Raw genomic sequence first — 57,367 nt, 5'->3', positions numbered from 1 at the left:
CGTTTTCGTTGACACCTGAGCACCATGTATATGATGCTGAAGAGCTGATGGGCAAGTATCGGATTTCCGGTGTTCCGATTGTGGACGATAACAAAAAGCTGGTCGGTATTTTGACGAACCGGGATCTGCGTTTTGTTCATGACTACTCCATTAAAATTAAAGAGGTCATGACCAGAGAGGACTTGGTCACTGCGCCTGTCGGAACGACGCTTCAGCAGGCCGAGGTTACTTTGCAGCAGCACAAGATCGAAAAGCTTCCGCTGGTGGACGAATCCAACGAGCTGAAGGGCCTCATTACGATTAAAGATATTGAAAAAGCCATCCAGTTCCCGAACGCGGCTAAGGACCAGCATGGGCGTCTTGTTTGCGGCGCAGCTGTCGGCGCATCCAAGGATTTGCTGGAAAGAACGTCCGCTTTGGTGAAGGTAGGCGTGGACCTGATCGTTCTCGATTCCGCACACGGCCATCATATTAACATTGTGGAGGGCGTGCGCAAGGTTCGTGCAGAGTTTCCTGATCTTATCATTGTTGCAGGGAACGTTGCGACGGGTGAAGGCACGCGTGATTTGATTGAAGCAGGGGCTTCCATGGTGAAGGTAGGTATGGGTCCTGGCTCGATTTGTACGACACGGATTATTGCTGGTATTGGTGTACCGCAAATTACAGCTATTTATGACTGCGCTTCTGTAGCCAGAGAATATAACGTGCCGATTATTGCAGATGGCGGTGTAAAATATTCCGGAGACATTACAAAAGCTTTGGCGGCTGGGGCAGATGTGGTCATGATCGGTAGTTTGTTCGCTGGTACCGAGGAAAGTCCTGGCGAGTATGAGATTTTCCAAGGACGCCGGTTCAAAGTATATCGGGGTATGGGATCTATCGGTGCAATGAAAGAAGGCAGCAAGGACCGGTACTTCCAAGAAAACGAAAGCAAGCTTGTACCTGAGGGCATCGAAGGCCGCGTAGCTTACAAAGGGCCCTTGAAGGACACCATTCATCAGCTTATTGGCGGACTTGTTCAAGGTATGGGATATTGCGGGACGAAGACGCTTGATGAACTGAAAAATGATACCCAGTTTATCCGTATTACCGGCGCAGGTCTAAGGGAAAGCCATCCGCATGACGTTCAAATTACGAAGGAAGCGCCAAACTACTCTATGTAAGACCGTCACGTATGATGGGGAATGAAAGTAAATACTTAGCATTACTTATGAAGTTTTCTTATAGAATCCTCTTTTGGAAAGATGGTGTGCAGCACACTGTCTTACTGGAAGGGGATTTTATTTTTTTCTTTTAAAGCTCCGCTTTAATACCGGGGATGCGACAGAAAAGTCATGATGGTTTTGAGGGAGCTTCAAGTCCGAAGCACGTGTGGATTCAACATGCTGCTTTTTACGAAGGAGAGACGAGCGATGTACAGCAGTACAAGGGAAGTGGAGCTTTGCAAGGGGATATGTCGGCCTGTGCAGCGACTTTTTTCACACTAGCCGCCTGTGTTACAATAAGACAAGATTGACGGGAGAAGGAGCTGGGAGAAGAAGTGAAACGCCGGATGGTTGCAAGTAAATTAATGTCTATGTCGTTATGTTTTGTACTACTGGTTAGCGTTTTTTCATTTTTGGGTGGAGCCAAGCCGGTGCAAGCCGCAGAGCCTGTTAAGCTGGAGTTAAATGTGCGTTCCGCTATATTAATGGAAGAGAAAACGGGACAAATTATATATGAGAATAATGCGGATGCAGTGTATCCGCCTGCCAGTATGTCCAAGATGATGACAGAGTACCTGGTAATGGAGGCTGTCAAAAATGGCAAGATTTCTTGGGAAGATACAGTAACCGTAGATAAAGAGGCCAGTGAAGTCATTGGGTCCCGTGTATTTTTGGCGGAGAATGAGAAGCACACGGTGAAGGAGCTTTTTATGGCTATGGCGATTGGGTCTGCCAATGACGCTTCGATTGCGCTGGCTAAGTTTCTGGAACCGTCGCAAGAGGATTTTGCTGAAAAAATGAATGAAAAGGCCCGTGAGCTGGGCTTGTCGAGTGAAGCGCATTTTATTAACGCTACCGGGCTGAGCCGGGCGGATATGGGGAAATATGCGCCAAAAGGCATTGAGGGAGAAACCGTGTTATCTGCGCGTGATGTAGCTACGCTGGCCCTGCGTGTGCTTCAGGATCATCCGGAGATGCTGGAGGTTTCAAAGATTCCCTCCTTCAAGTTCCGTGAACGCGATAAGGACCCGGTGGTTAATATTAACTGGATGCTGGAAGGGAACAAGAGTATTACCAATTTCAAACGGTATGCTTATGACGGTCTGGATGGTCTAAAAACAGGTCATACGAATGAAGCTGGCTATTGCTTTGCGGGAACTGCTGAGCGGAACGGATTGCGTTTTGTAAGTGTCGTGATGGGGACTTCTTCCGAGGGCAAACGTTTTGATGAAACTCGCAAGCTGCTGGATTACGGCTTTAATAACTATGAGGTCAAAACGCTGGTTGCTGCAGGCGCCTCAGTAAGCACGATGCCGGAAGTACCTATCCTGAAAGGTGTTCATACTTCAGTTCCGGTTGTAACAGAGAAAGCTCTTGATTTCGTCGTCAAAAAAGGAACAACGGCCGAGGTTACCTTTGAACCGGCAGCCGGTGATGAAAGCGCCCGGACCGCGCCGCTTGCTAAAGGAGCAGTAGTCGGCAAAGCGAAGGTGTCTTATAACGGAATGACCCAGGAAGTAAATCTGATCGCGGCCGAGGATGCCGAAAAAGGAAGCTGGCTGAGACTGATGTTCCGGGGAATTAAAGACTTCTTCGTTGGCTTGATGGGTTCTTAAAGTTAATCACAGTTGACTGTTGTTTATTTATAGGTGTTCATGTAAAATATTTGTTTAGGAGTATTGCCGGGACGCCAACCACGGAACGGAACTATACAATATCGGGAGGTTTGACATGGAAACAGGAACATCGCGTGTAAAAAGAGGTATGGCAGAAATGCAAAAGGGCGGCGTCATTATGGACGTCATGAATGCGGAGCAAGCGAAAATTGCCGAAGCTGCAGGTGCATCCGCAGTAATGGCTCTTGAGCGTGTGCCTTCAGATATTCGGGCTGCCGGCGGTGTCGCTCGTATGGCTGACCCGACCATCGTTGAGGAAGTCATGAAGGTTGTTTCGATTCCGGTTATGGCTAAAGCCCGTATCGGTCATTACGTTGAAGCAAAGGTGCTTGAAGCCCTGGGCGTAGACTACATCGACGAAAGCGAAGTGCTTACACCGGCCGATGAAGTGTTTCATTTGAACAAAAAGGAATTTACGGTTCCGTTTGTTTGCGGGGCAAAAGATATTGGCGAGGCGCTGCGCCGTATTGGCGAAGGTGCTTCCATGATGAGAACGAAAGGCGAGCCGGGAACAGGAAATATCGTAGAAGCGGTACGCCATATGCGTTTGATTCAATCGCAAATCCGCAAAATCCAGGGGATGTCGGTGGAAGAGCTGATGACTGAAGCGAAAAACCTTGGAGCTCCATATGATCTGGTGCTGCAAGTACATGAAACGGGCAAGCTGCCTGTTGTCAACTTCGCGGCGGGTGGGGTTGCAACACCTGCGGATGCTGCGCTTATGATGCATCTTGGCGCAGACGGCGTATTCGTTGGTTCCGGTATTTTCAAATCGGAATCTCCTGAGAAATTTGCTAAAGCGATTGTACAAGCTACTACTCACTATACGGATTTCGCACTGATTGCAGAGCTGTCCAAAAACCTGGGCGCACCGATGAAGGGCATCGAGATTTCCAAGCTGAATGCTTCTGAGCGGATGCAGGACCGCGGCTGGTAAGCCATAGCGGTTAGCAGGGAGAGAAAGGGACTGTCCACCATGAAGATAGGCGTATTGGCGCTGCAGGGCGCTGTAGCGGAGCATATCCGCATGATTGAGCTTGCGGGGGCTGAAGGTGTTGTCGTAAAACGCGTGGAGCAGCTGGCCGATTTGGATGGAATCATTATTCCGGGCGGAGAAAGCACCACGATCGGCAAATTGATGCGGGAATATGGCTTTGTTGATGCACTCCGCGCTTTCTCGGAGCAGAACAAACCGATGTTCGGCACATGTGCGGGACTGATCCTGCTCGCCAAGGAAATCAGCGGCCAGGCCGATGCGCACCTGCAGGTGATGGATATTACGGTCGCGCGTAATGCCTTCGGACGTCAACGGGAAAGCTTTGAGACGGACTTAACCGTCAAAGGAATCGATGAGGATATTCGCGCAGTATTTATTCGTGCTCCTCTAATTGAAAAGGTCGGAGATACGGTCGAAATATTGTCCTCGTATAAGGATCAAATTGTAGCCGCCCGGCAGGGACATCTGCTCGCTGCTTCGTTTCATCCGGAGCTGACGGACGATTATCGGCTTCACTCCTATTTTATCGATATGGTGAGAGCATCGCGGGCTTAAAATATTCCCCTTGGGGAGGCGCTGTTTTTGTTTGACGCAAAACTACTCAGAACTGAATTTGAACGCGTTCAGCAGGCTATGCAGAACCGCGGCAAGACGCTGGAGGAGCTCGGCAAATTTACCGGGCTGGACGCTAAGCGCCGGGAGCTGCTGCAGGAAACCGAAACGCTGAAAAACCGGCGTAATGTGGTTTCTCAGGAAGTGGCGGCCTTGAAGCGTGCTAAAGCTGACGCTGAATCGCTTATTTTGGAAATGCGGGATGTTTCTGACCGGATTAAATTGCTCGACGACGAGATCCGTGATCTCGACGCAGAGTTAAATCAACTGCTGCTTTCCATTCCTAATGTTCCGCATGAGTCGGTGCCGATTGGGGCTTCAGAAGAGGACAATGTGGAAATGCGCCGGATTGGTGCTGTTCCTTCGTTTGATTTCGAGCCTAAGGCCCATTGGGAGATCGCCCAAAATTTGGGGATTCTTGATTTTGAGGCTGCAGGGAAGGTAACGGGATCGCGCTTTGTGTTCTATAAGGGACTGGGCGCCCGTCTGGAGCGGGCGCTGATGAGCTTCATGATGGACCTGCACAGCGATGAGCATGGCTATGAAGAAATGCTCCCTCCGTATATCGTCAACCGGGACAGCCTGACGGGCACCGGACAGCTTCCGAAATTTGAGGAAGATGTGTTTAAGGTGGAGGGCTCGGAGTATTTTCTGATTCCGACCGCTGAGGTTCCGGTAACGAATTACTACCGCGAGGAAATTTTGACGGCTGAAGATTTGCCGAAAAATTTCGTAGCCTTTAGCGCGTGCTTCCGTTCAGAAGCAGGCTCAGCCGGACGGGATACCCGCGGCTTGATTCGCCAGCACCAATTTAACAAGGTTGAGCTGGTCAAGCTGGTGAAGCCCGAGGATTCCTATGAAGAGCTGGAGAAGCTGACGCAGAATGCGGAGCGAGTCCTTCAGCTGCTTAACCTGCCGTATCGGGTATTGACGTTGTGTACGGGGGATATCGGCTTTTCGTCGGCCAAGACGTTTGATTTGGAGGTATGGCTGCCAAACAGCGGAATGTACCGCGAAATTTCGTCTTGCAGCAACTTCGAGGACTTCCAGGCACGCCGTGCGAATATTCGTTTCCGCCGGGAGCCTAAGGCAAAGCCAGAGTTCGTCCATACGCTCAATGGCTCGGGCCTTGCTATTGGTCGTACGGTTGCTGCTATTTTGGAGAATTATCAGCAGGCCGATGGCAGTGTAGTAGTGCCGGAGGTGCTTCAGCCGTATATGAACAATGTCAAAGTGATTGCTAAAAAATAATATTTGTATCTAGGCTTGTAAATATGGTACAATGCTTTTTGTCGCCGCATATTGCGGCAACTCGGAGAGGTGGTCGAGTGGTTTAAGGCAGCGGTCTTGAAAACCGCCGTGTTCGTGAGGGCACCGTGGGTTCGAATCCCACCCTCTCCGCCATAATGAATTTTACATCATTAGGATATTACTAAACGCACTGACTGTTGAATAAACGGTCCGGTGCGTTTTTTGCTGTTCATGACTGTTGGACTATGCCATGACGAGTTCATATCGGGAGGTAATGCTCAATGAGTGAAAATGCCTTGAAATCGAGCCATAACCAATATCCTTATAGGTTAATTAAGGAGTAAGATCTGGTCATTCTTGGCTTGCATATTCGGGGGCGTTCCGCCTCAAATTAACAGTGGAGGTGGATATGAATTATGCCCAAAACGGAAGAGCTGACGCTAGAGCAAAGCCGATTGGTGTATTTATGGAAAGAAGGGCTGCCGAACACATTAAGCGACAGTGATAAGGCAGAGGTTCTGGCTGATGGACGTGACCCCAAAGCTTTGCGAATCCATATTCGCACGGCTGGTCATGAGATGTATTCGTTCGACTTCAAGGTCACCTATATTGATTCTCGTGAAATTAAGGTGGATTTGATCGATGCAGAGCGGGATAACCGGACGGTGGACGAGAGTACGGACATCATTCAAACGCTTGTAGAGGATTACATTCGTCATATTCATGAATGCGCGCAGCAGCTAAAAAGCTATACGCAGTAATGCTGCTCTCGAAAAGGAGAATGAAGCGATGAGCCGAGCGAAATCAGGAGATAAAAATTTGGAGAATACGGTGGTTGAGCTGAATCGGCCTTCCATTAACAGCCATCAGCGTCAACAGCAGCAGCAGCAAACAAACGATCGGCGTCATCAGGATGATCTTAATCATGACGAATAGGGAGGCGTAACGAGATGACTAAACCGGTAGGCTATAATACGGGTTCAACCAATGAACAAGCTCCGCCCCGCAAGGAGCACCAGCAGCAACCTTTGTCAGGTTCTAAAAAAACAAAGCAGCGTAATCACCGCAGTGACAGTGTGGGAGAAGGTCATGGTCATACCTGATTAATCCGTCTGCTATTCGATATTAAAAACCTGCGTTTTTGTCGAAATTGTGACAACGCGGGTTTTTTTCTTTGATAAAATACAATTGTCATGCAGGGTTGACCGAAGTTTAATTCGTCTATACATATGAGAAGGGGGGGAGAGACATTCAGGATGAACAGTGGATTCAACAAGTTCTGGCCGGAAACGATGATGCATTCCGCAGCTTAGTAGAGACACATCGTGAATATTTGTACCAGGCGATATACGGGGTGCTGCATCACCCAAAAAACAGCGAGGATGTGCTGCAGGAGGTATGGGTGCGTATCTATGTTTCTCTCCCCCAGTTTCAGGGGGATGGGTTCAAAACATGGATTACCCGTATAGCGGTTAACCGGGCCATTGATTATCGCCGTAAATTGCAGCGTTCCCGAGAAGAGCTGCTAGAGCAGATGGATGAGCAGCGAATGAGTGTGGCGGCGGAATCGGAGATGGGTGAAGCAAGCTCCGCAGAACGATGTTACTTCTCCAGTGAACGTAAATTACGCATACAGCAGAAGCTGTTTGATTTGCCGCAAGTCTACCGTCAGGTGGTCATCGCGTATTATTTGGAGGAGAAGTCGTATAAAGAGATTGCCGCTGAACTAGGAGTGGCGGTCAAGACCGTCGAGTCTAATCTGTACCGGGCCAAGCAATGGATACGCCAGCATTGGAAGGAGGAGGAGTTCTTATGAGTCAGAGACATCCATCCGTATTGGTATGGCAGCAATATGTGGAGAATCTGCTTCCTAATGAAGAACGCGAGCCATTGGAGGAGCACTTGTATTCCTGCGATATGTGCTTGTCACTATACATGCAGGTAGTGGAAAATCAGGAGCATCGGCAGCCTTCAAAGCAAATGCCGCAATTAACGGAACAAATCATGGGACAAATCGCACTCCATCAGTATAAGGGAGTAGAACTTCTCCATAAAAAACGTTTTTATCAACGGACAATTTTCCATTATGCGGTCGCCTCCATTGTTACTCTGGTCTTGATGTGGAGCGGAATCTTCGAACAGATGGGCGGAATTGGTTCAAAGCTTACTCAGCAGGCTAATGCGGCCGATAAACACCAATGGGAAAATAACAGGATGCGGACCGAAAGTTCAGTGGCAGAGCAATTAATGAATAAAGCGGTTGGCTTGATTGATAGGCTCGAATCGGGTACAGAGGAAAGGAGGAAGAAATAATGAATCATCAAGGAAATAAAAATCCGATTGCGGCACTGCTGCTCGGTGTGATTCCAGGAGCGGCTTGGCTGTATTTGCAAAAATATGTCCGCGCGGTGCTCTATGCGATGGTGTTTTTCGGCTTAATCGGATTGTTTGTATTATGGTATATCTTCCGGGGAGGAAGGGATGACGAGGTACTCGGAGTTATCTTTTTTACCGGCGTATTTGTCTGGGTCATTAACGGTATCGATCTCATCGTTGCGCTGCTGACCGGAAATTACGCAAGAAACAATGCAGGCTATATGCCTCAAGAAATCACCGAGCAGGGTGGCAATACGTCGTCTTATGCCGCCGGAGCCGGGCAAAGGCCAGGAGCCATTGCTCCACGTGGAACAACTGTTTTACTGTTATCCTTAGTGCCGGGGTTAGGTCATTTCCATATGGGACTCGTGCAGCGCGGTTTAGCTTTCTTGGTTAGCTTCTTCGGAATGTTCACGGTTATTATTTTTGTGACTATGCTGACCAACTATGATACGTTTCTTGTATTTCTTGGGGTGCTGCCGATTATTTGGATTTACAATATAGCCGATGCCGTGAAGCAGGATCAGCGGATTGCCCGTGGGGAAAAACCGGAGGATCGGACGATCTTCGAGGAATGGGATGCAGGACGCCAAGTAGGGAAAAAAAGCAAGCTTGTGGCAACCCTGCTGTCCTTGTTTCCCGGTGCCGGACATATGTATTTGGGCCTTCAACGGCGGGGCATTCAGCTTATGGCTGCCTTCCTGTTCTCCATCTATATCATGGATACGCTGCGGCTGACGTTATTTCTGTTTATTATTCCGATTTTGTGGTTTTACGGTTTTTTTGATACGCTGCAAAAGGCTTCCCGGATGGAGCGGGAAGAAGTACAGGATGAACCGTTCATTGGCTGGCTGGTGAATCATCAGCGCTGGGTAGGTTTTGCTCTGCTTGCGCTAGGGGCTTATTACTTGCTGAATGATGTATTTATGGAGGCACTGCAGCAAATCCTGCCGGAGCTGAGAGTACGGTTTTGGTTTGACCGTTATTTCCAAACATTTGTTGTATCTGTCCTGCTCATCGGCGGAGGGCTGAAGCTGCTTCTCGGTAACCGCAGGAAAGGGGATGGACGCTAATGAAGCAATGGCGTGTAGGAACGTTATCTATGGGCAGCTCGCTGCTGCTTCTCGGTATTATTCTTTTCATCTCGCAATGGCAGGGTGTTCGGGCTTTTGACCAATTGCTGGTTTGGTGGCCTTTGGTGCTGGTGCTGCTTGGGCTGGAAATTGTCACTTACATGCTGCTTGCACGAGGAGAAAAGCCGCTCATTCACTATGATGTATTCAGTATGTTTATTGTGGCGATACTGCTGGTTTGCTGCCTCGTCTTCACTGCACTGGCATCGACAGGGGTTGTAACTGCGATTCGCCACAATGTTATGGCCAGCTATACGACCGGACTTTTGCCTGAATTTCGTCAAGCTGCCGCTCCAGAGCTAAAAAAAGTCATTGTTGATGTGGAGGATGCCTACGTGTATGTGGACAAAGCATCCACATTGGATGTTGAGCTATTCGGCAGCACAAGGCAGCGGACAGAATCCGCGCTGAATCTGAATTTGAACGACAAGGATTCCTTCTACTCCTCTAAGCTGACCGGGGATACGCTGTATATTACTGTTCCCTCGATTACAGCCAAGGGCCTTATTCGATGGACCGGGGATTTCGAGAAAAAACTCACGGTTGTCGTACCGGAAACAGTGAAGGTTGAAGTGCGCGGCAGCAACCGGCTCATACGTGTGAATACAAACCAGGACCGCAGCTTATAAAAATGATTTAAACCGCATGTATGATAATCGGTAAAACAGGCATACTATTTATTGTCGGTGAGTAGAGAGGTGTGGTTGCGTTGAACTATTCAGCGAAACAACTTCATGAGCTTGGATTTCATTAGCTACTCCCTATAAGAAGCGAGGCGATGTGCCAAAGAGCCGCGAAAGCATTTCCCTAACACATCTTATTGTTGCAAAACAATGCCGAGATTTCTGCTGCGATAGCGAAAGAAGGAAAAACTCAAAGCACTTCACCGACCGAAAAGACCCGAAAGGGTCTTTTTGCTTTTACGGCTAGCCCGAGCGCTGGTTAGGCAATTTATCAACTATAGCTTTGCGGGGAACTAACGTTATGAAGACAGGGGTGGACGCTGAATTCAATCAATCAATGAAATTCAAGGGCAAGCCCCCGCTATTAATCCGGATCACAATATAATGGTATAAAATAAAGCAGTAAGGGAAGAACGAGGCAGGCTTCAGCAGGGTATTGTTCAAGCTTTTATCACAACTATGTGATTTTAATCACATACTTTTAGGGAAAAGAGTGGTATTCTATAGATGTAAAGAACAAGAACAAAAGAAACAACAAACAGAAAGGAATGGTGGCGAAGATGAAGAGACGATCTAGAAGCTGCCGCACAGTCTCATACAAAACTAAGTGATTTAATTCACAATATCTTTTGACAATAAAGGAGTGTATCCGTCATGGTAAAATGGATGAGAGAAAATCGTTACGCAGCGATGCTGCTGCTGCTCGTGAGATTGTACGTAGGCTGGCAATGGTTCACCGCGGGTTGGCATAAGCTTACAGGCGGATTCGATGCAGCGGGCTTCCTGAACAACGCCGTTACGAAGCCTATAGCGGATAAAGCAACTGGGGCATTAACGTATCCGACCTTCACCGCATTCGTAGAACACTTCGCATTACCGAATGTCAAGCTGATTAACATCATCATCCCGCTTGGAGAATTCCTGGTTGGGCTCGGATTACTGGTTGGCGCATTAACCGCCACCGCCGCTTTCTTCGGATTACTGATGAACTTCATGTTCATGTTTGCAGGCACTGTAAGCACGAACCCATGGCTGGTGCTCCTCGGCGGTATCGTCTTCATCGCAGGAACCAATGCCGGCAAATATGGTGTTGACTATTACCTGATGCCATATGTACGCAAGCTGCTCCACAAATTCGGACGTCATCATGACGACCCGACAGCAAAACCGACCAATACTCCAAAGCCATTACACGCTTAACCTTATAAAATGAAGCAGGCCCGCCGAAGTCGGCGGGCCTGTTTTTTTCTCCCCCCGTTTTGTGGGGATTCGTCCAGATTGATTACCGGAACGCGTCAACCAGCCCAATCATGGCCAGCAGCCCAAGAATAAAGGCGAAGGTGGCTGAACGCTCATAGCCGTGCCCGTGGCTCTCCGGTATCAGTTCTTTGTATACGATAAACAGCATGGCGCCGGCTGCAAAGGATAAGCCGTATGGAACCAGGCCATGAATGGAGCCTGTCAGCTCATAGCCAATCAGCGCGGCGGCCAGTTCAATTACACCTGTTATAGCGGCAAAAGCAACCGCCTTCAGCGGAGCAATCCGCTGACAGATAAGAAAGAAGGCGACCAGGAAGCCCTCCGGCGCATTTTGAAGGCCGATGGCGAAGGCGACGACAACCCCAAGCTCGGGCTGCTGGCTGGCATAGCTAATTCCCACCGAAAGACCCTCAGGTATATTATGCAGTGTAATGGCTGACAAAAAGAGCAGTGCAGAGGCATCGAGCGTACCCGCGTGCGGCGAGTGAGATAAATCCACATGCGGCAGCAGCTTTTCCAGCAGCGTCAAGAAACAGGTGCCGGCTATTATGCCGATGCACAGCACCATAAGATTAGACAGCTTCAATGCCGACGGAATAAGGCCATATGTGGATGCGGCCACCATAATGCCCGCGGTAAATGCCAGAAGGAAATCTCTCCAGCGATGCGAAAGGTTACGCAGCAGCAGTACCGGGAGCGCGCCAAGTCCTGTGCTTATCGACGACAAAATACTTCCCCATAAAACCGAATCCGTCCCCAAAGTCTCCGCTCCCTTACAGTTCGTCCTATGAAGACGTATATGTCCGGGGGGCAGGGATTAGACCTATCTTCGGTTTACGGTTAGCCCCATCAGTCCGGATTGACGGTATATACTGCAGACAATGCCGAGCGCAGCGAACTGAACCAGTGTAAAGGTTCCTCCATAGCTAATGAAGGGAATGGACATGCCCGATACGGGCAGCAGGCCTGCCGACATGAGGATAGCCCACAGGAACGGGACAGCCAGCAGCACGGCCAGAGTGACCACGACCAGCTTGCCGAAGGAATCCGGTATAGCCTGCGCCATTTGCCACAGCCGTTGAAATAAAAATAACATGCCGACGATTAACAGCAGACCGGCCGCCCAGCCGATGCTGTAAACCATGTAAGAAAAGGACATTTCCGTATGAATACCCGGCAGTGTCGGAAGCGGGATGCCGAAGCCACGGCCCCACCATCCTGCTGAACGCAGCGCCTCCATAGATTGTACAGTCCAATAGCCGCTTCCTTGCGGATCGTCAAACCGGTAAAAAAAGGCCGTCAGCCGATCCAGATTGTACGGTCCGGTCCAGATGAGCACAGGCAGCAGGAGAACCATGCAGCCTACAGTTGCAGCCGCGAAGCTTAACCATTCCTTCGTTGAGGCTTTGGCAAACCACAGGACAATCATTAGCGTTACTCCATATATGACCAAAGAGGAGAGGTTATTAGCCTTAATGAACAGCAGCGCCGGAATGAAGATAAAGAGAAGCAGCCGGTAATGCAGCTTAACCTTCCGAAAGCCCGGTGTTGTCAAAAGCCCGGCAATGCCGAGCAGAAGGGTGTAGGGAGCAAGTGTAGAGATATCGATACGAATGACAGGCAGCATAAAATAAGGCTTTCCGTTCACCTGGCTGCCGGATAGCAGGAGCAGCAGCATCATCAAAACGGTTCCTCCGTAAAGCTGCCAGCCCCATTTTTTGAGCTTCTGAAAATCAATGAACGCAAATCCAATGAATAAAGCCAGCGCTCCGGCAGTATGTAAACATTTCTTGAGGAACAAATCCTGCTGAAGCCGGGGCTCCAGCGCCAACTGCATACCGTACATCATAATCAGGCCAAAGGTAAGCAATACAAACAACAGCCCCAGCATAGCCCAGTCCCAGCGCGGCTTATAGAGCTTATGGAATTGCTTGCCGATTTGCTCGGGGTCTCCCATCTGCTTTATTGCTTCCCGCATAGCGTCGGTTTCACTCATACCCTGCACCCGATGGGCCTCAGCCAAATCCTGAAGGTGGTCCTCCAGCTCCAGACGGATAGAAGAATGAGCTTCTCGGGGGCCGATTTGCCGGCATACGACATCCATATATTCATTAAGTATATGGCGGGCGGATTGCGGTTCTGGACGGCTCATGCTCTTCCCTCCCCTAGCACTTGATCCACGGCGGATCGGAACAGGCTCCATTCCTGTTTTTTCTCTTGAAGAAGCTCCTTCCCGCTGCTTGTCAGGCGGTAGTACTTACGCTTACGCCCGTCATGCTCCTGCCAATAGGCCTCTACCACTCCGTTCTGCTCCAAGGTGTGAAGGAGCGGGTACAGTGTGCCCTCTTTCAGAGCAAATGCTCCGCTGCTGCGCTGCTCGATGGCCTTGGCCAATTCATAGCCGTACATGTCCTGCTGCTGCAGCTGTGACAGGATGAGTGTCACCGTACTGCCTTTCAGCAGTTCTTTGCTAATTTTCAACCTATATACCTCCATTCACAATGCATTGTATATCTATGCATTAGTGTAGCTTGTTTTACAAGCAAGTGCAAGGCGGTCGGTAACAACCTTTGTCTGAAAAATAAAGCGGCCGCCCGATCAAGCCCGGCGGCCGCAAACGTGCTGCAGCTAATATTGTGAATTACGGCCGTATGGCGGAGGACGTTTCCTTGGATTGCCTGCGGAGCGGAACAAAAGATGCTTTGCGTAGGACGATTATTCCTGCGGCAAGTGAGACCGAGAAGAAGCCGGCGGCGATTATCGGGAGTAAGGACCACTCAAGAACGGGCTGCCCCATATATGTCTGGAGCCCGATTGCGATTAAACCCAGTAAATAGGTCCAACCGGACAGGTGGATGATTTTTCTGCGGGAGCCGAAGGACAATGAGCTTCGTTCTGTGAGCCAAGCAATACATGGCACGGCCTGCAAGGCGTGGAAGCCAAGGCCATGGAGCCAAATCAGATTGCCGCTCGCTCCGACGATTCGGCTATTATTGAAAGAGATCCAAACGCCCGCTGCAAAGGAGAGAAGGATGGCCAACATGGCGTAGCGGATGCCTAAGACCATTTCCGGGCGTGCACGGTAAGCTTTTCTGCGGAAGAACGGAACGGCAAAGTAGAGGTAATACAGAATAAGAAGCAATGCGACGAAGATAAACAAGCTTCCTACCGTAACATCAAAGGAGCTGCCACCTTTGATGAACCTGGGATTGACGCCGCGAAGATTTTGTACGGTTTCCGCAAAATAAGAGTACAAGGCGAGGATGATGTAACTCCATCGGAAGAAGGCCCTGCTTTTGCCCCCTAACCTCGTCAATGGAGCGATTGCGGCGGTCGATAACATAAAAACCCCCAGTGCCGCATTAAACGAAAATGCGTTCCAGGCATTTCCCTTCGGCGCGACAGGCCCGCCATACAGAAGGGCCCAAACCGCACATACTCCCGCAAGCAGGAATCCGAGCAGTGCGGTTACGACAAGCCATTTTTCCCCTTCAAACAATCTGATATCCTGATTTGCCTGACCGGCTATGTGTCCTGTTCTTTTCTGTCTCATATGAGCCTCCCTCAGTTCCGCTTATGTTATAGCGACGTTCTTCATTGTACGTGAAGGAAGACTGTTCAGAAATATGCCATAGTCCAGATATTTCCTGGACCAAGGTCGAGTCTGTTTTTGGAGGGAGAGTCTGGCGAGACGTTTGTCCGTAAAAATAAAAAAACCTTGCTGGGCAAGGGTTGGTGTGTAGAAGTCTGATATGGATATAGTGCGCGCCCGATACGATTCGAACGTACGACCTGCAGTTTAGGAAACTGTCGCTCTATCCTGCTGAGCTACGGGCGCACAGTAGCGTTACTTATTATATCAAAGATGAGGTCTGAATAAAAGGGATGGTTTGGAATTGTGCAACCCGCCGAGGTCAGTTGAAAAATAAAAAAATTGCGGAGGAATTTCCCGCCCGCAATTGTTATTTGTATGAATGGTCGAGACGACAGGATTTGAACCTGCGACCTCTTGGTCCCGAACCAAGCGCTCTACCAAGCTGAGCCACGTCTCGATTTATTTGACCTGCATCACAAGCCTGCAATACCTGTCTAGTGATGTGTCCAAATGAACATAACCTTAAACAAGAAATACTATATCACGGTTCATCAGCGGGCGCAAGATGTACATTGCAGCTGAAAATCCAATCCGTAAACGGGCTGGCATATTCGTTAATCCGAAGCTGTGAGGGCGTTTAACTACCGAAGGATGAAATGAGTTGGACACCTTCCTGTAACATGATATCGCGTGCTGAAGCTGCGTGCGGCGTACTCTTTTGCTGTGAGCTGGTGCTTTATGGAGGGCTCATAATTGACGGTCTTAAATCGAATAATACAAGCAAAAGGAGGGGTCATCATGTCCCGGCTTGTTATCAATAAGAATAGCGGCGTATTGAACGCAATTAATCAACAAGTAGCCAATTGGACCGTGCTGTTTACAAAGCTGCACAACTACCATTGGTTCGTGCAGGGCTCGAATTTTTTGTCGCTGCATGCAAAGTTTGAGGAGTTCTACAATGAAGGCGCCCAGCACTTGGATGATCTGGCCGAGCGGCTGCTTGCGATTGGAGGCAGGCCCGTTGCGACCCTGAAGGACTGTCTGCAGCTTGCATCCGTCAAGGAAGCGGACGGGCATGAAACAGCCGAGCAAATGCTGAGTGTGCTGATTCAGGATTTCTCGCAAATGAGCAAGGAGCTGCAGCAGGGCATTGAGGCAGCGGAGACCGCGGCTGATGCGGCCTCGGGCGATATGCTGCTGGGCATTAAAGAAAGCCTGGAGAAGCATGCCTGGATGCTGAAGGCAATACTGGGTAAAGCTTGAGAAGCGGCGTAAAAATCTTACCAATGGGCCCCTCATAGGAGGAGGCCCTTTTACGCTTTCTTGCGGCGCAGAGAACGGAAAAACTCTGTAAGCAGCGCTCCGCATTCCGGCTGCAGAATACCGCCCGTGACCTCTACGCGGTGGTTGAAGCGTTCCTCCTGAAGCAGGTTCATCAGCGTCCCGGCACAGCCGGCCTTGGGATCGGGTGCGCCGTAATAAACGCGCGGCAGCCGGGATTGAACCATAGCGCCCGCGCACATGGGGCAGGGCTCCAGCGTAACATACAGGGTGCAGTCAAGCAGGCGCCATGCATTCAAGTGACGGCTAGCCTCCCGCATGGCAATCATTTCGGCATGTGCGGTTCCATCAAAGGTGGTTTCTCTCAGATTATGGCCGCGGCCAATAATCATTCCGTCCTTCACAATGACGGCTCCGATAGGCACCTCACCGATCGCCTCCGCTTTTTTCGCTTCCGCTATGGCTTCTTTCATCCACAATTCGTGTTCTTGCATGAGCCAACTTCCTTCCACGATGTGTATAAAGCAACACAAATCCACATGTTAATCCATGGCTTGTGAACAGGCTGTGAATAAATCTGTGGATAACTTAGTTATCCAGAGGTGAATAACGAGCTTCACAGGTCTCATTGTAGGTGAATTCTATCCCCAAAATCAACAGACCCTGTGGAAAAGTGAGGATATTACCGTATTTCCGGGGGTTTGTTGATTATTCATTCATCGTCCTTTATACTGATTCCAACAGAACAGTATGAGGGATTTAGTCTTCCATTGCACACTTGTCGCCACGTAAGCAGGCAACCCGCAGATCCAAGCTTCCTACTTGCACCATTCGTACAGTGAAGGGATGAATGACGAACGCCCGGCTGCCGAGCCGGCCTGCAGCAAGCAGGCTATCCCGGCTTCGGGGTAGTTTTTTGGGTCCACTTGGCAGAGACGAAAAAAGGGGGACTGGAGATGAACCAATTTCATGACAATGACCAGCAGCTATCCTATAGTATTTTACTCGACTGCCGTGCGGTTGTGGAACGAAACGACTATGTCTCGACCGGAATACTCAGTTATGCAGAAGGAGATTTGCTGGAGGTTGAGCTGACCGATTACCAGCGCTTTCAATTGGGTGACGTAGTCAAAATCACTATTTATACCCCCGCAGGCCGGATGGTATTCCGGACCAGCATCATTGCCATTGATGACGGGAGTATTCTGATTCTTCATCCGCCGGATAATCAAAAGAAATTCAACGAGAAACGGGAGCACCCTCGTGTCATGGCTTCCGGAAACGGAAGGCTAGTCGGATTTGGACAAGTTTCAAGAAGCTCGCTGCAGGCGGAGCAGGAAGCTCATGTTCAGGTCGCTGTGCAAAATGTTAGCCTGAACGGAGTAGGCTTCGTTCATGATGAGACGGTGGAGCTGGGCCGATATGAGCTGCATATGGAGCTGGGCGGCGGCGAGATTACGTGCAAGGTTGATATTGTACGCAGGGAGCCGGGGGAAGAAGGCGTATATTACGGGGCGCGTATTGTCGATATCCCGGCAACGAAGGCCAATTCGCTTCGTGCTTATATTTTGAGACGACAGCTGGAGTCCCATACCACATCCAAGAAGAACCGGAAGCAGGAAGGAACAAAACGGATTTTTAAAACATAGGCTTGTCTTGCCGGACAAGTCTTTTTTTGTTTATAGAGGTAGAGCAGCAGCTGCGGCACAAAAGCAAGCGGTCGGCTTCTATAGTAGAAGGGGGCATAAGTCCGGTTCTGAAGCCAATTCCGGCGGCTAGTTCAGGCAACCTGCTGGAAGGAATGCGCCTCTCCACTTTTTGCAGGAAATACGCTATAATAGAAAGGTTATGGAAGATGTAGCTTTTGTAGAAACTAATCCTTAAGGAGTGTCGTATAAATGGCTTTAAAAGCGGGGGTTGTCGGGCTGCCGAACGTAGGCAAATCGACGTTGTTTAACGCAATTACGCAAGCGGGGGCGGAATCGGCTAACTATCCGTTCTGCACCATTGATCCGAACGTAGGGGTAGTTGAAGTGCCGGATGAGCGCTTGAACCGCCTGGTCGAAATCGTAACGCCAAAAAGCATTGTTCCGACGGCGTTTGAGTTCGTTGATATTGCCGGCCTTGTCAAGGGTGCAAGCAAGGGCGAGGGTCTGGGCAACAAGTTTCTGGCCCATATTCGTGAAGTGGATGCGATTGTGCACGTAGTGCGCTGCTTCCAGGATGAGAACATTACACACGTGGCCGGGAAAGTGGATCCGATTAGCGATATCGAAACGATTAACCTGGAGCTGATCCTGGCGGATATCGAATCGGTGGAGAAACGGATTGACCGTTCCCGCAAAAATATGAAGGGCGGCGACAAAAAGTACGCCCAGGAAGTTGAAGTGCTGGAGCGCGTCAAGGAGGCGCTGTACGCGGATAAGCCGGCCCGCAGTCTGGAGCTGAGCGACGAGGATAAACTGGTTGTACGCGATTTGCATCTGCTGACGATGAAGCCGGTGCTGTACGCTGCCAATGTGAGCGAGACTGAAGCAGCCAATGCCGATGAAAATCCGTTTGTGCAAAAAGTGCGTGAATTCGCTGCGATAGAGGGCGCCGAGGTGGTGCCGATCAGCGCAAAAGTGGAATCCGAAATCGCCGAGCTGGAAGGGGAAGACAAGGAGCTGTTCCTGGAGGAGCTGGGCTTGCAGGAATCGGGTCTGAACCGTCTGATTAAAGCGGCCTATAAGCTGCTGGGCTTGTATACGTATTTTACGGCTGGAGAGAAGGAAGTCCGTGCCTGGACGATTCGTAAGGGCATGAAGGCGCCGCAAGCGGCCGGAGTGATTCATTCCGACTTCGAACGCGGTTTTATTCGCGCTGAGGTTGTATCGTATGAGGATTTATCGGCTGCGGGCGGCCTGAATGTTGCGCGCGAGCGCGGGCAGCTGCGGCTTGAGGGCAAGGAGTACATTGTGCAGGATGGCGATGTGATGCATTTCCGGTTTAACGTTTAGCCGGAGAACCTGCATACGGGTATAGCCTGATGACCATACGTAATTTGAACAAAAGAGGTGAACGGACATGTTAGACCGTCTTCAAGCATTGGCCGACCGCTACGAGAAGCTCAGTGAGCTGCTCTGCGATCCCGATGTGACGAGTGATACGAAGAAGCTGCGGGAATATTCCAAGGAGCAGTCCGATTTGCAGGAGGCGTATGAAGCCTACTGTGAATATAAGCAGGTGACCGAGCAGCTGGATGCCGCTAAAGCGATGCAGGCCGAGAAGCTTGACGATGAAATGAAAGAGCTGGTCAAGCTGGAAATCGAGGAGCTGTCGGAGCGGCATGGGCAGTTGGAGGAGCAGATGATGATTCTGCTGCTGCCGAAGGACCCGAATGATGACAAGAACGTGATTGTTGAGATTCGCGGCGCGGCGGGCGGTGACGAAGCGGCTCTGTTCGCGTCCGATTTGTACCGGATGTACACGCGGTTCGCGGATATGCAGGGCTGGAAAACGGAGGTGCTGGAGGCCAGTGTCAGCGATCTGGGCGGCTTCAAGGAAATTATATTTATGATTTCCGGCAAAGGCGCGTTCAGCAAGCTGAAGTTCGAGAGCGGCGCACACCGCGTACAGCGTATTCCGACCACAGAATCCGGCGGCCGGATTCATACGTCGACCTCCACGGTCGCAGTGATGCCGGAAGTCGAGGACATCGACATTGAGATTCATGATAATGATATTCGGGTCGATACATTCTGCTCCAGCGGTGCAGGCGGGCAGTCGGTCAATACGACCAAATCCGCTGTACGGGTAACTCATATCCCGACGGGGATTGTGGCAACGTGCCAGGACGGCAAGTCGCAAAACTCGAATAAGGAAAAAGCGCTCCAGGTGCTGCGGGCCCGGATTTACGACAAGTTCCTGCAGGAAGAGCAGGAGAAGTATGCGGGAGAACGCAAAAGCAAAGTCGGTACGGGTGACCGCAGTGAGCGTATCCGGACGTATAATTTTCCGCAGAGCCGTGTGACGGATCACCGTATCGGTCTTACGCTGCATAAGCTGGATTCCATCCTGAACGGGGATTTGGAAGAAATCATCGGAGCGCTGTCGCTGCAGGCTCAGACCGAGCTGATGGAAAACGCGGAATAAGGCGGTGGCAGGACATGAGCGGTGAGCTGAATCGTTCTATACATCCGGTCCCTGACCATTCCCAGGCGGAACAGAGGCCGGAGCTGGCCATCACACCGGGCGGCATCCCGGCTGTCGAGGCCGGGGATACGCGTATGCAGGGCGCTCCGGAGCTGCGGCACGAGAATATCTCCGGCTTTGCGATGAGCGGAGATGTAACTATACGGGAAGCCTGGGTGCAGGCTTCTTCTTTTTTAGAGCGCTGCGGAATTGGGGAGGCGCCCTGGAGCGCGGAGCTGCTGCTTCAGCATCTTCTGGACTGGGACCGGACGACGCTGTACCTTCAGTGGCATGAACGGTTCCCTGCGGGCCTTGCGGAGTCGTGGGAGCGGCTGTTGAACCGCAGGGCATCCGGCGAGCCGGTACAATATTTAATCGGCCGGCAGGAGTTCTACGGTCTTTCGTTTGAAGTAACCCCGGCGGTGCTGATTCCCCGTCCGGAGACAGAGCTGCTCGTCGAACGCATTCTGTTTCACGGTCAGCGTATGTGGCCGGAGGCAGGCCAGCAGGCAGGAGCAGCTACGCAGCAGAAGCCCCTTGCCAATGCTGCTGCAGAGGAGGGGATATTCGGGGATACCGGGGATCTGGAAGAGGATACCACGTCCGGGAGAGTACGCTCGGCAGGAATCCTCCCCGGCGGGCCCGCTGTGGCCGACGTGGGTACGGGAAGCGGGGCGATCCCCGTGACCTTGGCTGTGCATCGCCCGGACTGGATTGTGCGCAGCTCGGATATTTCCGCCGATGCGCTCGCGGTGGCGAGGCGGAATGCCGCTTTGAACGGCGTAGCGGAGCGGGTTGAATTGCTGCAGGGGGATTTGCTGGAGCCTTACATTCGTGACGGCTTGCCTGTCGATATTCTTGTCTCCAACCCTCCGTATATTCCTTCTGCCGACATTGAGGAGCTGCAAACGGAGGTGCGCGATTTTGAACCACGCTCCGCTCTCGATGGCGGCGCTGATGGACTGGACCTGTATCGCCGGATGCTGGGCCAAATCTCCGGTCTTATCGCGGTTCCCCGGCTTGTCGGCTTTGAGGTCGGGCAGGGGCAGGCACAGGCTGTTGCGGCGCTGTTGCGAAAGCTAGGCTATTGGGACGAAATCGAGGTCATCCCGGACCTGGCGGGCATCGAGCGGCATGTTCTGGCGATACGAGAGAAATAAATATTTTAATAGATTGCTAGGTTTAACCCCTTCCAGTTGTGCCCATACTAGAACCGAGAAGACGTTATACGTCGGAAATCCGGTTCGGTCCGGCTCGGGAGGGGTTGTTCGTTATGGTGAAGCGTGCTTCGATTCGTCCTCATCTGCTGCTTGCCTTTGTTCTGGTCATGCTGCTGACAAGCTGGGAGTCTACCCGGATGAGCGCGGCTTTTGTGGAAGGCGCCATCCCGCAGGAGTCGATTCGTTTGCGCATTTTGGCCAACTCCGACCGTCCGGCGGATCAGCGCTTAAAGCGGCTTGTACGCGATGAGGTTGTACGGCGTATGAACACCTGGGTGCAGGAGCTGGAAACGACGTCCATTGCGGACGCGCGGCTTCTAATTGAGCAGCGGCTGCCCGAGCTGGAGCAGGCAGTAGGCGCGGTGCTAAAGCAGCAGCGTTCGGAATACCCGTTTACGGTTGAGCTTGGACAGGTTGAATTTCCGGCTAAGCTTTATGGAGATCAGCTGTATCCGGCCGGCATGTACGAGGCGCTGCGGATAACAATAGGCTCCGGGCAAGGCCAAAACTGGTGGTGTGTGCTTTTTCCCCCGCTGTGCTTCGTGGATGCGGTTTCCGGGGAAGCGGTCGCCGCAGCACCGGAAGAAGCGAAGGCGGTTTCGGCAGTGGCGAAAACCGCGGCTGCCGATGCTGCGCCGAAAACCGCGGCGGTCAAAAACGCAGCCGGTACGGACAAGCCGGCGAAGGAACAAGCGGCAAATAAGACTGCGGCCAAACGGACGGCGGACGAGAAGCCGGTAAAATCCGCGGCGGAAGGCGCGTCCAGCAAAGCTGCCATGAAAGCGGCAGCCACTGAGCCGGTAGAGGAAGCAGCTCCAGAAGTCCGCTGGTTTATCGTCGATATGGCCAAGCAATGCTTCGATACTATAAAAAAGTGGTTTTCTTAAACCGGCCCACGGTATAATAAAAGAAACGCACAACGCAACCTCATAGTAAAGGAACGTCATGTAAATGATAAATACATTCCATTGGAAAGTCCCATTGGGCGGGTTGTCCGGCCAGGACAATCCTATGCTTCATGAAGCGGCACAGCTTCTCCGGGAGGGGGAGCTGGTCGCTTTTCCTACGGAGACGGTATATGGCCTTGGGGCGGATGCGGCCAATCCGGCAGCCGTCGAAGCCATTTTCGCCGCCAAGGGCCGACCTTCAGACAATCCGCTTATCGTCCATATTGCAGACCGCAGCCAATTGACCGCGCTGTGCCGGAACGTGCCGCCGCTGGCCGAGCGGCTGATGGACGCTTTTTGGCCTGGCCCGCTTACGTTTGTTTTGCCGGTTCGCCCTGAGGCTGTTTCCGGCCGGGTAACGGCAGGCCTCGATACAGTGGCTGTACGTATGCCGGATCACCCGGCGGCTCTTGCCCTAATCCGGCAATCCGGGCGCTATATCGCCGCTCCCAGCGCAAACCGGTCCGGCCGTCCCAGCCCGACCCGCGCCGAGCATGTGCTGGAGGATTTGGACGGGCGTATTTGCGGGATTGTCGATGCAGGACCAACCGGTCTCGGCCTTGAATCGACGGTTATCCAGCTGGAGGGGGACGTGCTTCATGTTTTGCGGCCGGGCGGGATTACCGCAGAGCAGCTGCAGGCAGTATGTGGTGAAAAAATTCATGTGGTTGTTTCTGAGGGGCCTGCCCCTGCGGCCGATGCTCCAAGTGCCATGCGGGAAGCAAGCGATGAGCAAGTAAACCGGGTCGAAGGACAGGCCGTTATATCCACCCCGGATCTTGAAGCCCCCCGATCGCCAGGCATGAAATATACGCATTACGCTCCTGCAGGCCAGATGATACTGGTAACAGGCGAACGTCCGCAGCAGGTGCTTGCCAAGCTGCAGCAGCTGGTGAATGAGGCCAAGCAGCAGGGGCATCGAACGGCCGTTCTGGCCTTTGCCGATGAAGTCCCGCTGCTCACCGCGGACGTCGTTCTCGGTTGTGGAGCAGACGGGCAGCTGGAGCCTCTCGCCGCCCAGCTGTACCATGCGCTGCGTTTTTTCGATGAAGCGGGCGCAACCTTTATTGCGGCGCGCGGCTGCCGCCGGACCGGTATCGGCCATGCGCTGCTGAACCGGATGGAAAAGGCGGCGGGCCACCGGATCGAGCAAGTGTAGCCGGGCCTGTACTTTTTCGCTCCCTTTGTGCATATGTTGATGTAGACGTTGGACAAGGGAGTGGTCATTTTGGCCATGTGGGTCGGATTTGGGCAATTATGGACAATTCTTATCATGGCCTTCGCACTCGGACTCGATGCTTTTTCCTTAGGAATCGGTATCGGAATGAAGGGCGCCAGATTACGGGAGATCGCCAAAATCAGCGCAGTTATCTCCTTATTTCATATCGTGATGCCTCTAATGGGGATGTTCCTGGGACATTATGCCGGGGCTCTGCTGGGCAATATAGCCACCATAATCGGCGGTGTTTTGCTGATGCTGCTGGGCGGCCATATGATTCTCCATTCCTTTCGGTCCGAGGATATGTCAACCTTCGATCACCGGACGCTGGGCGGTCTGCTTGTCTTTGCCCTGAGTGTCAGTATCGATTCCATGTCGGTAGGGGTTTCGCTGGGCTTGTTTGCTTCCGATGTGATGATAACCGTACTGATGTTCGGAATATTTGGCGGCGTGATGTCAGTGCTGGGACTGCTGCTTGGACGCCGGGTCGGAGGCTGGGTAGGCGAATATGGGGAAGCGCTGGGCGGAACGATTTTACTCGCATTTGGAATCCGGTTTTTAATATAATGTAAGAACAACATCCAGAGCCGCGCAGCTCGAATCGATAGCAGGAGGACGACAGATGAACCGGATCTTATTTGTGTGCACCGGCAACACATGCCGGAGTCCGCTGGCTGAAGCTATGATGCGCAAGCTGGCCTCAGACTATCAGATAACGCTAGAAGTACGTTCCGCAGGAGTCGCTGCAGTATCGGGCGGACCGGCTTCACGCCACTCACAGACAGTTATGAAGGAGCGAGGGCTTCCTTCCGAGCATCAATCACAGGCCCTTAGCCGTGAGCTTGTCGAATGGGCCGATATGGTCCTTACGATGACCATGGGTCATAAGCAGCGTATCGTTCAGCTGTTCCCGGGAGCCGTGGACAAGGTGCATACCTTGAAGGAGTATGTGGAGGACGACGACAGGGCTTTACAAGCCCTTGTGGAAAAAGAACATCTCATCTCGGAGATCCAGTTGAAGCAGGCGCTGTCCCAGCCGATCACTGAATCGGACCGGATTCGCGTGCTGGAGCTGGAACGGAAATCGCCGAGCCCCGACATTGCCGACCCTTTCGGCGGTACGCTGGAGGATTACCGGATTTGTGCCGGTGAGCTGGAAAATGCCTTGCAAAAGCTATTGAAGAAGCTTCAGAAATAAGGTATGATGAAGCATAAGATGAAGTCCCGATGTAACTGGCGACAAGTGGAGCAAACCACAATGGAGCATCGGGTCATACGGCCGGTCGCCTGGGCAAAGAGCAACGACACGATTCGTGTTGACCTGCTCTTTTTTGCGTTTATCGGTTATAATAGGACTTGGACAACCGGGCCCATTCTGACCCGGCAAGGATGAGGAGGCGCAAAAGACGATGAAAATTGCAATTGGAGCCGATCATGCGGGCTACCGTTTGAAGGATGAACTGATTCCGTTTATTCAGCAGCTGGGTCATGAGGTGGTCGATTATGGCTGTTCCTGCCCGGATTCGGTGGATTACCCGGACTATGCCATCGAGGTTTGCGATAAGGTCGCAGCTGGCGAAGCTGACCGGGGGATTCTTATTTGCGGTACCGGCATCGGGATGACGATCGCAGCTAACAAAGTGCCCGGCATCCGCTGCGCGCTCGTGCACGATTTGTTCTCGGCTAAAGCAACCCGGGAGCACAATGACACCAATGTTCTGTCTATGGGAGAGCGGGTCATTGGACCGGGCGTAGCGCAAGAAATCGTCAAAATCTGGCTGGAAACAGAGTTTTCGCAAGGGCCGCGCCATGTTGGCCGCGTGAACAAAGTCAAAGCGATTGAAGATAAATATCAGCTGCATCCGTAACCGGCCGAGGGAACCCTTTGTAGAAGGAGGGACACTTTGATGACATCAAGCACGGATCAACATGAATTTCAAGGGTCACAGGCACAAGAAACTGCCGCCGAGGCAATTGCAGCACAGGCGGAAATCATCGTGCGGGAAACCGTTCAGGCCGGCCGGCTTGCAGCGGGACAACTGCTTGTCATCGGCTGCAGCACTAGCGAGGTGCTGGGCCAGCGTATCGGCTCATCGGGAACGATGGCAACCGCGAAGGCGATTTACGAGGGCGTGGAGCGGGTCCGCAAGGAAGCGGGATTTTTCCCGGTGTTTCAGTGCTGCGAGCATTTGAACCGCGCACTTGTTATGGAGCGTGCCGCCGCCGAGCGATACGGCCTGGAGCCTGTTGCTGCGGTGCCTGTACCCAAAGCAGGCGGCTCAATGGCCGCTTATGCTTACCGGCGCCTTCATGATGCCGTATTGGTTGAGACCGTTGCCGCCCATGCCGGCGTGGATATCGGAGAAACCCTGATCGGCATGCATTTGAAGCGTGTGGCCGTGCCGCTGCGCCCGTCACTGCGGTTTGTCGGGCATGCCCGCGTAACAGCAGCCATTACCCGGCCTAAGCTGATTGGCGGCGTCCGTGCCGTCTATGAATTACCTGAAGAGGATTTACCTGCGGAAGCTGATTCCGGCAGCTGTCAATAAAACTAGAAGCTAACCTTAGGAGGAAGAAACCATGGAACAATTGCGTAAACAAGATCCGGCCATCGTGGCTGCGATGAACCAAGAGCTTGCCCGTCAACGTGACAAAATCGAGCTGATCGCTTCCGAGAACTTCGTGAGCGAAGCAGTGCTTCAAGCAATGGGCACCGTATTGACCAACAAATATGCGGAAGGCTATCCAGGCAAACGCTTCTACGGCGGCTGCGAGCATGTAGACGTAGTGGAAGATCTCGCCCGCGAGCGTGCCAAGGAGCTGTTCGGCGCTGAGCATGCCAACGTTCAATCCCACTCCGGCGCACAAGCCAATATGGCTGTTTACTTGGCAACTATCGCTCCAGGCGACACCGTACTCGGTATGGATCTGGCGCACGGCGGGCACTTGACCCACGGCAGCCCGGCGAACGCATCAGGTATTCTTTACAATTTCGTTGCTTACGGTGTAAACAAAGAAACTTTCCGTATTGACTATGACGAGGTTCGCAAAGCTGCATTCAAGCACCGTCCGCGCATTCTGGTTGCAGGCGCTAGCGCTTACCCGCGCGCAATCGACTTTGAAGCGCTTGGACAAATCGCAAGCGATGTAGGCGCATTGTTCATGGTTGACATGGCGCACATCGCCGGTCTGGTTGCTGCAGGCCTGCATCAAAGCCCTGTGCCATACGCTCATTTCGTTACGACGACTACCCATAAAACGCTCCGCGGTCCTCGCGGCGGTATGATTCTTTGCAAAAAGCCTTGGGCGGCTGCTATCGACAAAGCGGTATTCCCGGGCTCCCAAGGCGGCCCGCTGATGAACGTTATCGCGGCTAAGGCGGTTTCCTTCGGCGAAGCGCTGCAGCCTGAATTTAAAACCTACGCTCAAAACGTCATCAACAACGCTCAAACCTTGTCCGCTGCATTAGTGGAGGAAGGCTTGAACATTTTGTCCGGCGGTACAGACAACCACTTGATGCTGGTTGACCTGCGCAACATTAACCTGACAGGTAAAGAAGCACAGCACCTTCTGGATGAAGTTGGTGTAACAGTCAACAAGAACGCGATTCCGTTTGATCCGACCAGCCCGTTCATTACCAGCGGTATCCGTATCGGCACACCGGCTGCAACCTCGCGCGGCATGGACCAGGAAGCAATGAAAACGATCGCTAAGATCATTGCTTTGACTTTGAAAAATCCGACCAACGAATCCGCGTTGAACCAAGCGCGCGGCATGGTAAAAGAATTGACAGCCCAATTCCCGCTGTATTCCGAATTGAGCTACTAAGCGGTACTAATCAGGGGAGGCCGAGCAGGTCTCCCTTTTTCTCTGTGTTATGACTTAGGCCTATCCGGCGGGCCGAACAGGCCCATGTATGACCTATCACTGCTTTGTACGGTATGGCTGTGATAGGTTAACGGAGACTGCCCCGCCGCAGCGGAGGCATGAATCCGGCTGTTTCGGACCGGTCATTTTGCCGACTGCAAAACGCTTGGTCAGGGGCGGCCGGAATGGATGAAACTTGTCGCGGACAATGATATAATAAACGGGGTTTGCAGAATAGATGGAAGCAGGAGGCTGTCAATGAGCCGGGTTATCGTATGTGATCATCCACTGATTCAACACAAGCTTGCTTTTTTGCGGGATGCATCGACAACAACGAAAGATTTTAGGGAAATGATTGAAGAAGTATCGACGTTAATGGCCTACGAAATTACACGCGAGCTTTCTTTGGAGCCTGTCGAGGTACAGACACCGGTATCCAAAGCCCAGTGTTATACGATTTCAGGGCGGATGCTGGGGCTTATTCCGATTTTGCGCGCCGGCCTTGGTATGGTCGGAGGCGTGCTTAAGCTGCTGCCCTCGGCAAAGGTTGGCCATGTCGGTCTGTACCGCGATCCGGAGACGCTGAAGCCGATGGAATATTACGTCCAGCTGCCTACGGATGTGCAGGAGCGGGAGCTGCTTGTGCTTGATCCGATGCTTGCTACGGGCGGGTCGGCCGTGGCTGCGCTTGATGTGCTCAAAGCCCGGGGCTGCACACAAATTAAACTGATGGTGCTTATTGCTGCGCCGGAGGGGATTGCCGTTGTACAGAAGGCCCATCCGGATGTGGATATTTATGTGGCCTCCATCGATGAGTATCTGGATGACCACGGGTATATTGTTCCGGGCCTTGGCGATGCCGGGGACCGAATTTTCGGCACCATGTAGAAGAGAGGGACTGAGACGAGATGAAACGGATAAAGGTAATGACCATTTTCGGAACACGTCCGGAAGCGATCAAGATGGCTCCGCTTGTCCTCGAGCTGCAGAATTACCCGGAGCAAATTGAATCCAAGGTTTGTGTTACGGCGCAGCACCGTCAAATGCTGGATCAGGTGATGGACGTGTTCGGCATCCGGCCTGATTATGATCTGAACGTCATGAAGGAAGGGCAGACGCTCAATGAGCTGTCTATCCGTGTTCTGCAGGGGCTGGAGCCCGTATTCCGGGAAGAGAAGCCTGATATCATTCTCGTGCACGGAGATACCTCTACGACGTTCCTGGCGAGCTATGCGGCCTTCCTGCAGCAAATTCAGATTGGCCACGTAGAGGCCGGCCTGCGTACCTGGAATAAGCTTTCCCCGTACCCGGAGGAAATGAACCGCCAGCTGACCGGGGTGCTTTGCGATGTGCATTTTGCCCCGACGGAGTGGTCGGCCGGAAATCTGCGGAAGGAAAATAAATCCGAGGCCTCCATCTACGTGACGGGAAACACGATTACGGATGTCATGCGGTACATGGTTCGCGACGATTATACCCATCCGATGATCGAATGGGCCAAAGGCCGCCGCCTAGTGCTGATGACCGCCCACCGCCGCGAATCCCAAGGGGAGCCGCACCGCCAAATTTTCCGGGCCGTACGCCGCATTGCCGATGAATTCGAGGATATTGCGATTGTGTATCCGGTGCATCCGAACCCGGCGGTCAAAGGACCGGCGCAGGAGCTGCTGGGAGACCATCCGCGGATTCAGCTGATCGACCCGCTGGATGTGACGGATTTGTACAATTTTTATCCGCATACGCATTTGATTTTGACCGATTCCGGCGGTATTCAGGAGGAAGCGCCATCGTTCGGCGTGCCTGCGCTGGTGCTTCGTGACACGACGGAGCGTCCGGAAGGGATCGAGGCTGGCGTGCTCGAGCTTGTGGGGACGGACGAAGAGACTGTGTATGCCCGTGCCAAGGCGCTGCTGAGCGATCAGGCTCTGTATGAGAAAATGAGCAAAGCGGCCAACCCGTATGGTGACGGCAAGGTCAGTCCGCGGATTGCGCAGGCGATTTTGCACCATTTTGGACTGGAATCGGAACGCCCGGACCCGTTTCATTAAGACAAGCTTAAAAAACCAAACAGCTGTACTGTACGCTGTTTGGTTGCCGAAAGGCGGGAAACGTTGCCAGATAAGGCTTTTCACCGATCCGTGTTCACGAAATGTTTGATTTTTTTTGAATTGACAAAGCTTGTTTAGCTTCGATACAATGATGTAGGATTTGAAGGAGTGTGCCATGAGCGACCAATCTTCCAAACCATGGAAAGCGATAGGATTAGTGAGTGCAATTGGCATTGACCTCGGCGTTTGCGTGGTTGCCGGTTTTTGGGCCGGGCAGTGGGTAGGAGGCTTTTTTGGCGGCCATCCACTGTGGATTGCAGGTGGCGTATTGGCCGGTTTAGCCGTCAGTATTGTCAGCATTGTATATTTGCTAAAACCATTCTCGGGGGGCTAACATGGACGAGTTATCGGCCCATCTTCAAAAAATCCAGCGTCCGGCGATGGTTTTTCTGTCAGCGCTTGCTATCGGATGGATTGTTCTTCCGGACTACCGTCCCTTTTGCGCTGGCTTGTTTCTTGGAGGTCTCGTCAGTTTCATTAATTCCCGGTACTTGGCGATGAAAGTGCGTCAAGCTGCAGATGCCGCTGCCGGCACGGGACGAAAAAAAATGAATCTCGGTTTTTTGACGAGGGCGAGCTTGGCGGTATTGGTTGTGTTTTTTTCCTTGAAGTCTAATCAGATCCATCTGATTAGTACAATTGTTGGTTTTTTTCTTATGCATTTGGTTACACTCCTACTGGGTGTTGCCGCAATGATTCAAAAGACTAAGAAATAGAAATCAGGCTGAAACGGAAAGGGGTGAGAAGATTGCATAATTTTCCGATTATTGATTTAAACGGTTTCAAAATTGATATTTCTACGTTTCTTATGGTCACTTTAACCTGCATTATCGTGTTTATTCTGGCTCGTCTGGCCGTTCGCAACTTATCGGTATCCAACCCTGGCAAGCTGCAAAACATGATGGAGTGGCTGGTAGAATTCGTATCCGGCATCGTGGCCAGCAATATGGATATGAAAAAAGGAAAGCCCTTTATTGTACTGGGTTTGACTTTGATGATGTTTATTTTTGTAGGCAACATGATTGGTTTGCCGTTCTCTATCGGAACTGAGCATACCGAGCCGAACGCATTGCTGGGCATTACAGCAGATGCGATAGAAAAGTCTCACGGCCATGGGGTGCATGTGGTGTGGACGAAGTCGCCGACTGCGGATGCTTCCGTTACGCTGGCTTTGGCAGTGATGGTTATTGCCATTGTTCATTACAACGGTATCCGTCAAAACGGGAAGCGTTATTTCAAGCACTATTTTGAACCGTTCCCGGTGTTCTTCCCGCTGCATATCGTTGAACAAATCGCGAAGCCGGTTACGCTCGGCATGCGGTTGTTCGGTAATATTTTTGCCGGTGAGGTCTTGATTTCCACGCTGATCGGGGCAGGGATTTACGGGGTGCTGCCGCTCGTTGTATGGCAGGGCTTCAGTGTGTTCGTCGGTTCGATTCAAGCGTTTATCTTTGTCATGCTGACCATGGTTTATATTTCGCAAGAAATTAAAGACGATCATGATCATTAACATTATGTTTTCGGTTAGATCCAAGCCATCCGTATAATAGGTTGGATTCAATAAATTTATTTAAATTTGAGGAGGATATATTCAATGGAATTTTTAGCAGCAGCAATTGCAATTGGTCTGGGTGCACTGGGTGCAGGTCTTGGTAACGGTTTGATCGTAAGTAAAACAGTCGAAGGTATCGCTCGTCAGCCAGAACTGAAAGGTCCGCTGCAAACAACGATGTTTATCGGTGTTGGTCTCGTCGAGGCACTTCCAATCATCGCTGTCGTATTGGCATTCCTGTTCTACGGTTCCGCAGCTTAATAATGAATTGACTTGGCGGGGACGGCCTCATGTCATCCACGCCTTACTTTTGCTTTGAATCATTCTGAACTAAGCTGCATTTGAAAGGAGTGACCAAATTGAGTTTCCATTGGGAATCTTCGGTATATGCGATTATTGCATTTGCCATTCTCTATTTCTTGCTCAGCAAATACGCTTTCGGGCCTTTGATGGCAATTATGGAAAAGCGCAGACAGCTCGTTCAGGGCGAACTGCAGCAGGCTGAACAATCCCGCCTGCAAGTAGAGCAACTGCTCAGCGAACAAAAAGGCGCATTTGAAACAGCACGTAAAGAAGCACAAGATATTATCGAGCAAGCAAGGCTTACTGCAAGCAAGCAGGCCGATGAGCTTGTACGTGTGGCAAAAGAAGAAGCAGGCCGTGTGAAGGAAGAAGCGCTTCGTGATATCGAGAACGAGAAAAACAAGGCGCTGGCGTCCCTGCGCAGCCAGGTAAGCGCGATGTCCGTTCTGATTGCTTCCAAAATTATCGAGAAGCAGCTGGACGAGAAATCCCAGCAAGAGCTGGTTGACCATTACCTGAAAGAGGTAGGAGGTCAACAATGAACAGCGACACGATTGTAGCGAAGCGGTATGCCAAGGCGCTGTTTGAAGTGGCCCAGGCAAAGCAAGCGGTCGGTCAGGTCGAAGAAGACCTGCGCGCGGTCGTTGCAGCCGTCAAAGCCAATCCGGACTTCGAGAAACTGCTGAACCATCCGAACATTGACACCAGCCGCAAGCTGGATGTTGTGAAGCAAACGTTCGAAGGCAAAATCTCGGAGGCGGTCTTCAACACGCTGCAGCTGCTCATTGAAAATGGACGGCAGACGCTGCTGTCCACCCTGCTGAACGACTATGTGCGCATTGCCGGTGAAGCGACTGGCGAAGCACGGGCAATCGTCACAACAAGCGTTCCGCTTACGGAAGAGCAAACGAAGCAGGTCACCGAGAAATTCGGCAAGCTGACCGGCAAGTCGATCCGGGTCGAGAATGTTCTCGACAAAGGGATTATTGGCGGGATGCTGGTACGAATCGGGGACCGTTTATATGATGCCAGCGTAAAAGGCCAATTGGCCCGACTGGAAAGAACGCTGAAGTAATTCAAGCACTGTAGACAGGGGTGAATATCACTTGAGTATCAGACCTGAAGAAATCAGCACGCTGATTAAAAGTCAGATCGAACAGTTCAAATCCGACATTCAAGTCGTTGATGTAGGTACAGTTATTCAGGTAGGTGACGGGATTGCCCGCGCTCACGGTCTGGAAAATGCAATGTCCGGTGAGCTGCTGGAGTTCTCGAACGGCGTCGTAGGTATGGCGCTCAACCTCGAGGAAAACAACGTAGGTATCGTTATTCTCGGACCATACAAAGATATCAAGGAAGGCGACCAGGTGAAACGCACCGGCCGCATCATGGAAGTACCTGTAGGCGAAGAACTGCTGGGCCGCGTCGTTAACGCCCTCGGTGAGCCTGTTGATGGCAAAGGTCCAATCAACACAGGTAAATCCCGTCCAATCGAGTCCCCGGCGCCTGGCGTTATGGATCGTAAATCCGTTCATGAGCCAATGCAAACCGGGATTAAAGCAATCGACGCGATGATTCCAGTCGGCCGCGGCCAACGGGAGCTGATCATCGGTGACCGTCAAACCGGTAAAACCGCGATTGCGATCGACACCATCATCAACCAAAAAGGCAACGGCGTGAAATGTATTTATGTTGCTGTTGGTCAAAAGCAATCCACGGTTGCTCTTGTCGTAGAACAGCTTCGTAAAGCAGGCGCGCTGGATTACACTATCGTAGTAACGGCCAGTGCATCCGAGCCGTCCCCAATGCTGTTCCTTGCTCCTTATGCGGGATGCGCAATGGGCGAGTACTTCATGTACAAAGGCGAGCACGTTCTTATCGTATACGATGACTTGTCCAAGCAAGCTGCCGCATACCGTGAGCTTTCCTTGCTCCTTCGCCGTCCTCCGGGCCGTGAGGCTTATCCGGGTGACGTATTCTATCTCCACTCCCGCTTGCTGGAGCGTTCCGCGAAGCTGAGCGATGAGAAGGGCGCAGGATCGATGACAGCACTGCCTTTCATCGAAACTCAAGCGAGTGACGTATCTGCCTACATTCCAACGAACGTAATCTCGATTACGGACGGTCAAATTTTCCTTGAGTCCGACCTGTTCTACTCCGGTCAGCGTCCAGCGGTAAACGTTGGTATCTCCGTATCCCGGGTAGGGGGCTCCGCTCAAACCAAAGCGATGAAGAAGGTTGCCGGTACACTCCGCGTAGACTTGGCGCAATATCGTTCCCTCGCTGCGTTTGCTGCGTTCGGTTCGGATTTGGACAAGGCGACTCAATCCAAGCTGAACCGTGGTGCTCGTACGCTTGAGATTTTGAAGCAGGGCGTAAACCAGCCGATGTCCTTGGAAAAGCAAGTTGTTAGTATTTATGCGGTAACGAAAGGATTCGTTGACGATATTCCGGTTCAAGACGTGACCCGGTTTGAGAAAGAATTCCTGGAGTTTGTTGGTTCCAACAAACCGGAGATTTTTGCATCAATCCGCGACACCAAAGATTTGACTCCGGATACCGATAAAGCCATTGTCGAGGCGCTGAATCAGTTTAAGAAAGGGTTTGCTCCTTCCGCTTAAGGAATGGGCAAGCCATCTTTCGGACGAAAGTGGTGAGAATGTAAATGGCTAAAGGGATGCGCGAGATAAAGCGCCAAATCAAAAGTACGGAAAATACGAAGCAAATTACGAAAGCGATGGAGCTCGTGTCTGCTGCGAACCTGAAACGCGCGCAAAGACAAGCCGAGGCGTCCAGACCTTATTCGGATAAAATGAAAGAGGTTATTTCCAGCATTGCTGCCGGTTCTAAAGGAATCAAGCATCCGATGCTGCAATCCCGTGAGATTAAGCGCACAGGCTACCTCGTTATTACTTCCGACCGCGGTCTTGCCGGAGGTTATAACTCCAGTGTGCTCCGTAAAGTAATGAACACCATTAAAGAAAAGCATAGGTCTGCGGACGAGTATGCCATCTTTGTGGTGGGCAGCAAGGGCAGAGATTTCTTCGTAAAACGGAACATTCCGATTGTCGGCCAAGTGACGGGAATTGGTGATAATCCGGCGTTTGCTGATGTAAAGGCCATCGCGAACAGCGCCGTCAACAAGTTCGTTGAAGGCGAGTATGACGAGCTGTACATCGTGTACAACCGTTTCGTAAATGCCATTACTCAAATTCCGACGGAAAAAAGACTGCTGCCGCTGGAGCAGGTAGAAGGCACTGCCGGGGCTGTATCCAACTATGAATACGAGCCATCGGCAGAGGGTGTTCTCGAAGTGCTGCTGCCGCGTTACGCCGAAACCCTGATTTATAGCGCTGTGCTGGAAGGCAAAGCGAGTGAGTTCGGGGCCCGGATGACAGCAATGGGCAATGCGACGAAGAACGCGACGAAGATGATCGCGAATTATACACTCAGCTACAACCGTGCGCGTCAAGCTGCGATTACGCAAGAGATTTCCGAAATCGTCGGCGGAGCGAACGCACTGTAATAGGAACGATTGAAAGAGAGTATTTTTGGAGGAGGGACACACATGAGCAAAGGACGCGTAGTCCAGGTCATGGGGCCGGTCGTCGACATCGAGTTCGAACGCGGCCATCTGCCTGAAATTTTGAACGCAATTAAGATCGAATATAAAGCTCAAGGTGCAGGTGAGCGCGACATCAATCTGACGGTTGAAGCGGCAAACCACCTTGGGGACAACATCGTGCGCTGCGTGGCGATGTCTTCCACAGACGGACTCGTTCGTGGCGTGGAAGCCGTTGACCTTGGCGGACCGATTAATGTACCGGTAGGTCCTGCAACACTTGGCCGCGTGTTTAACGTTATCGGCGATCCGATTGACGGAGCAGGCGAAGTGGATCGTACACTGACGAACCCGATTCATCGTCAAGCTCCAACCTTTGATGAACTGTCCACACAAGCAGAAATGCTGGAAACCGGTATCAAGGTCGTTGACTTGATGGCTCCTTACGCGAAAGGCGGTAAGGTCGGATTGTTCGGTGGTGCGGGTGTAGGTAAAACCGTAACGATGCAGGAGCTTATCCATAACATCGCGCAAGAGCACGGCGGTATCTCCGTATTCGCCGGTGTAGGTGAGCGTACTCGTGAAGGTAACGACCTGTACCATGAGATGAAAGATTCGGGCGTTATCAGCAAAACAGCGATGGTGTTCGGTCAAATGAACGAGCCTCCGGGCGCACGTCTTCGTGTAGCATTGTCCGGTCTGACAATGGCGGAATATTTCCGTGATCAAGAAGGCCGCGACGTATTGCTGTTCGTCGACAACATCTTCCGTTTTACCCAAGCGGGCTCCGAGGTATCCGCGCTTCTCGGCCGTATGCCTTCCGCGGTAGGTTACCAGCCAACACTGGCAACCGAAATGGGTCAACTGCAAGAGCGTATTACCTCCACCAAGAAAGGCTCCGTTACGTCGATCCAAGCGATCTACGTTCCTGCGGATGACTATACTGACCCGGCTCCTGCAACGGCGTTTGCGCACTTGGATTCCACGACGAACCTTGAGCGTAACATCGCGGCAATGGGTATTTTCCCGGCGGTGGATCCACTGGCGTCCTCTTCCCGGATTCTGACTCCGGAAGTTGTCGGTGAAGAGCATTACAACGTGGCACAAGGCGTAAAGAAAATTTTGCAGCGTTACAAAGAGCTGCTTGATATTATCGCAATCCTGGGTATGGACGAGCTGTCGGATGAAGATAAAACGGTCGTTCACCGCGCAAGACGCATCCAATTGTTCCTGTCCCAGCCGCTGCACGTTGCAGAAGCGTTCAACGGTATTCCTGGACTTTACGTTCCGGTTAAAGAGACCGTGCGCAGCTTCAAGGAAATCCTGGATGGCAAACACGACGATCTTCCGGAACCGGCTTTCCACAACGTTGGTACGATTGAAGATGCCGTGGCTAAAGCAAAAACCCTGTAATCGGGTTTTTTGCTAGTCGGACCGCTTCTTCCTGCTCGGTGCCTTTGAACCGAACAGGAGGGAGCTTCCGAGCCGGCCTCGCGAGAAGGAGGAATCAACGTGAGCACCTTTTTATTGGAAGTGGTAACGCCTGAGCGTAAAGTGTTTGCCGAGCAGGTAAGCATGATCGTCGTTAAGGGAACGGAAGGGGAGCTGGGCATTTTGCCTAATCACATTCCGCTTGTTACGCCGCTCCGAATCGCTCCGGTTACAGTGAAGCAGGATGGCAAAAGCCATGTAATTGCTGTAAACGGCGGATTCATGGAAGTGCGCAAAGACAAGGTGGTCCTGTTAGCGGAGAGCGCTGAGCTGCCGGAACAGATCGATGTTGAACGTGCTCAGGCTTCGAAAGAGCGCGCTGAACAGCGTATCAAGGGCAATAAAGAAGAAATTGATTTCCGTCGTGCGGAGCTTGCACTGCAGCGTGCCCTCAACCGGATTTCAATTGCAGATCATAAAGAATAATGGATGAAACCAAAAAGGCAATGGAGAATCGCTCTCCTTGCCTTTTTGGTTTATTTTTTTAGTGCTGTTTTTCTTATCAGCGTGTAAGCTTGCGCCACTATTGTTTCAAAACAGGTACAGTCCAGAGTAGGGGATTCAAAGCTGTTTTTCAGATTGCATTGTTTTCTCCCCCGTTATTCATGGAAATGCCGCTCGTAATTGTTGTCATTTCCGCCATAATATTAATCATAGGGATCGACCCCGCGTAGGTGAAGATTAGGGAAGGAGGAAGACAGCTATGAATGATGAAGTGACGATGTGTGTTATTGATGACATTCGTTCAGTTGTGAATGGAATCGTGAATCATATTCCTTGGGGCGAGCATGGAATCCGGATTGTCGGAACGGCTTATAACGGGGAGGAGGGGCTGCAAATGATTCGTTCCGTGAAGCCGGATATTGTTCTCACGGATATTCGGATGCCTAAGGTAGACGGGCTTGATATGATGCGGCTGATGCAGGCCGAGAGCCCGAAAACGAAAGTTATTTTTATGAGCGGGTACACGGAGTTTAATTATGCCCAGCAGGCCATACGGCTTGGGGCGTTTGATTATATTTTGAAGCCATTTACACCGAATCAGGTGCTGGAAATTGTTTTAAAAGCCAAGCAGGTGCTTATGGAGGACTTGCATTTGGCCTTACGCATGAATGAAATGGAGCATAAGGTTAGGGAAAGCATTCCGGTACTGCGGCAGGAATATTTCCGCCTGCTTCTTCGTTATAAAGCAAGCCCCAAAAGCGCCCGGGAGCGTTGGGACTTTCTGCAGGTTGGCATCGATAAGGAGAATTTTATTGTGCTGCTGGCCGAAATAGATCAGCTTGCTGATCAAAGTCCTGCCCTGCCGGTGCCGGAGGTGGAACTGCTTCGCTTTGCCGCGCAAAATATTATGGAGGAGACGATCTCCAGATATACGAACGGCTTGGTGTTTCGGGAGGACATCCAGCGACTTGTGGCGGTCATTAATCCGACGGAGCGAATCAGCGCTGAAGCGCTGGCGGAGGAATGCCGTGAAAATATTGCCCGTTATTCCAGCTGTACGGTATCCATTGGAATCGGAACAGAGGTTCGGGACATACCGGATATATCGGATTCGTACCAGCAGGCGATTGTGGCGCTTTCCTATAACTTTTATACCGGAGGCAACAGTGTTTACAGCTATTCGGATGTAACGCCAGCCCACCCTATGCCGGTACGGCAGTCTGCCGAGAAGGAACGGGAGCTTTTCTACTGCTTGCGTTCGGGGAATATGGCCAAGGCGGAAAAAGTGCTGGATGATATTTTTGAAGAGGATTTTACATTTTCGGTGCCGCCGGAGCCGGGTGTCATCAGAAACAACTACTATGAGCTTGCATTCTTGATCCATCGCATATTTATGGAGAAGCTGACGGATGAAGAGCGGCAGCCGTTAGAGCAGCGGTTAAAGGACATTAAAGCAGGGACGGCTCTTACCTTGAAGGACACCCAGGAGCTGGTTCGCTCCTTGTGCCGGGAAGGCTGTGAATTGCTGCGCGGCCAGCAGACCAAAGAAGCGCATCAGTTAATTAATCAGGTGACGGCATACATGAAGGACAATCTTCATTTGAATATGACGGCCAACGATTATGCCCGGATCGTTTTTTTGAGCGGCAGCTATTTCTCCAATCTGTTTAAAAAGGTTACGGGGATGACAATCCATCAATATGTCACCTCTGCGCGTATGGAGAAGGCCAAGGACATGCTCATCGAGGGCAGACAGGTTCAAGAGATTTCCCTGGCTCTGGGCTATGAGGACCGTCCGTACTTCACGGAGCTGTTTAAACGCCATACGGGCATGACGCCATCTGAATTCCGGCAGCTGTATGCTTCCGATTCATCCCAATAACGGAAACGCTCCATCGTAAAGTTGCATTATCCCCTGCAAAAAGTGATATTCTCTCTCCTCTCTGAAGGGCCACTTCTCTTATAGTAGCTTTAGGACAATATGAGAAGAATTAAAGGAGTGAGAACTAACATGAGCAGAAAAGCGTTACGTACTCTCAACTCGTATGTATTTATTTTACCGAGCTTGATATTGACGCTTGCGTTATCCGTATACCCGATTATTTGGGCGCTGCGGTACATGTTTTATGATTATCAGGGCTTCGGAGTTCCCCAATTTATCGGTCTTGACAACTTTTCACGGGTCATGAGAGACGATCAGTTCTGGAATTCGGTATACAATACCTTCGTTTATGCAGCCGGCAAGCTGATCGTGACGCTGCCGTTATGTCTTATCCTGGCTGTAATTTTGAACCGTGCCATCAAGGGCCGGCAGCTGCTGCGGGCGATTTACTTCCTGCCGACCATTATTAGTACATCGGTTATGGCGATCGTGTTTATTATTATTTTCAACTCCTATAACGGGATTTTGAACCAATATTTAATGAGCCTCGGCATTGTGTCGAGCCCGATTGACTGGCTGGGACCGGATAATGCGATGCTGACGACCGTCATTATTGCCATCTGGGGCGCGATCGGAAACTACATGCTGTTGTTCCTCGCAGGGCTGCAAAACATCCCTGAGGACTTGTATGAAGCGGCTTCCCTGGACGGCGCGAACACCATTCAGAAGTTCTGGAATGTCACCATTCCGCTGCTTGGTCCGGTCATGCAGATGATTATTATGCTGGCAATCACAACCGCGCTGAAGGGCTATGAGAGCATCATGGTCTTGACAGAAGGCGGTCCGTTCGGAAAAACCGAGGTTATGTTCTTGTATGTGTACAAGCTGTTCTTCCCTGTCTCTACGATGAGCGCCAACGTTCAGCAAATCGGCTACGGCAGCGCGGTCGGCTTCGTTACCGCACTGATTGTCGGTGTCATTACCCTGCTGTACTTCTGGTTGTCCAAGCGCTTGAACAAAATTTATTAATCAGAGCGATAAGGAGGGAGAATAAGCTATGGAAAGCGCACAACAATTACAATATAGTCCAAAAGAAAAGAACAAGCTGCTCCATTTTGTCTCGATGACCTTGCTATGGATTTTCTTGATTGCCGTGGCCGTGATGCTGCTGTTCCCGATTGTGGTTGCGATTCTCGGTTCATTCAAGACGAACCTGGAGGTAACGACAGGCGCTACATTTTTACCTGCGGAATGGCATTTCTCAAACTATGCTGAAGCGTGGAAAAAGGCGAACTTTGCACTTTTCACGTGGAACAGTCTCTTTATTGCGACAGCAACAACCGCAGGCACCATTATTGTGACAACGATGGCCGCATATGCTGTCGATCGCGGTTCCTTTATCGGTAAAAAGTTATATGTAGGGCTGCAGGCCAGCACCATGTTTATTTCGATCGGAGCGGTTGTGCTGCGTCCGCAGTTCGACCTGATGGTTGCCTTAAACCTGAATGAATCGTTGTGGGGCGTCATTATTATTTTGATTAGCGCCCATGCGACGTCGTTCTTCATGCTCATTGGCTTCTTCAATGGGATTCCGCGCGATCTAGATGAAGCGGCCTACATTGACGGCTGCAATTTCTACTCGGTGTACTGGCGCATTGTTCTGCCGCTTCTTCGTCCGGCGATTGGCGTAACCGCCTTGTTCGCGTTCCGGAATGCCTGGAATGAGTACATTTTGCCGTTCGTCTTTACGATGAGCAAACCGGCCCTTCAGCCGCTGACGGTTGGTCTTTCCAATCTCCGTTACGGGCTGGGTGCCGCTTCCGAGCTGCAGCTGATGCTCGCCGGGGCGTGCCTGTCGATTTTGCCGATTCTGGTCGTATACATTTTTGCTAACAAATCGTTTATGCAGATGACAGCCGGTTCGTTAAAAGGGTAATCTATAAAAGAAATTCACTTTCTTTTAGTGGGAGGATCGAAACGGAAGTTGGCCAATAAAAAGCCGATTTATTACAGATTATCGCTGAAACGGCGAATCTGGGCCTCGTTCACCCTGCTGACGATGATTAGTATCGCTGTAACGGGAACGATGTCCTATTACATCGCCTCCCGGGTAAATGAACGCAATGCATTCCAGCTTAGTCAAAATACGCTCAATAAGTCGGTACAGGTTGCTGATGAGCGGTTAAAGCATATTGTGGTATCGTCCTCCGTCATGATGCTCAGCCAAGCCTTCAAGGACATGATGCAGGATGTGGCTGGGCGGAAGGCGGGCAATTATTACCTTCATTTGTCTGCACTTCAGGTGCCGTTCGCGCAAATGAAGCTGAGTGAGTCATCTATTGAATCGGTCCTGATCTCGACACCAATCGGCGATTTCTACCCGACCAACTCTGTGCGCGATACACGGGTCAGCTTCATGGATACCGACATGTTCCAGGCCATGGATAAAAGCAATAGCGGGCGGGAGCACTGGGTGGAGGCGCACGAGGACCGGCTGTTCTACGGGAACAACCGGGTCATCTCATTGTTGATGAATCCACTTAGTGAAACCTATACAAGCGGTGTGTACCTTATCATTAATGTGAAGGAAGAAGCGCTCCGGGAAGCGATAATGCAGGATTTGGTCGGCAGCAGCGGACAGTTTCTGCTTCTTAATGCCCATGGGCAGAGCGTGACGGATATGCGCTCGGAGTACAGCTATCTTCTGGAAGATGGTTCTTTTGTAAGCAAGGTGCTTGATCAAACGAACCGTTATTTCGAGCATACCACCGGTTCGGACAAGTTGTTGGTTAATTCGGCCCGCCTCAGCCTGGGTGAGCAGTGGGTATTGGTCAGCTTGCAGTCCAAGTCGGCCCTGCTTAGCCAGATGAACCTGATCAAATGGTTTATCCTGATTATTATGATTGGATGTATTTTGCTCGCGCTGCTGCTTACCAATGTGTTCTCCGCTGTTCTTCTCCGGCCGCTGCATAAGCTGCAGCGCCTGATGAAACGGGTGGAGCAGAATTCGCTGGATGTGCGCTTTACCAGTGATTTTGAAGATGAGGTTACCCAGGTGGGCAGGCAGTTTAACCGGATGCTGGAGCAGATCGAGGCGCTTATCAACGATGTGAAGACATCGGAGCTTCAGATGCGCAAGGCGGAGGTAAAGGCGCTTCAGGCGCAAATTAATCCGCACTTCCTGTATAACACGCTGAATACGATTTTGTGGAAATCAGCGACGGCCGAGCATGAGGATGTACGGGACATGATTGTGTCCTTGTCCATGCTGTTCCAGTTGGGCTTAAACAACGGGCAGGAAATTACGACGCTGGAGAAAGAAATCGAGCATGTGCGGCAGTATTTGATGCTTCAGCAGAAGTGCTACGAATCATTATTTGACTACGAGATTATCGTCACCAACAATGCGGTGCTTTCTCATCCCATTTTGAAAATTTTGCTTCAGCCGCTCGTTGAAAACTGCATTCTTCATGGGTTTGAGCATCGGGAGGAGCATGGTTTAATCCGTGTTCTTGTGGCTCAGGACGAGCATCACTTGTATCTGAGTGTTGAGGATAACGGAAGCGGCATGGATACCCAGGCTGTTTACCACCGTCTGGAGCAGGAGCAGGAAGCAGACTGGGAGCAGCGGCCGTCCAAGGGCTATGCCTTGTCCAATGTGTATAACCGGCTGAGATTCTATTATGGTCCGGATTCGCGCATGATATTGGAAAGCGAGCCTGATGTCAAAACTACAGTGAAGCTGATTATTCCCTTGAAGCAGGGGGAATAGTTGTTTTCTCCACCACGGATCATCAGATTGACCTTCTTACCCGGACAATGGATTGTACTATAATCAGCTTGTTAGCGCTTTACATCCTAGATTTCAATTCATCACTAAAAGGGGAGAATGACAGTGGCAAAAAAAGCAATCGTTACCGCCCTTTCGGTTCTGCTGGTATTTCTGCTGGCCGCTTGCTCGACAAGCAGCACAGAGCAATCTGCAGCCAATAACAGCGGGGCAGCTGCCGGTGGCAAGACAAAGCTGACGTATTGGACGAATGACCGTTCCGACGCAGACTATATCAAGGAAGTAATTAAGAAGTACAACGAAACAAACACCGATAATCTTGAAGTTGAGATCAACATCATGGCGGATAACTACGACCAGTCGGTTGAAATTGCGTTCGCCAGCAAGCAATCTCCTGATATTCTTCGGGTCGATTTCAATAAGCTTGTACCCTGGGTACAAAAAGGCTTCCTGACTCCGCTCGATCCTTACATTAGCGCAGACATGAAGGCCAAATTTGCCAACACGCTGGTAGAAGAAAAGAACTTGTATAAAGGCAGCATCTATAGCCTTCCGAACGTAGGCCAAATGTGGCGTTTGATTTACAACGTGGATTTGTTTGAAAAAGCAGGTCTGAAAGAACCGCCGAAAACGCTGGCTGAATTCGTAGAATACGCCAAGAAGCTGACTGAAGCCGGTAAAAGCACAGGCGCTTACGGATTTGCCGCCAACTTCAAAAACTCGTCCTCTATTGACCGCGTTATTTATCCAATCGCGACTTTGAGCGGGACAGGCGTTGTTGAAGGCTACAACTTCAAAACCGGTAAATACGATTTCGGTGCCTACAAAGCGGCGGTTGAAGCCCTTCATCAAATGCGTCAAGACGGCAGCATGATGCCGGGCGTAGAGACACTTGATATTGACCCGCTGCGCGCACAGTTTGCTGAAGGTAAAATCGGGATGTACATCAACCACTCGGCAGAGCCGGCTGTGTACAAAAACCAGTTCCCGGCTAAAATCCGCTGGGCTGCTGCTCCAGTACCCACTGTTGACGGCAAAATGAATGGTGCAACAATGGTTAACGGCGGCGCATATTTGTCCATCAGCAAAGATTCCGCAAATAAAGAAAAAGCGTGGAAATTCCTGGAGTACATGTACAGCGATGAAGTACAAAAGGGCTACCATGAGCAAGGCTACGGCGTCTCCATCCTGCCGCATATTACTGAAAAAGCAAAAGCTCCAAGCATTGCCGGTATGGAAGGCTTCATCCCAACCAAATATGATGCTATTTATCCGGCTGCCCCGACCTTTACTGTTGAAGGCAAGCTGGAAGGCATGAAAAAATCCGATGTTCTGATTAGATACATTATTCAAGGCGGCGACCTGGATAAGTCGATTCAAGACCTGAACCTGCGTTACAATGCTGCAATGGAAGTTGTCAAAGCAGCCGGTGCGACGCAGCCTCTGGTTGATCCGAACTTCGAGCCGGCTTCCCTGCAAGGCAAGCTCGGCAAATAATACGAGCACCATCTATAGATATTCGTACTTTGAAGCGCACCGGTGGAGACCGGTGCGCTTCGAGATTATAGACGAAAGGACTGAACCCGCAACATGTTATGGACCAAGGAGAAGCTGACAGCACGAATTAAAGATCTTGAGCCGTTCCGATACCGGGATGAGCTGCGCATAGAGGGGATGAAATGCAAGCCTGACCCTGAGGGAGCAATCGGAGCCTATCCGCCGCAGCAGGATGACAGCTGGAAGGAGATTCGGGTCGGAGAGGCTTGGACAGGACGAGATACGTACCTGTGGCTTTCGTTCGAATGCGAAATTCCCGCTGCCTGGCATAATAAAAAGATTGTAGGCCGGTTTGATTTCGGGCAAACGGGCGTCGGCAATAACAGCGGGTTCGAGTCTCTATTATTTTTGAACGGGGCAGCGTACCAGGGCGTTGATTCTAACCACCAGGAGGTTTTCCTTCCTGCTGAGCTTACCGGGAAGCAAGTGCAGTTTACATTTCGTTTATGGTCGGGCCTGAACGGGTATGACAAGGCTGCATTAATCGATCACCGTCTGTCGATAGCGGGCCTGTGCTGGCTGGATGAGGCTTCCGATGACCTGTATTATTCCAGCCGGGCCGTACTGGACACAGTCAAGCTGCTGGATGAGAACCGTCCGGAGCATCATGAACTTCTGAAGGCGCTCGACCGGGCTTTTTTGCGGATTGACTGGTCAAGACCTGGCTCCGAGGCATTCTACACCTCTGTGGCTGAAGCGAGAGACCTGCTGAACAGCCAGCTGGACGCAATGCCGAAGCAGCATCCGGTTACCGTACGGTGCATTGGGCACACTCATATTGATGTGGCCTGGCTGTGGCAGCTGAAGCATACCCGGGAGAAATCGGCACGATCCTTCTCGACCGTACTGCGGCTGATGGAGCTGTTCCCGGATTATGTATTTCTGCAAACCCAGCCGCAGCTGTACGACTACATTCAGTCGGATTATCCGGAGCTGTACAAGCAGATTCAAGAGCGGGTGAAGGAAGGCCGCTGGGAAGCGGGCGGCGCAATGTGGCTGGAGGCCGATTGCAATTTGACCTCCGGAGAATCGCTGGTTCGGCAAATGCTGTACGGCACGCAATTTTTCCGTGAGCAATTCGGCGTGGAATGCCGCTATTTATGGCTGCCGGATGTATTTGGCTATAGCTGGGCGCTGCCGCAAATTTTGCGTAAATCCGGTATTGATATGTTTATGACAACCAAAATCAGCTGGAACCAATATAACCGGATGCCGCATGATACGTTCCGCTGGAAAGGGATCGACGGCAGTGAGGTTCTGACCCATTTCATTACGACGCCGGACCCGGGAAGCAGCGAAGGCGCGTTCTACTACACCTATAACGGCAGCGTCACGCCGGAATCGGTGCAGGGCATCTGGGAAGGCTACCGGGATAAAGAGATTAATCAGGAGCTGCTGCTTTCCTATGGCTACGGGGATGGCGGCGGCGGTGTAAACCGGGAGATGCTGGAGCTGCGCCGCCGGCTGGAGAAGATGCCGGGTCTGCCGAATGTGACGACCGGACGGGCTGACGAATACTTCGAACAGCTGAAGCAGCAAATTGCAGAAACCGACCGGTATGTGCATACTTGGGACGGCGAGCTGTATTTGGAGCTGCATCGCGGCACTTACACAAGCCAGGCCTACAACAAACGGGCCAACCGTAAGCTGGAGCTGTTCTACCGTGAAGCCGAATGGCTGAGTGTGCTGGGCAGCCTGCAGATCGGCAATTGGAGCAGCTATCCGCAAGCGTCGTTGTATGAGGGCTGGAAAATTATTTTGCGCAACCAGTTCCATGATATTATCCCGGGTTCATCAATTGGCGAGGTCTATGAGGATTGCCGCAGAGAGTACGCAGAGGCGTATGAAATCGGGCAGGCTGCATGGAGCCGCGCTGCTTATACGGTATCGGGTGAGGCCGAGGAGCGGGGCGATGTTCACAACCGGGAGAAGGAATATGCCTTCACCGTATTCAACAGCGCTTCGTGGGAACGCGACGACATGGCGTCCATTCCGCTGCAGCCGGGTATGGAGCAAGGGGACTGGTTTGATGCGGACGGAGGCAGGCTGGCCGCACAGCTGGCAGGAGCAGAGTGGCATGTCCGTGTCAAAAGGATTCCGCCGATGGGCTACACAACCATCTATTTCGTGTCAGGCCCATGGGCATCTGCAGATCAAGAGACAGCCTCTCCATTCCGGAGCGGCGCACGTGAGATATCCACGCCGTACTACCATATCGAGTGGAACGAACAGGGCCACCTCGTTCGGATTTATGATAAAACCGCCGGACGCAACGTACTGGCTGAGGGCGAAGCCGGGAACGTGCTGCAGGTGTTTGAGGATAAACCGAAGGGCCGTCATGAGGCGTGGGATATCGATATTTTTTATCAGGAAAAAATGCGGGTTATCGATCAGCTTCAAGCCGTTTCGGTGGACGAGGTCGGTCCGGAGCGTGCAGTGGTTTCGTTCCGCTGGATGTATGGCAGATCGGTTATCAGCCAGCAAATGGTGGTCTATGCCAGCCAGCGCCGGATTGACTTCGTTACCAAGGCCGACTGGCATGAGCAGCGTCAGCTGCTGAAAGCAGCCTTCCCGGTCAATGTGCGCTCCACCGAAGCCACGTATGACATTCAGTTCGGCAACGTGAAGCGCCCGACACACTGGAACACCAGCTGGGATTACGCCCGTTTCGAATCAGTGGGCCATCAATGGGCCGACTTGTCTGAACGCGGCTATGGCGTCAGCCTGCTGAATGACTGCAAATACGGTTATGACATCAAAGGCCATGTGATGCGGTTGTCCTTGATTAAAGCGGCCCTGGTGCCGGACCCGCAGGCTGATCAGGGTGAGCACGCGTTCACATATGCCCTGTACCCGCATGCAGGGGATTGGTATGACGGCGGTACCGTTCAAGCAGCGTGGTCCTTGAACGCGCCGCTGCAAGCAGTGAGCGGTAAGCCGTCCCAGACGAGGTTTTCGCTGGCCGGGATTACTGCGGACCATGTGATGATTGACGCTGTCAAAAAAGCGGAAAACAGCAATGCCATGATGATCCGGCTGCACGAGTTTGCCGGCAAACGCGGAGAAGTGCGCTTGACCAGCGATGCGGACATGAAGAGCTGGCAGGAGACGGATTTGCTGGAGCGTCCGGAGGACGGCAGCACGGCAGCCGAGGGACCGGTTGTATTCTCGATTCAGCCTTATGAGATCAAGACGTTCTTAGTGGTTTTAAATGAAGCTTAAAATGAAGCTTAAATTGAAGTGAAGCAGCGCATCGCTGTCCATCCCGGGCAGCGGTGTTTTTTATTGCGACTGGGCCTCGGGGTTATCCTGGACAGACGGTTCATAACGATCCGAGCATCAAACAAGCCGGATGCTTTTTACAGGGCGGCTTATTCATCCATCCGAAGGAGGATTGTTCACCGAATGGACCAACATACCGGTTATGAGATCGGAGACTGCCTTCATACACTGTTACCAGCCCGGGCACTCCGATAAGCTTTGTTTGATTCTGCAGCCGGAACATATAAAAGAAATGAATCACTGCATCAATTTACCGAAAAGTAGGATAAAATTATAGAGTGGGAAATACTGTAATGTGGTAAAAAACAAGGCCGACACGTTGTTTTACGTGGTTTAATTTACACAATTTCACGGTTTTGATATAATTGGTAGGGGATTCATTAATTATTTTTCGTTTTGTGATAAGAAAAATCTATATAGACAGGGGCGATTCGGTGGAGACGTATTCTAACAATTACGTGTTAGTGGCTATTTTTTTGTTCCTGGGAATTATGCTGCCGATAGTGGCCTTGTCGCTGGGGCGGCTGCTTCGGCCTAACAAGCCTACCGAGCAAAAAATGACGACGTACGAGAGCGGAAACGAGCCGGTAGGGGAAAGCCATGTCCGTTTCAACATCCGGTATTATTTGTTTGCGCTGATGTTTGTTATTTTTGATGTCGAAACTGTATTTATGTACCCCTGGGCGGTCGCATATGACAAGCTCGGGTTATTTGCGCTTGTGGAAATGCTGATTTTTGTGCTGCTGCTTGTCGTCGGTCTCCTATATGCCTGGAAGAAGAAGGTGCTGCAATGGAATTCGATTTAGCGTCAATTCGTCCGGAAGAAAAAGCTGAGCTGGAACGAAATATTTTTTTTACCACCCTCGAGCAGGTCAAAGGCTGGGCCCGCAGTAACTCGCTGTGGCCGCTTACATTCGGCCTGGCCTGTTGCGGGATTGAGATGATGAATACCGGCGCGTCCCACTACGATCTGGACCGCTTTGGGGTCATATTCCGGACTTCGCCGCGCCAGTCGGACGTCATGATTGTAGCAGGAACTGTAACCAAGAAGATGGCTCCGCTGCTCCGCCGGTTGTATGATCAGATGCCGGAGCCGAAGTGGGTCATCGCGATGGGCTCCTGCGCGACGGCCGGCGGGCCGTACATTAAGTCTTACTCCGTAGTAAAAGGCGTGGATCAAATCGTGCCTGTAGATGTATATATTCCAGGCTGTCCGCCGAATCCCGCGGCACTGATTTACGGAATTAACAAGCTGCAGGAAAAAATCCGTTATGAGGCCAAGACCGGGAAGCGGGTGACGAGCAGGTGAGCGAAGAGGAAAAAAAGGAGAAGGCGGAAGATCAGCCGAACGCTGCAGACGTAGAAGAAACAAGTACGGAAGCTCAGCGGGAAACAGTTAAGGAAGCGGTTACAAGCGAGCCGGCGGCGGGTTCTGCCGATGCCGACAAGGAAGCGAAGGCAAAGGCTGCGGCCGAGGCGCGGGCAGCCCGCGCGGCAGCCAGAGCCAAGCAGAGTGAGCCTGGCGGCGAGGAAGAGGCGGCGCCGAAAGGACCGTCGCCAAGCCAGCCGAAGCTGGACCGGCTGGTTGCCATATTGAAGGAGCAGGCTGGAGAAGAAGCGGTAGACGAGGCTTATATCAATGAGCGGAACGGTCATATCCCGACGGTCGTCATCAAGCCGGCTTATTGGCTGCAAAGCGCGCAAACGCTCCGCAATCATCCGGAATTAATGCTGGACTATCTTCGCAATATGACCGGGGCGGATATGGAGACGCATCTGGAGACGGTCTACCACCTGATTCAGTTTAAGGCCAAGCAGAATTATGCAGTACGGGTTAAAACCGATCGGGAAGCGCCTCAAATTCCCTCCGTAACTCCGGTATGGGCGACAGCGGATTGGAACGAGCGGGAAATATACGATCTTCTCGGCATCGATTTCCCGGGGCACCCGAATCTGACGCGCATTATGATGTCGGACGATTGGATTGGCCATCCGCTGCGCAAAGACTATGAACCGTATGACCCGGAGGTGTAGGCGATGATTCGAACGGAAGAACTGCTGCTTAACGTCGGCCCGCAGCATCCGAGCACGCACGGTGTGTTTCGCGTTATTGTTAAGCTGGATGGTGAAATCATTACTGAAGCGATTCCTGTGCTCGGGTATTTGCACCGGGGGACCGAGAAGCTGGCGGAGAACTTGAACTATACCCAAATTATCCCCTACACGGACCGAATGGATTACGTTTCCGCCATGACGAACAATTATGTGGTCGTCCATGCCGTCGAGACGCTGATGGGTCTTGAGGTTCCGGAGCGGGCCGAATTTCTAAGGCTCATCGTAATGGAGCTGCAGCGGATCGCCAGCCACCTGGTCTGGTGGGGCACTTACTTACTGGATATCGGGGCGATGAGCCCGTTCTTGTTTGCCTTTCGGGACCGGGAAATCATCATTGATTTATTCAACGAACTGTGCGGCGCGCGTCTAACCTACAACTACATGCGAGTCGGGGGCGTAAAATGGGATGCGCCTGAAGGCTGGATTCAAAAGGTTCGCGAGTTTGTGCCGTATATGCGAGAGAAGCTGGAGGAATACGATACGCTGGTTAGCGGAAACGAGATTTTTCTGGCACGGATTCGCGGCGTGGGGGCATATGATGCCCAAACGGCGATCCAGTATGGTTTGAGCGGCGCGAACCTGCGGTGTACGGGAGAGAAATGGGATTTGCGCAAGGATCAGCCTTACTCCCTTTACAGCCGTTTTGAATTCGATGTGCCGGTCGGAGTAAACGGGGACTGCTATGACCGTTACCTTGTACGAATGGAAGAAATCCGCCAGTCGCTTCGTATTCTGGAGCAGGCGGTTGAGCAATTTCCGGAAGGCGGGGAGACGATGGGCAAGGCCCCGCGTGTTATCCGTCCCCCGGAAGGAGAAGTGTATGTCGGTATTGAGTCCCCCCGGGGCGAAATCGGCTGCCACATTATTTCGAAGGGCAAAGACAAGCCATACCGACTGAAGTTCCGCAGGCCGTCGTTTGTAAACCTGCAAATTCTTCCGAAGCTGCTTGTGGGCCAAACGATGACGAACCTGATTACCATCCTTGGAGCGATTGATATTGTCGTCGGGGAGGTCGACTGCTGATGGACACCTTGCTGAATTCAAGCTTGACGTTAGGCAATGTCATCCTGCTGTTTCTGGTTGGCGTGATGATGCTGATGATTGTGCTTGGGTTTGTCACGTACGCAATATATGCAGAGCGCAAAATTCTCGGCTGGATGCAGTTCCGTATCGGACCGAACCGGGTCGGGCCGCTCGGGCTGCTGCAATCGGTCGCGGACGTGATGAAGCTGCTCATTAAAGAAGACACCATTCCGAAGAAGGCGGACCGAGAGCTGTTTATTCTCGCGCCGGTTCTCGCGTTCGTGCCCTCCTTCCTGGTTCTGGCCGTCCTGCCGTTTACCGAAACGTTCCACTTGGCCGATTTAAACGTCGGATTGCTGTACTACGTTGCCATTTCCGGTATCTCCACCATGGGCATCATACTAGGAGGCTGGGCATCCAATAACAAATACTCCCTGCTGGGAGGCATGCGATCCGCAGCTCAAATGATCAGCTATGAGATCCCGCTTGTCATCTCGGTGATTGGGGTCATCTTGCTGAGCGGGAGCTTGAACCTGCGCCAAATCGTAGAAAGCCAGGCCGGGGGCTGGTTCTGGAACTGGAACTTCCTGCCCCAAATAATCGGCTTTGCAGTGTTCATTGTGGCTGCGGTATCGGAGCTGAACCGGACGCCGTTTGATCTGCCGGAGGCGGAATCCGAGCTTGTTGCCGGCTACCATGTGGAATACAGCGGGTTCCGGTTTGCCTTCTTTATGCTGGCGGAGTACGTGTATGTGTTCGCCATCGCCTCCATGACCACGGTATTATTTCTGGGCGGCTGGCTGCCACCGTTTCCATTCCTTGCGTTTATACCGGGAATTGTGTGGTTCTTGTTCAAGTTTTGTCTGGTGGTCTTCTTCCTGATCTGGATACGCGGGACGCTGCCGAGGATTCGGGTAGACCAGCTGATGAGCATGGGCTGGAAGGTTCTGCTTCCGCTGGCGCTGGCCAATGTGTTCCTGACTGCGATTGTCAAGCAGCTTCTTCGTTAGGCATTTCTTGAGAATAGCGGCGTGCAAGGAAGGTGCTTCCAATGAATGCCGCGAATGTATACAGAGGCAGCTATTCAATTAAACCCACAGGGGTGATGAAACGATGAAAGGGATAGCCAGAGGACTTGGTGTCACACTCAAAAGCTTAACAGCCAAGAAGGTCACCTACGCTTACCCCGACGTGCCGCTGCAAATGCCGGATCGGTTCCGCGGCATACAGCATTTTGACCCGGAGAAATGTATCGTTTGCAACCAGTGCGCCCGGATTTGTCCGACCGAATGCATCTCCTTGACGGGAAAGCCGAACCCGGACCCCGACAAGAAAGGAAAAGTCATAGACACCTACGACATAAACTTTGAAATTTGTATTCTGTGCGACTTGTGTACGGAGGTTTGCCCGACCGAGGCGATCGTCATGACGAACAATTTTGAGCTGAGCGCGTACAGCCGGGACGATTTGTTCAAAAACATGCAGTGGCTCAGTGAGAACACGCAAAATATTCGCCAGGAGAATAATTCGGCGATGCCCAAGGGAGGCAAAAAGGATGCTGGATAACATGGTCAGCTTTTTGTCCAGCGGGGCGAATATCGCCTTTTTCCTGTTTGCCCTGCTTGCAATAGGCGGAGCGATCTATATGATTAGCTTCACAAAGGTGGTGCACATGGTCACGGCTGTGGCATTCACGTTTCTCAGTCTGGCCGGTGTGTACGTTCTGCTTGATGCGGAGTTTCTGGCCTTTGTGCAGGTGCTTATTTATGCCGGCGCGGTGTCCATTCTGATGATATTCGGCATTATGATGACAAAGCACCAGAGCGAGGAGGAGGAGCCCCGCCGTCCGCTCCATCAGGTGCTTGCCGCCGTGGGCGTGCTGGCGTTATTCGGAATTTTGTTCTATGCCATTCGGGAAGCGGTGTTCCCGCTGCAGCAGCTGGCCCCTGCCGCCGACAATACGAAGGAAATCGGCCTTCGGCTGTTCACCGAGCATGTCATTCCATTCGAGCTTGTATCGGTACTGCTGACGGTTGCTTTTATCGGGGCTATTATTTTGGCCAAAAGGGAGGAGGAGTAACGTGAGTGACGTCGTTACCGCATATCTCATTCTGGCTGCCATTCTATTCTGCATCGGCTTATATGGGGCGCTGACCAAACGGAATGCCGTCATCGTGCTCCTATGTATTGAGCTGATGCTCAATGCAGTCAACCTCAATTTGGTCGCCTTCGCCAAAATGGGCGTCAACCCCTCGCTTCAGGGCCAAATCTTCTCTTTATTCAATATGACCGTAGCCGCGGCTGAAGCGGCCGTTGGAATCGCGATTCTCATCTCGCTTTACCGTAACCGGGGCACAGCGGATGTCACTGAAATGGATCGTTTAAAAAAATAACGCAAGGAGGCTGACGACGCATGGAGATCTACTCGCATTACGCTTTTTTGATCCCGCTGCTTCCGCTCCTCGCGTTCTTACTGCTGACAGCAATGGGAAGGCAAATGAAGGAGCTTGGCACGCTGCTGAGCATCATGGCTGTGCTGATATCTTTTGTCGTGGCCGTGCTTGTATGGACTGAGCGGCTTGGAGCTGGTGCAAGCGCCTATACGTGGAATAATGCGGAATGGCTGAAAATCGGCGGATTTACAATGAGCATGGGCTTCGAGATCAACAATCTGAACGCACTGATGCTCCTGGTGGTCTCTTTGGTAAGCCTGTTGGTGCAGGTGTATTCCAAGGGATATATGAAGGGTGACGAGCGCATCAACGTATTTTTCGCTTATGTATCGCTCTTTACATTTGCTATGCTGGGGCTTGTGATTTCTGAAAACATTGTGCAGCTTTATATTTTTTGGGAGCTGGTCGGCCTGGGGTCATTCCTGCTAATCGGATTTTGGTATTACAAGCCGGAGGCTAAGGCAGCCGCGAAAAAGGCGTTTATTATGACGCGGATCGGGGATTTCGGCTTTTTGATTGGAATTCTGCTGCTGTTCTGGCACATGCCCGGCGGCGCTCTTGATTTCACCTCTATACATAATGCTGTGACGGAAGGGAAAATATCCGACGCAACCGCCACCTGGGTCGCTCTTCTTATCTTCGTCGGCGCAATCGGCAAATCAGGCCAATTCCCGCTGCATACCTGGCTTCCGGACGCTATGGAAGGTCCCACCCCCATCAGCGCTCTCATCCATGCGGCCACGATGGTGGCGGCCGGGGTATATTTGGTTGCCCGGACCTACGATGTATTTCAGGCTTCTCCGGATGCGATGTTGACCGTTGCATATGTCGGCGGGTTTACAGCGATTTTCGCCGCCACCATCGGCACGGTGCAAAATGACATCAAGCGTATTTTGGCTTATTCCACGGTCAGCCAGCTTGGCTACATGATGATGGCGCTTGGTATCGGGGCGTATTCCGCCGGAATCTTTCATCTGTTCACCCATGCCTTCTTCAAGGCGCTGCTGTTTTTGGCGGCGGGCAGTGTCATTCACGCCCTTCATACGCAGAACATTCATGAAATGGGCGGCGCTGCTTCCAAAATGAAGCTTACGACCTGGACCTTCGCAATCGGCGCTCTGGCATTATCCGGGATTCCGCCCTTCTCGGGATTCTGGTCCAAGGATGCGATTTTGGCCGAAGCGTGGCATCAATCACCGCTGCTGTTTGCCGTCGGAATCGTCGCCGCCTTTTTTACCGCCTTCTACATGGCCCGGCTGTTCTTCCTGGTGTTCACCGGACAGCCGCAAAGCGACGGGGCGCGGCAGGCGCATGAGTCACCAAGTGTCATGACCCTGCCCTTAGTGCTGCTGGCGATCCCTGCAGCTCTGGCCGGATTCCTGCAGCTTCCAGGCAGTGCCTTGTTCGAGCAGTGGCTTACCGGTCAAGCTCCTCAAGGGCATCACAGCTCTGCCGTTATGATTATTTCAACGTTGACCGGGCTGGCCGGTATCGGCCTTGGCTGGTTTCTATACGGCAGAAGGGGGGCCTCCCGCCGTGTGCCGGAAAGCCCGGGGGGGCTGCACCGTCTGCTGCTGAATAAGTATTATATCGATGAGATGTATGCGGTCGTGATCCTAAAACCGCTGTCGGTTATTCAGCTTCTGCTGCAAGCGTTCGATGATTATGTGGTAGGCGGGGCTGTCCGGGTCGTTTCGGGGACTGCTTCTTGGCTCGGCCGGATAAGTACAAGACTGAATAACGGCCAATTGCAAAATTACGGCCTCGTGCTCGTGCTCGGCTTGGTGCTGCTTGTACTTCTGTTGGCCGGAAGGAGGTTCATCCATGCTTGACGGCTTGCCGATATTGTCACTGATTGTGTTATCGCCGCTTGCCGGCATAATCCTGCTGGCCTGCATACCGAAGGAGCGGGGACGCCTCATCCGTGCGATAGGCATCATGATGGCATTTGTACCGTTCCTGCTTTCCTTGTGGCTGTACGCCGGATTTAATCAGCAGTCGGAAGGACTGCAATTTACGGAACAGCATACCTGGATTCAGCTTCCGCTGAGCCGTGAGGAAGACCTTGCTTCGGAAGCCATTACAGATTATTATGTGCAATTCGCCTACAGTCTCGGGGTAGACGGCTTGTCCATGGCGCTGGTGCTGCTGACAGGCTTCATCTCCTCCATGGCCGCGCTAGCTTCGGTATACGTCAAAAAACGCTGGAAATCGTATTACATTTTGTTTTTACTGCTGGAAGCCGGCATGCTGGGAGTGTTCACTGCGCAGGATTTACTGCTGTTCTTCGTCTTCTTCGAGATGACATTAATTCCGATGTTCTTCTTGGTTGGAATATGGGGCTACATGAACCGGGAAAAAGCGGCCAATTCCTTCCTGATCTACAATGGAGTCGGTTCGGCAGTCATGTTTATTGCGTTCCTGCTGCTGATCACGACAGCCGGAATGACGATGAGCATCAATGAGGCCCAGCAGCAGATGTCCTTCATCTACAGCGGAGATTTGCAGACCATTTCGGCCAACCTGCTTCAGCATGCCGATTCACTAGTCAACCGTGTGTTTGAAGGCAACCCGTTTTATGCCGATGGAGCGATGAGATGGACGATGTTCGTCCTGCTGCTGGTAGCCTTCGGAATCAAGCTGCCGATTTTTCCGTTTCATTCCTGGATGCTTCGCGTGCATACGGAGGCGCCGCCATCGGTCGTTATGATTCACGCTGGGGTTTTGCTGAAAATGGGAGCCTATGGCCTGCTCCGTTTCGGTATTCTGTTGTTTCCCCAGGAGGCGAAGGCAGGGGCGCTGGTGCTGGCCGTACTTGGTGTTGTAAACATTCTTTATGGGGCGCTGCTGGCGATGAGGCAGCGGGAATTCAAGCTGATTTTGGCCTATTCCAGCATTAGTCATATGGGCATTGTCCTGCTGGGTCTGGCTGCGTTTAACGAGATCGGCCTGCAGGGAGCTATTTTTCAGCTTGTCTCGCACGGTCTGATATCCGCCCTGCTCTTCCTGATTGTCGGTAATTTGTACGAGCGCACAGCCACCACACAAATCGACCGGCTGGGGGGACTGGCGAAGTCCATTCCATTTACGTCCGGGATGCTGCTGATTGCAGGCATGGCCTCTCTCGGACTGCCGTTATTGTCTGGATTTATCAGCGAGTTTCTGGCCTTGCTCGGCTTGTTCGGGCAGCATCCGGTGGTGACTACGGTCGGGGCCGTCGGTGTGATTTTGACCGCTGTCTATGTCCTGCGAGGGATTCTTCGCATCACGTACGGTCCGCTGCCGGATGCATTCCGGGATCTGCGCGATGCCCGATTGGTGGAAGCGGTGCCGATGATCCTGCTGGTGGCTTTTATTGTCCTGATCGGCATCTGGCCCTCTGTGCTTAGCGAACCGCTTGGGCAAACGGTCAGCGGATTTTATCAAACCATTTCAGCAGTGACAAAAACGGGAGGGTAGAGGCCAATGGATTCATTTCAGCGTTTGGCGGCCGGGGATCTGGTCCATCTTGCACCGGAATTGACCTTGGTCATCTCCGCCGTTCTATTGTCTGTCATTGATTTACTGCTGCCAAGGCAACGGTCCAGAAGCTTTCTGGGCTGGCTGACACTGGCTGCGCTGATTGTCTCGGCTGTGTTTACCGCTGGCGATTTGGCGGCCTTGAATATGGTGGATGCCCGGACCGGGACAATCGCATCCTCAGATGCCGTGCAGCTGCTGGGGCAAAGCTATCGTGTTGACGATTTTGCCAGCTTCATGAAGCTGCTTCTCCTCGGCGGCACGGCGCTTATTGTGCTGATGAGCATCGGATCGGTCAAACCAGAGGACATTCCTCACGTGGGAGAATATTATTATTTGTACTTGCCGGCTGTGCTCGGCGGGATGGTAATGGCCTCAAGCGGCGATTTAATTACGCTGTTTGTCGGTCTGGAGCTGCTCAGTATAACCTCCTATGTGCTCGTGGGCATACGGAAGAAGCGGCAGGAAACAAATGAAGCTTCCTTTAAATATGTGGTGATGGGCGGAATTTCCTCAGCTATTATGCTCTATGGAATGTCCTTTTTGTATGGAATATCGGGGTCCACCAATCTAGGGGATATTCAAAAAGCGGTTATTGGCGCGGATCATTCCATGACGCCGCTGCTGTATGTGTCCTTTTTCCTGCTGTTGGCGGGATTCGGCTTTAAAATAGCGGCGGCCCCGTTCCATACATGGGTGCCGGATGTGTACCAAGGAGCGGCTTCGCCCGTCACCGCTTTCTTGGCGGTCGTATCCAAGGGGGCGGCCTTCGCGCTCACGTTCCGGGTTCT

59 protein-coding genes, 3 tRNA genes and 1 riboswitch (2 of these 63 only partly in view) are annotated in these 57,367 nt (G+C 51.9%); of the genes, 55 read left to right on the top strand and 7 right to left on the bottom strand.

Features of this window, described 5'->3' with window-relative positions; translation table 11 throughout:
- The 14 genes from guaB to WBG83_RS08535 form a co-directional block, all read left to right on the top strand.
- Window positions 1-1,163 carry the 3' portion of an IMP dehydrogenase gene (gene guaB / locus WBG83_RS08600; RefSeq protein WP_336744462.1) on the top strand. It extends 298 nt beyond the left edge of the window, so the window shows 1,163 of its 1,461 coding nt (coding positions 299-1,461); the start codon falls outside the window, past its left edge; it ends in the stop codon at window positions 1,161-1,163.
- 473 nt (window positions 1,164-1,636) lie between these two features.
- A complete protein-coding gene (locus WBG83_RS08595) occupies window positions 1,637-2,821 on the top strand; it encodes a D-alanyl-D-alanine carboxypeptidase family protein (RefSeq protein WP_336744460.1) in 1,185 nt (394 codons plus the stop codon).
- A 115-nt stretch (window positions 2,822-2,936) separates the two neighbouring features.
- Window positions 2,937-3,818, top strand: coding sequence for a pyridoxal 5'-phosphate synthase lyase subunit PdxS (gene pdxS / locus WBG83_RS08590; RefSeq protein ID WP_336744458.1), 882 nt, complete (start codon window positions 2,937-2,939; stop codon window positions 3,816-3,818).
- A gap of 39 nt (window positions 3,819-3,857) precedes the next feature.
- Window positions 3,858-4,433: a pyridoxal 5'-phosphate synthase glutaminase subunit PdxT gene (pdxT, locus tag WBG83_RS08585; RefSeq protein WP_336744456.1), complete on the top strand. Its 576-nt coding sequence runs from the start codon at window positions 3,858-3,860 to the stop codon at window positions 4,431-4,433.
- 27 nt (window positions 4,434-4,460) lie between these two features.
- Complete coding sequence (gene serS / locus WBG83_RS08580; protein ID WP_336744454.1) at window positions 4,461-5,741, top strand: serine--tRNA ligase; 1,281 nt, start codon at window positions 4,461-4,463, stop codon at window positions 5,739-5,741.
- Window positions 5,742-5,804: 63 nt separating this feature from the next.
- A tRNA-Ser gene (locus WBG83_RS08575) sits at window positions 5,805-5,894 on the top strand.
- A 263-nt stretch (window positions 5,895-6,157) separates the two neighbouring features.
- A complete protein-coding gene (locus WBG83_RS08570; RefSeq protein WP_336744452.1) occupies window positions 6,158-6,502 on the top strand; it encodes a hypothetical protein in 345 nt (114 codons plus the stop codon).
- A gap of 28 nt (window positions 6,503-6,530) precedes the next feature.
- Entirely contained in the window at window positions 6,531-6,677 is a 147-nt protein-coding gene (locus WBG83_RS08565; RefSeq protein ID WP_336744450.1) for a hypothetical protein, read from the top strand.
- Window positions 6,678-6,691: 14 nt separating this feature from the next.
- Complete coding sequence (locus WBG83_RS08560; RefSeq protein WP_336744448.1) at window positions 6,692-6,844, top strand: small acid-soluble spore protein P; 153 nt, start codon at window positions 6,692-6,694, stop codon at window positions 6,842-6,844.
- A 146-nt stretch (window positions 6,845-6,990) separates the two neighbouring features.
- Window positions 6,991-7,557 carry an RNA polymerase sigma factor gene (locus WBG83_RS08555; RefSeq protein WP_336744482.1) on the top strand — a complete coding sequence of 189 codons (567 nt, stop codon included), beginning with the start codon at window positions 6,991-6,993 and terminating at the stop codon, window positions 7,555-7,557.
- Complete coding sequence (locus WBG83_RS08550; RefSeq protein ID WP_336744446.1) at window positions 7,554-8,054, top strand: hypothetical protein; 501 nt, start codon at window positions 7,554-7,556, stop codon at window positions 8,052-8,054. The genes WBG83_RS08555 and WBG83_RS08550 overlap by 4 nt, the downstream gene beginning before the upstream one ends.
- Complete coding sequence (locus WBG83_RS08545; protein WP_336744444.1) at window positions 8,054-9,190, top strand: hypothetical protein; 1,137 nt, start codon at window positions 8,054-8,056, stop codon at window positions 9,188-9,190. The genes WBG83_RS08550 and WBG83_RS08545 overlap by 1 nt, the downstream gene beginning before the upstream one ends.
- Window positions 9,190-9,879, top strand: coding sequence for a hypothetical protein (locus WBG83_RS08540; protein ID WP_336744442.1), 690 nt, complete (start codon window positions 9,190-9,192; stop codon window positions 9,877-9,879). The genes WBG83_RS08545 and WBG83_RS08540 overlap by 1 nt, the downstream gene beginning before the upstream one ends.
- 708 nt (window positions 9,880-10,587) lie before the next feature.
- Window positions 10,588-11,133 carry a DoxX family protein gene (locus WBG83_RS08535; RefSeq protein WP_336744440.1) on the top strand — a complete coding sequence of 182 codons (546 nt, stop codon included), beginning with the start codon at window positions 10,588-10,590 and terminating at the stop codon, window positions 11,131-11,133.
- A gap of 82 nt (window positions 11,134-11,215) precedes the next feature.
- Here the strand turns inward: WBG83_RS08535 and WBG83_RS08530 are convergent, their stop codons facing one another.
- The 6 genes from WBG83_RS08530 to WBG83_RS08505 form a co-directional block, all read right to left on the bottom strand.
- Window positions 11,216-11,953, bottom strand: a complete 738-nt coding sequence (locus WBG83_RS08530; protein WP_336744438.1) for a ZIP family metal transporter — start codon at window positions 11,951-11,953, stop codon at window positions 11,216-11,218.
- Between the two features lie 63 nt (window positions 11,954-12,016).
- Window positions 12,017-13,345, bottom strand: coding sequence for an FtsW/RodA/SpoVE family cell cycle protein (locus tag WBG83_RS08525; protein WP_336744436.1), 1,329 nt, complete (start codon window positions 13,343-13,345; stop codon window positions 12,017-12,019).
- Window positions 13,342-13,674, bottom strand: a complete 333-nt coding sequence (locus tag WBG83_RS08520) for a PadR family transcriptional regulator (RefSeq protein WP_336744434.1) — start codon at window positions 13,672-13,674, stop codon at window positions 13,342-13,344. Before WBG83_RS08520 ends, WBG83_RS08525 begins: the two co-directional genes overlap by 4 nt.
- A 160-nt stretch (window positions 13,675-13,834) precedes the next feature.
- The gene (locus WBG83_RS08515) at window positions 13,835-14,746 is read right to left on the bottom strand and encodes a hypothetical protein (RefSeq protein ID WP_442955809.1); all 912 of its coding nucleotides are present in this window, start codon (window positions 14,744-14,746) and stop codon (window positions 13,835-13,837) included.
- Window positions 14,747-14,957: 211 nt separating this feature from the next.
- Window positions 14,958-15,031, bottom strand: a tRNA-Arg gene (locus WBG83_RS08510).
- 137 nt (window positions 15,032-15,168) lie between these two features.
- Window positions 15,169-15,245: transfer RNA gene (locus WBG83_RS08505), tRNA-Pro, on the bottom strand.
- Between the two features lie 341 nt (window positions 15,246-15,586).
- On the opposite strand from WBG83_RS08505, the gene WBG83_RS08500 reads away from it, so the two are divergent.
- Window positions 15,587-16,051 carry a Dps family protein gene (locus WBG83_RS08500; protein WP_336744430.1) on the top strand — a complete coding sequence of 155 codons (465 nt, stop codon included), beginning with the start codon at window positions 15,587-15,589 and terminating at the stop codon, window positions 16,049-16,051.
- 50 nt (window positions 16,052-16,101) lie between these two features.
- On the opposite strand, the gene tadA is transcribed toward WBG83_RS08500, so the two are convergent.
- Window positions 16,102-16,563 carry a tRNA adenosine(34) deaminase TadA gene (tadA, locus tag WBG83_RS08495; RefSeq protein ID WP_336744428.1) on the bottom strand — a complete coding sequence of 154 codons (462 nt, stop codon included), beginning with the start codon at window positions 16,561-16,563 and terminating at the stop codon, window positions 16,102-16,104.
- 462 nt (window positions 16,564-17,025) lie between these two features.
- Here tadA and WBG83_RS08490 point away from each other — a divergent pair, with 462 nt between their 5' ends.
- From WBG83_RS08490 to WBG83_RS08295, 40 genes are all read left to right on the top strand, one after another.
- Window positions 17,026-17,718, top strand: a complete 693-nt coding sequence (locus WBG83_RS08490; protein WP_336744426.1) for a PilZ domain-containing protein — start codon at window positions 17,026-17,028, stop codon at window positions 17,716-17,718.
- Window positions 17,719-17,967: 249 nt separating this feature from the next.
- On the top strand, window positions 17,968-19,068 hold the full coding sequence (ychF, locus tag WBG83_RS08485; protein ID WP_336744424.1) for a redox-regulated ATPase YchF: 1,101 nt from the start codon (window positions 17,968-17,970) through the stop codon (window positions 19,066-19,068).
- Between the two features lie 67 nt (window positions 19,069-19,135).
- On the top strand, window positions 19,136-20,203 hold the full coding sequence (prfA, locus tag WBG83_RS08480; protein ID WP_336744423.1) for a peptide chain release factor 1: 1,068 nt from the start codon (window positions 19,136-19,138) through the stop codon (window positions 20,201-20,203).
- A gap of 14 nt (window positions 20,204-20,217) precedes the next feature.
- Window positions 20,218-21,402, top strand: a complete 1,185-nt coding sequence (locus WBG83_RS08475; RefSeq protein WP_336744422.1) for a N5-glutamine methyltransferase family protein — start codon at window positions 20,218-20,220, stop codon at window positions 21,400-21,402.
- 113 nt (window positions 21,403-21,515) lie between these two features.
- On the top strand, window positions 21,516-22,349 hold the full coding sequence (spoIIR, locus tag WBG83_RS08470) for a stage II sporulation protein R (protein ID WP_336744421.1): 834 nt from the start codon (window positions 21,516-21,518) through the stop codon (window positions 22,347-22,349).
- 67 nt (window positions 22,350-22,416) lie between these two features.
- Window positions 22,417-23,568, top strand: a complete 1,152-nt coding sequence (locus WBG83_RS08465; protein ID WP_442955811.1) for an L-threonylcarbamoyladenylate synthase — start codon at window positions 22,417-22,419, stop codon at window positions 23,566-23,568.
- A 66-nt stretch (window positions 23,569-23,634) separates the two neighbouring features.
- Window positions 23,635-24,195, top strand: coding sequence for a manganese efflux pump MntP (locus WBG83_RS08460; RefSeq protein ID WP_442955810.1), 561 nt, complete (start codon window positions 23,635-23,637; stop codon window positions 24,193-24,195).
- A 55-nt stretch (window positions 24,196-24,250) separates the two neighbouring features.
- The gene (locus WBG83_RS08455) at window positions 24,251-24,826 is read left to right on the top strand and encodes a low molecular weight protein arginine phosphatase (RefSeq protein ID WP_336744418.1); all 576 of its coding nucleotides are present in this window, start codon (window positions 24,251-24,253) and stop codon (window positions 24,824-24,826) included.
- 21 nt (window positions 24,827-24,847) lie between these two features.
- A riboswitch (ZMP/ZTP riboswitch) is annotated at window positions 24,848-24,928 on the top strand.
- A 109-nt stretch (window positions 24,929-25,037) separates the two neighbouring features.
- A complete protein-coding gene (rpiB, locus tag WBG83_RS08450; RefSeq protein ID WP_336744416.1) occupies window positions 25,038-25,496 on the top strand; it encodes a ribose 5-phosphate isomerase B in 459 nt (152 codons plus the stop codon).
- A 39-nt stretch (window positions 25,497-25,535) separates the two neighbouring features.
- The gene (locus tag WBG83_RS08445; protein WP_336744414.1) at window positions 25,536-26,177 is read left to right on the top strand and encodes a TIGR01440 family protein; all 642 of its coding nucleotides are present in this window, start codon (window positions 25,536-25,538) and stop codon (window positions 26,175-26,177) included.
- A 31-nt stretch (window positions 26,178-26,208) separates the two neighbouring features.
- The gene (gene glyA / locus WBG83_RS08440; RefSeq protein WP_336744412.1) at window positions 26,209-27,456 is read left to right on the top strand and encodes a serine hydroxymethyltransferase; all 1,248 of its coding nucleotides are present in this window, start codon (window positions 26,209-26,211) and stop codon (window positions 27,454-27,456) included.
- 297 nt (window positions 27,457-27,753) lie between these two features.
- A complete protein-coding gene (upp, locus tag WBG83_RS08435; RefSeq protein WP_336744411.1) occupies window positions 27,754-28,383 on the top strand; it encodes a uracil phosphoribosyltransferase in 630 nt (209 codons plus the stop codon).
- A gap of 20 nt (window positions 28,384-28,403) precedes the next feature.
- Window positions 28,404-29,543: a non-hydrolyzing UDP-N-acetylglucosamine 2-epimerase gene (gene wecB, locus WBG83_RS08430; protein ID WP_336744409.1), complete on the top strand. Its 1,140-nt coding sequence runs from the start codon at window positions 28,404-28,406 to the stop codon at window positions 29,541-29,543.
- Window positions 29,544-29,718: 175 nt separating this feature from the next.
- Window positions 29,719-29,937: an AtpZ/AtpI family protein gene (locus WBG83_RS08425; protein WP_336744407.1), complete on the top strand. Its 219-nt coding sequence runs from the start codon at window positions 29,719-29,721 to the stop codon at window positions 29,935-29,937.
- A gap of 1 nt (window position 29,938) precedes the next feature.
- The gene (locus tag WBG83_RS08420; protein WP_336744405.1) at window positions 29,939-30,319 is read left to right on the top strand and encodes an ATP synthase subunit I; all 381 of its coding nucleotides are present in this window, start codon (window positions 29,939-29,941) and stop codon (window positions 30,317-30,319) included.
- Between the two features lie 23 nt (window positions 30,320-30,342).
- Window positions 30,343-31,113, top strand: a complete 771-nt coding sequence (gene atpB, locus WBG83_RS08415) for a F0F1 ATP synthase subunit A (RefSeq protein WP_336744403.1) — start codon at window positions 30,343-30,345, stop codon at window positions 31,111-31,113.
- 84 nt (window positions 31,114-31,197) lie between these two features.
- Window positions 31,198-31,416 carry a F0F1 ATP synthase subunit C gene (gene atpE, locus WBG83_RS08410; protein ID WP_336744401.1) on the top strand — a complete coding sequence of 73 codons (219 nt, stop codon included), beginning with the start codon at window positions 31,198-31,200 and terminating at the stop codon, window positions 31,414-31,416.
- Window positions 31,417-31,514: 98 nt separating this feature from the next.
- The gene (gene atpF, locus WBG83_RS08405; RefSeq protein WP_336744399.1) at window positions 31,515-32,000 is read left to right on the top strand and encodes a F0F1 ATP synthase subunit B; all 486 of its coding nucleotides are present in this window, start codon (window positions 31,515-31,517) and stop codon (window positions 31,998-32,000) included.
- The gene (locus WBG83_RS08400) at window positions 31,997-32,533 is read left to right on the top strand and encodes a F0F1 ATP synthase subunit delta (RefSeq protein ID WP_336744397.1); all 537 of its coding nucleotides are present in this window, start codon (window positions 31,997-31,999) and stop codon (window positions 32,531-32,533) included. The genes atpF and WBG83_RS08400 overlap by 4 nt, the downstream gene beginning before the upstream one ends.
- Before the next feature lie 31 nt (window positions 32,534-32,564).
- Entirely contained in the window at window positions 32,565-34,079 is a 1,515-nt protein-coding gene (atpA, locus tag WBG83_RS08395) for a F0F1 ATP synthase subunit alpha (protein ID WP_336744395.1), read from the top strand.
- A 44-nt stretch (window positions 34,080-34,123) separates the two neighbouring features.
- Complete coding sequence (atpG, locus tag WBG83_RS08390) at window positions 34,124-34,984, top strand: ATP synthase F1 subunit gamma (protein WP_336744393.1); 861 nt, start codon at window positions 34,124-34,126, stop codon at window positions 34,982-34,984.
- A 42-nt stretch (window positions 34,985-35,026) separates the two neighbouring features.
- Complete coding sequence (gene atpD, locus WBG83_RS08385; RefSeq protein WP_336744391.1) at window positions 35,027-36,433, top strand: F0F1 ATP synthase subunit beta; 1,407 nt, start codon at window positions 35,027-35,029, stop codon at window positions 36,431-36,433.
- Window positions 36,434-36,532: 99 nt separating this feature from the next.
- On the top strand, window positions 36,533-36,937 hold the full coding sequence (locus WBG83_RS08380; RefSeq protein ID WP_336744389.1) for a F0F1 ATP synthase subunit epsilon: 405 nt from the start codon (window positions 36,533-36,535) through the stop codon (window positions 36,935-36,937).
- A 277-nt stretch (window positions 36,938-37,214) separates the two neighbouring features.
- Window positions 37,215-38,837: a response regulator gene (locus WBG83_RS08375; RefSeq protein ID WP_336744387.1), complete on the top strand. Its 1,623-nt coding sequence runs from the start codon at window positions 37,215-37,217 to the stop codon at window positions 38,835-38,837.
- A gap of 129 nt (window positions 38,838-38,966) precedes the next feature.
- Entirely contained in the window at window positions 38,967-39,866 is a 900-nt protein-coding gene (locus WBG83_RS08370) for a carbohydrate ABC transporter permease (protein ID WP_336744385.1), read from the top strand.
- 94 nt (window positions 39,867-39,960) lie between these two features.
- Window positions 39,961-40,773, top strand: a complete 813-nt coding sequence (locus WBG83_RS08365) for a carbohydrate ABC transporter permease (RefSeq protein WP_336744479.1) — start codon at window positions 39,961-39,963, stop codon at window positions 40,771-40,773.
- A 48-nt stretch (window positions 40,774-40,821) separates the two neighbouring features.
- Complete coding sequence (locus tag WBG83_RS08360) at window positions 40,822-42,609, top strand: sensor histidine kinase (RefSeq protein WP_336744383.1); 1,788 nt, start codon at window positions 40,822-40,824, stop codon at window positions 42,607-42,609.
- A gap of 123 nt (window positions 42,610-42,732) precedes the next feature.
- Window positions 42,733-44,124 (top strand): ABC transporter substrate-binding protein, encoded by a 1,392-nt coding sequence (locus tag WBG83_RS08355; RefSeq protein WP_336744381.1) that lies wholly within the window; start codon window positions 42,733-42,735, stop codon window positions 44,122-44,124.
- Between the two features lie 93 nt (window positions 44,125-44,217).
- Window positions 44,218-47,406 carry an alpha-mannosidase gene (locus tag WBG83_RS08350; RefSeq protein ID WP_336744379.1) on the top strand — a complete coding sequence of 1,063 codons (3,189 nt, stop codon included), beginning with the start codon at window positions 44,218-44,220 and terminating at the stop codon, window positions 47,404-47,406.
- 551 nt (window positions 47,407-47,957) lie between these two features.
- Window positions 47,958-48,272 carry an NADH-quinone oxidoreductase subunit A gene (locus tag WBG83_RS08345; RefSeq protein WP_336744477.1) on the top strand — a complete coding sequence of 105 codons (315 nt, stop codon included), beginning with the start codon at window positions 47,958-47,960 and terminating at the stop codon, window positions 48,270-48,272.
- On the top strand, window positions 48,257-48,775 hold the full coding sequence (locus WBG83_RS08340; protein ID WP_336744377.1) for a NuoB/complex I 20 kDa subunit family protein: 519 nt from the start codon (window positions 48,257-48,259) through the stop codon (window positions 48,773-48,775). Before WBG83_RS08345 ends, WBG83_RS08340 begins: the two co-directional genes overlap by 16 nt.
- Window positions 48,772-49,500 (top strand): NADH-quinone oxidoreductase subunit C, encoded by a 729-nt coding sequence (locus WBG83_RS08335; RefSeq protein ID WP_336744375.1) that lies wholly within the window; start codon window positions 48,772-48,774, stop codon window positions 49,498-49,500. The genes WBG83_RS08340 and WBG83_RS08335 overlap by 4 nt, the downstream gene beginning before the upstream one ends.
- 3 nt (window positions 49,501-49,503) lie before the next feature.
- Entirely contained in the window at window positions 49,504-50,604 is a 1,101-nt protein-coding gene (locus WBG83_RS08330) for an NADH-quinone oxidoreductase subunit D (RefSeq protein WP_336744374.1), read from the top strand.
- On the top strand, window positions 50,604-51,614 hold the full coding sequence (gene nuoH / locus WBG83_RS08325) for an NADH-quinone oxidoreductase subunit NuoH (RefSeq protein ID WP_336744372.1): 1,011 nt from the start codon (window positions 50,604-50,606) through the stop codon (window positions 51,612-51,614). The genes WBG83_RS08330 and nuoH overlap by 1 nt, the downstream gene beginning before the upstream one ends.
- Before the next feature lie 103 nt (window positions 51,615-51,717).
- Window positions 51,718-52,170, top strand: coding sequence for an NADH-quinone oxidoreductase subunit NuoI (gene nuoI / locus WBG83_RS08320; protein WP_336744370.1), 453 nt, complete (start codon window positions 51,718-51,720; stop codon window positions 52,168-52,170).
- Complete coding sequence (locus WBG83_RS08315; RefSeq protein ID WP_336744368.1) at window positions 52,160-52,684, top strand: NADH-quinone oxidoreductase subunit J; 525 nt, start codon at window positions 52,160-52,162, stop codon at window positions 52,682-52,684. The genes nuoI and WBG83_RS08315 overlap by 11 nt, the downstream gene beginning before the upstream one ends.
- Before the next feature lies 1 nt (window position 52,685).
- Complete coding sequence (gene nuoK, locus WBG83_RS08310; protein ID WP_336744366.1) at window positions 52,686-52,997, top strand: NADH-quinone oxidoreductase subunit NuoK; 312 nt, start codon at window positions 52,686-52,688, stop codon at window positions 52,995-52,997.
- Window positions 52,998-53,017: 20 nt separating this feature from the next.
- Window positions 53,018-54,889, top strand: a complete 1,872-nt coding sequence (nuoL, locus tag WBG83_RS08305; protein WP_336744364.1) for an NADH-quinone oxidoreductase subunit L — start codon at window positions 53,018-53,020, stop codon at window positions 54,887-54,889.
- The gene (locus tag WBG83_RS08300; protein WP_336744362.1) at window positions 54,882-56,516 is read left to right on the top strand and encodes a complex I subunit 4 family protein; all 1,635 of its coding nucleotides are present in this window, start codon (window positions 54,882-54,884) and stop codon (window positions 56,514-56,516) included. The genes nuoL and WBG83_RS08300 overlap by 8 nt, the downstream gene beginning before the upstream one ends.
- A 6-nt stretch (window positions 56,517-56,522) precedes the next feature.
- Window positions 56,523-57,367 carry the 5' portion of an NADH-quinone oxidoreductase subunit N gene (locus WBG83_RS08295; RefSeq protein ID WP_336744360.1) on the top strand. Its footprint extends 697 nt past the window's final position, so 845 of the gene's 1,542 nt are visible here — the first part of the coding sequence; its start codon is at window positions 56,523-56,525; the stop codon falls past the right edge of the window.

Source organism: Paenibacillus sp. y28, from assembly GCF_037137075.1.
In the GTDB taxonomy this organism is placed as follows: domain Bacteria; phylum Bacillota; class Bacilli; order Paenibacillales; family NBRC-103111; genus JBBBNV01.
The sequence above is the reverse complement of the archived record's forward strand: the minus strand, read 5'-3'. Positions and strand labels throughout refer to the sequence as shown.

What these genes read in the sequence shown, in the direction of transcription:
- nuoL (WP_336744364.1), top strand. Translation starts at nt 53,018, where the DNA reads ATGGAGATCTACTCGCATTACGCTTTTTTGATCCCGCTGCTTCCGCTC.
- WBG83_RS08330 (WP_336744374.1), top strand. Translation starts at nt 49,504, where the DNA reads ATGATTCGAACGGAAGAACTGCTGCTTAACGTCGGCCCGCAGCATCCG.
- WBG83_RS08565 (WP_336744450.1), top strand. Translation starts at nt 6,531, where the DNA reads ATGAGCCGAGCGAAATCAGGAGATAAAAATTTGGAGAATACGGTGGTT.
- WBG83_RS08545 (WP_336744444.1), top strand. Translation starts at nt 8,054, where the DNA reads ATGAATCATCAAGGAAATAAAAATCCGATTGCGGCACTGCTGCTCGGT.
- WBG83_RS08340 (WP_336744377.1), top strand. Translation starts at nt 48,257, where the DNA reads ATGGAATTCGATTTAGCGTCAATTCGTCCGGAAGAAAAAGCTGAGCTG.
- WBG83_RS08315 (WP_336744368.1), top strand. Translation starts at nt 52,160, where the DNA reads ATGCTGGATAACATGGTCAGCTTTTTGTCCAGCGGGGCGAATATCGCC.
- upp (WP_336744411.1), top strand. Translation starts at nt 27,754, where the DNA reads ATGAGCCGGGTTATCGTATGTGATCATCCACTGATTCAACACAAGCTT.
- WBG83_RS08345 (WP_336744477.1), top strand. Translation starts at nt 47,958, where the DNA reads ATGCTGCCGATAGTGGCCTTGTCGCTGGGGCGGCTGCTTCGGCCTAAC.
- WBG83_RS08445 (WP_336744414.1), top strand. Translation starts at nt 25,536, where the DNA reads ATGACATCAAGCACGGATCAACATGAATTTCAAGGGTCACAGGCACAA.
- WBG83_RS08560 (WP_336744448.1), top strand. Translation starts at nt 6,692, where the DNA reads ATGACTAAACCGGTAGGCTATAATACGGGTTCAACCAATGAACAAGCT.
- atpD (WP_336744391.1), top strand. Translation starts at nt 35,027, where the DNA reads ATGAGCAAAGGACGCGTAGTCCAGGTCATGGGGCCGGTCGTCGACATC.
- WBG83_RS08515 (WP_442955809.1), bottom strand. Translation starts at nt 14,746, where the DNA reads ATGAGACAGAAAAGAACAGGACACATAGCCGGTCAGGCAAATCAGGAT.
- WBG83_RS08535 (WP_336744440.1), top strand. Translation starts at nt 10,588, where the DNA reads ATGGTAAAATGGATGAGAGAAAATCGTTACGCAGCGATGCTGCTGCTG.
- pdxT (WP_336744456.1), top strand. Translation starts at nt 3,858, where the DNA reads ATGAAGATAGGCGTATTGGCGCTGCAGGGCGCTGTAGCGGAGCATATC.
- WBG83_RS08300 (WP_336744362.1), top strand. Translation starts at nt 54,882, where the DNA reads ATGCTTGACGGCTTGCCGATATTGTCACTGATTGTGTTATCGCCGCTT.
- WBG83_RS08370 (WP_336744385.1), top strand. Translation starts at nt 38,967, where the DNA reads ATGAGCAGAAAAGCGTTACGTACTCTCAACTCGTATGTATTTATTTTA.
- WBG83_RS08350 (WP_336744379.1), top strand. Translation starts at nt 44,218, where the DNA reads ATGTTATGGACCAAGGAGAAGCTGACAGCACGAATTAAAGATCTTGAG.
- WBG83_RS08425 (WP_336744407.1), top strand. Translation starts at nt 29,719, where the DNA reads ATGAGCGACCAATCTTCCAAACCATGGAAAGCGATAGGATTAGTGAGT.
- nuoI (WP_336744370.1), top strand. Translation starts at nt 51,718, where the DNA reads ATGAAAGGGATAGCCAGAGGACTTGGTGTCACACTCAAAAGCTTAACA.
- WBG83_RS08500 (WP_336744430.1), top strand. Translation starts at nt 15,587, where the DNA reads ATGTCCCGGCTTGTTATCAATAAGAATAGCGGCGTATTGAACGCAATT.
- rpiB (WP_336744416.1), top strand. Translation starts at nt 25,038, where the DNA reads ATGAAAATTGCAATTGGAGCCGATCATGCGGGCTACCGTTTGAAGGAT.
- WBG83_RS08525 (WP_336744436.1), bottom strand. Translation starts at nt 13,345, where the DNA reads ATGAGCCGTCCAGAACCGCAATCCGCCCGCCATATACTTAATGAATAT.
- spoIIR (WP_336744421.1), top strand. Translation starts at nt 21,516, where the DNA reads ATGGTGAAGCGTGCTTCGATTCGTCCTCATCTGCTGCTTGCCTTTGTT.
- atpE (WP_336744401.1), top strand. Translation starts at nt 31,198, where the DNA reads ATGGAATTTTTAGCAGCAGCAATTGCAATTGGTCTGGGTGCACTGGGT.
- WBG83_RS08490 (WP_336744426.1), top strand. Translation starts at nt 17,026, where the DNA reads ATGAACCAATTTCATGACAATGACCAGCAGCTATCCTATAGTATTTTA.
- nuoH (WP_336744372.1), top strand. Translation starts at nt 50,604, where the DNA reads ATGGACACCTTGCTGAATTCAAGCTTGACGTTAGGCAATGTCATCCTG.
- atpG (WP_336744393.1), top strand. Translation starts at nt 34,124, where the DNA reads ATGGCTAAAGGGATGCGCGAGATAAAGCGCCAAATCAAAAGTACGGAA.
- glyA (WP_336744412.1), top strand. Translation starts at nt 26,209, where the DNA reads ATGGAACAATTGCGTAAACAAGATCCGGCCATCGTGGCTGCGATGAAC.
- WBG83_RS08420 (WP_336744405.1), top strand. Translation starts at nt 29,939, where the DNA reads ATGGACGAGTTATCGGCCCATCTTCAAAAAATCCAGCGTCCGGCGATG.
- WBG83_RS08570 (WP_336744452.1), top strand. Translation starts at nt 6,158, where the DNA reads ATGCCCAAAACGGAAGAGCTGACGCTAGAGCAAAGCCGATTGGTGTAT.
- WBG83_RS08365 (WP_336744479.1), top strand. Translation starts at nt 39,961, where the DNA reads ATGACCTTGCTATGGATTTTCTTGATTGCCGTGGCCGTGATGCTGCTG.
- pdxS (WP_336744458.1), top strand. Translation starts at nt 2,937, where the DNA reads ATGGAAACAGGAACATCGCGTGTAAAAAGAGGTATGGCAGAAATGCAA.
- prfA (WP_336744423.1), top strand. Translation starts at nt 19,136, where the DNA reads ATGTTAGACCGTCTTCAAGCATTGGCCGACCGCTACGAGAAGCTCAGT.
- WBG83_RS08475 (WP_336744422.1), top strand. Translation starts at nt 20,218, where the DNA reads ATGAGCGGTGAGCTGAATCGTTCTATACATCCGGTCCCTGACCATTCC.
- wecB (WP_336744409.1), top strand. Translation starts at nt 28,404, where the DNA reads ATGAAACGGATAAAGGTAATGACCATTTTCGGAACACGTCCGGAAGCG.
- WBG83_RS08550 (WP_336744446.1), top strand. Translation starts at nt 7,554, where the DNA reads ATGAGTCAGAGACATCCATCCGTATTGGTATGGCAGCAATATGTGGAG.
- ychF (WP_336744424.1), top strand. Translation starts at nt 17,968, where the DNA reads ATGGCTTTAAAAGCGGGGGTTGTCGGGCTGCCGAACGTAGGCAAATCG.
- WBG83_RS08540 (WP_336744442.1), top strand. Translation starts at nt 9,190, where the DNA reads ATGAAGCAATGGCGTGTAGGAACGTTATCTATGGGCAGCTCGCTGCTG.
- WBG83_RS08375 (WP_336744387.1), top strand. Translation starts at nt 37,215, where the DNA reads ATGAATGATGAAGTGACGATGTGTGTTATTGATGACATTCGTTCAGTT.
- tadA (WP_336744428.1), bottom strand. Translation starts at nt 16,563, where the DNA reads ATGCAAGAACACGAATTGTGGATGAAAGAAGCCATAGCGGAAGCGAAA.
- WBG83_RS08400 (WP_336744397.1), top strand. Translation starts at nt 31,997, where the DNA reads ATGAACAGCGACACGATTGTAGCGAAGCGGTATGCCAAGGCGCTGTTT.
- WBG83_RS08455 (WP_336744418.1), top strand. Translation starts at nt 24,251, where the DNA reads ATGAACCGGATCTTATTTGTGTGCACCGGCAACACATGCCGGAGTCCG.